Here is a 40,924-nt window from a genome sequence, read left to right on the forward strand (position 1 = left end):
TTCTTATTCTCAGACAAGGCGTGCGGATAAGGCGGATAACGATAGCTAAAAGCGCACAACGCGGCTAGGCTTCGCGCATGGATCTCGCGCCGATTCCAGCGCCCGCAGCGCCATCGCCGGTACCGGTCGTGCCGGGCTGGGCGGTGCCGCACGGCCCGATGACGGACCTGCCTGAGGCAGCCTTCCTGGCCGGCGCAGCTTTGAATTCCTTGGACAATCTGGTGCGGGCGAACCCGCCTTGGGCCGGCGCGTGGCGTGCCCGGCTGGCGCTGACCTGCGCCGCCGTGGCGGCGCGTCAGGCGGGTCGAGCGGAGGATGAAAGCATGCTCCGGGACGCCTGGCATCTGCGTCCGCCGGATGCCGATCCCGGGCCCGCCGGGCGCTTGCTGGCGGCGTGGCGGCGTCTGGCCGAGCGCTCACCTGGGGTGGACAGTGCGGCGCTCCAATCGGTGTGCGCGCTGCTCGGCCTTGCCTGGAATGATCGGCTGGCCTTTCTTCCGGATGAGATCGATCGCCTGCTGGCCACCAGCCGGCCGGCGCCGCTCGCCGCGACGGCGGTCGTCCGGGCTGTGGCCGCAGTGCAGCCTGGCGCGGAACTGCTCGGCTGGTGGCTGGCCGACCAGGTCCTGGCGCTCCGGCTGCGCTGGCCGCTGCCGGTGCCGCTGCTGATGGCCGAGGCTGGCGGGCCCCGCCGGGCGGGGAGGGGAGGGGGCCTCTCGCCACAGGGAGACGGCCTCGACGTCACCGTCTGTGTCGCCGTCGCGCAGGGCGCCACCCGGGCCTGCCGGCTGGCCGCCTCGATCGCCCCGCGCGCCGCCGGCCTCGACGCGGTGGTGCCGAAGCTACGCGCCAAGGGCGCCGGCGACGCGGTGCGCCGGCTGCTCGACGACGACGTCGTGCCCGGGACCTTGCAGACCGACGCGCTCTCCCGCTTCGCGGCGCGCCGGCTGTTCGAGCGCCTGGTCACGCTTGGCGCCGTGCGCGAACTGTCCGGCCGATCCAGCTTCAAGCTCTACGGGCTCTGACATGGCCCGCCGCCCGCGCCCGCCCGAACCCTTCGACACCGAGCTGGCGCACCTGCCGCCGGAGCTGCGCTGGCGCGAATGGATGGGCCGGGTCGAGGCGGTGATCTTTGCCGCGCCCGCGCCGGTGACCCGCGAGGTGCTCGCCCGCGTCGTTGGCCGCGACTGCAGCATCGACCTCCTCATCGACGACATCCGCGCCGAACTGCGCGGCCGGCCCTACGAGTTGGTGGCGGTCGCCGGCGGCTGGCAGCATCGCACCAAGAAGGGGTTTGCGGAGGCGATCCAGGTGGCCACCGGCCTTGGCACCAACGATCCGAAGCCGCTGTCGAAGTCCGAGCAGTTGGTGCTCCTGGCCATCGCCTACTTCCAGCCGATCACCCGCGGCGAGCTTGGCCAGTTCTTCGGCAAGGAGATCAGCCGCGACACCATCGGCCATCTGCGCGGCCTGGACTTCATCGCTGCCGGTCCGCGCAGTCCGGTGCCCGGCGCGCCGTACACCTACGTGACGACGAAGGGCTTCCTCAGCTTCTTCGGCTTCGACACGCTGCGCGACCTGCCGGACATGGAAGCGTTGGAGGATGCGGGCTTGCTCAGCAAAGAGCGGCTGCTGGCGGGGGATTTTCCGGCGCTAGGTGGCGATGGGATCGGGGATGAAGGCGAGCCTCTCGATCCGGAAGAGGTATTCGGGGAGTGATGATGAGCCTAGCTACCGGCGCTACGGCTGGCTGGAGGATTGTCTAGATCGCTCCGAAAATCATCGCCCGGCGGAGGACAATTTTGACCTTTCCGTGTACGATTCGGCGGACGGATCCCTAGGCCTCACCCGCGGCAAGCCCTTTTCGATCATGGCACGAAGCGACCTTCTTGTTTCCCTCGTACGCGCCGGCGCGACCGGCGATCGGGAAATGCTGAGATCAACGGCAGAGGCGCTGGTGGCCGAAGAACGGGCTCAAAATCATCATATCGTTGCAGACCGACTCGAAAGGGCGATGTCCGCCGTTCCGGTCACGCCCCCGGCGCTCACGGCCTCCGCAAATCTTGCAGGGCCCGGCAAGGACGCGATTCTAGAGATCGAGCCGCGGGCTCAGATGAACCAGCTCTTGCTGCCTCTGCCGGTGCAGGAAAACGGCAGACAGCTCATCGAAGAGCATGTCCGCGCCGACGTGTTGAGAGCACATGGCTATGAGCCTCGTCACCGCGTGCTGCTCTCTGGTCCACCGGGAAACGGCAAAACCTCGTTTGCTGAATCTGTTGCGGAAGCACTTGGACTGCCATTCTTCGTTGTCCGCTACGACGCTCTCATTGGTAGCTATCTGGGCGAGACGAACGCTCGCCTGAGAAGGCTGTTCGATTATGTCCGCACACGCCCAAGCGTTCTGTTTTTTGATGAGTTCGATGCCATCGGGAAGGAACGTGGGGACACGCATGAGACCGGCGAGATCAAGCGCGTCGTCTCATTCTTGCTGATGCAGCTCGACCAATTGCCGAGCTATGTGGTCGTTATTGCGGCTACCAACCATGCTGAGCTTTTGGATCGCGCAGTGTGGCGGCGGTTCCAACTCCGTCTTGGCTTTCCTGCACCGGACAAGAAGCAAATCGAAGCGTTCCTTGACCGAATACTAACTCGTTGGCCGGAGCAGCCGCGCCTCCCTTCGCAAAAGGTGGCAGCCAAGCTCGGGTGTGTAAGTTACGCAGAAGCGCTGGATTTCTGCCAAAATGTCCGCAGAAGACAAATATTGGACTTGGGGGAGCTTTCCATTGATGACGCCCTGCGCGTTGAACTTGACCTCTGGTCCTCTCGTGTGAAGCCAGAGGAGCCAGATGCCGAGCGACCCGACGAAACCACTCCTTCGACTCCGTCCAGGCGCGCCGCAGCCAAGAGTCCTCGGAAGGCAGGCACGGCCACCGAGATCTGAGGCCTACTCGAGCGACGTTCAGGAGAGTCGCTTCGGGCCGACATTCAGCCGATTGGCGGAGGTCCTCGCTCGCGATCCGGCTGGCCTCGAGCTAAGGGCAGATCCCGCAGGACTTGCGCCTGAGCGGCTGCTCGTGTTTGAAGTCCGCGGAAGCATCGCGCCCTTCGTGAAGGCCATCAATAAAGTCCGCGGTCTCGAACTTGTCGATGAGGAAGAGCTTCCGGAAGACGAGGATAAGTCACCTGTGGCTTATCTCCTGGTTCCTGACGTCAGAGCTCTACGACATATTGAAAGTCTATGGAGGAATTGGCGCGCTGGACGCGAGATGCCCGATGGATTCACGCCGTGGCGAGATGTTTTTGCTTGCCTTCGAGCCTTGCGTCCATGGGGACCTGAGGATCGGGTACAGCCAGCCGACGGAGATACTCTGAGCGAAGAGATCTTCGGTAAATCCGATGACGATGTCATTCCGCTTGAAATCGAATTGATCTTTCGACCTCAAACGGCTTCCGGGGTGACAAGTGAAGCAATTCTGAGCCAAGCCATCGAGGCCGAAGGCGGCAGGGTTATCAGCCGAGCCCGATTGGACGATATCGCATACCATGCCGTGCTGGCACGCCTGCCCGTCCGTGCAGTTCGTGAAATCACAGCGAGATCTCAGGCAAGCATAGCCGGTCTCGAACCCGTTATGTACATACGCCCGCAAAGTCGGGTGTCCTTGCTCGATCTGGTCGACAACCAACCGCTCGAAACGCCGTCGCAAGGCAGGGACGTCGGGGCCGATCCCATCGTTGCGGTTCTCGATGGCGTCCCGATGGCCGGGCATCCCTTGCTTCAGCGGCACCTGATCATCGAGGACCTGTTCGGGCTCGAGGCGAATGCCCTGGTTTCACAACGCCTGCATGGAACGGCGATGACCTCGCTGATCGTACACGGTGATCGCAATCGGCCAGAGCCCGCCCTGCCTCGGCGGGTTCATTGCATCCCGGTTCTTGGGTCAGGAGACGGCTTCCCTCCCGATCGGCTAATCGTCGACCTCATCTATCAGGCCGTGTTTCAGATGCGTGGAAACGCCGAGCCCTCGGCGCCCCACGTCATCATCGTCAACATCTCACTCGGTAACAGACGTCGGCAATTCCATGGTCAGCTCTCACCGTGGGCGCGCCTTCTCGATCGGCTGGCTTACCGGTTCGGCATCCTCTTCATAGTTAGTGCGGGGAACGTTCTCGACGAGTTTTCCATGCATGCTTTTTCGACGAGCGTGCAGTTCGAAGAGGCCAATCCCACGCAGCGAGCTCGCGGGACGATCAATGCGCTTGCGGGAGTGTTTGGCGATCGCCGTTTGCTTTCGCCTGCGGAGACAGTAAACGGTCTCACAATTGGCGCCAGGAACTGGGATTGGGTTTCCACGCGGGATCGGCACTTCGCACACTCAAATGTTGATCCATTCCCGGCACTGGACACTGCCAATCCGTCGAGCGCACTGGGTCCAGGCTTTGCCGATTCCGTAAAGCCGGATTTCCTCATGCCAGGTGGCCGCGAGCATCTCCGTGTTGTCGGCAGCGGCGACTCCATCACTGTCACACCAGGCCGCCCGGGACGAGGGATGGGGCTTAGAGTCGCCGCGCCGCCGGCCGGCCAAGGTCTCGAGAATGCCGAAGCGTTTACGAATGGAACGAGCGCGGCCACCGCAATAGCGTCTCGCACAGCTCATCGTATCCATGACGCATTGGAGGGCGAATACGGAGAAGACTTTCTCCGGTTGCCCAATGTATCAAGGGCAGTGCTCATCAAGGCACTCCTGGTGCATCCCGCGCGCTGGCCGGAGGACACGGCAGCGCTGGTGCGTGAGCTTCTCGGGCCAACCGGGAGGGGACAGGCGTCGCGCCAGAAGGACAATATTCGCCGGTTCCTCGGCTATGGTGTGGTCGATCCAGAAGATGCCGTCGCATGTACTGGTGACAGAGCAACGTTCTGGGCGGTAGGTTCGCTGCGTGGAGAGCGCGGTGTCGACGTATCGATACCCATTCCGGCGGCGTACGGTGGGAAGGCTCGGCCGCATTCTATTGCCGCTACCCTTGCGTGGTTCACGCCTGTGCTCCCAGGTCGCAAAGCGTATCGCGCAGTCCGGCTCAAGATCCTCGATCCTGCCGAGGTCGGTGAATTGGGTGTCCTGGCGCACGGGAACCAGCCCGATGGCAACCAGACTAATCGCGGAACCGTCTACACTCGGTGTTGGAGCGGCGATCAGGCTGCGATCGTGGCATCCGGCATGTCTCTGCCATTACGTGTTCAGCGCGAGCCGGATGCCACCGCAATAGATGATGCGGTTCCGTTCGGCCTCGCTATCACGCTGTCGATGCCGGGCGTTGAAGAGATTTACGACGAAGTACGTGATCGGGTTCGAGACGCTTTGCGTCAGGTGGTTAGGTGAACACGGGCAAAAAAGAGGCCTTGGAGCGGGAGAAGGGCGTTGCGAGCGACCTAATTTTGCGCAGGGTAAGTCAGCTCGGCGCTGAACGACAATAACTCCTCGGTGGCTACGACAAAGCCGAGAACAGGGGTCGACGCGCAGGTTCTTAAATCGAACTTCGGTTAGGGTGAGAAGGCCGATGAAAATCAAAGACCTTCCAGCTCCTGTCACCGCCTCCAAGGCTGACTGGCTCGCCGGGACATCTTGGCTCGGCTTCACGCCTGCTGACAGTGATCTTGCAACCAGAAATCAATGCCAAAGCACGATCCAACGGCAGTATGGCGCGGGCTATGTTATCGAGTACATCACAGAGCAATTTAGTGAACCGAACGCAGGCTACCAGAACGATCCTATCTACCTGGCGGAGAGGGAAGCCCATGGACATTTGGCGGGCCGGCTCATCGCTGTACATAAACTTAGGGCGACTGCCCGGCCGCTCGAAACAATCCTAGGTGACGAGGAATACAAGCGAATTCAGGATATGTGGGCACAGGATGGCAAGCGTTATCGGTGGTCAGTCGCCTTCCCAATCGTCGAGAGCTACGCGATCAAGGGGCGCCCAAAGGCGAAGGCCGTGCTCGGCGACATCGCATACCGGCGCCTGTACCGACACTCTTCCGCTACGCTTCGGGCCCTCAACGATGAGGAGCGCCAGCTGATTGCCGACTTGGAAATCGAACCCCTTGTAGCTGCGAGCGCTTGGATCGGTATCGAGGACGATTTTGCAGCCGCCGCGCGGAGTCAGATCGACGCGCGCACTCAAAAGTTCATCAACCAGGACCTGGGTGCCTTAGAGGGAATGCCAGAGGAGCGCCGCATTCGAGTTAGGCGGAGAGCCGCTTGGAAAGCGGACCAGTTCATCCGGGAGCGGCAAAGTGCTGGAAGGCTCAGTTGCGACGCCTGTGCTTTTGACCCAGCGATGATTTTCGACCCTAGCCGTGTCAAACCGCGAAGCCTCCTGGAAGTTCATCACAATGACCCCTTGGCGGAGGGGACCCGGCACACAACGACCGCGGACTTCACGCTTCTATGCCCGACATGCCACAAGGTGGAACACGTACGTTTACGACTTAGATCCCTGTCGACCAGAGCAACGTCGCTGGGGGCGGCCCATGATGGGGGATCCGTTCCGGCGCTTTCTCCAGATGCCGGCTGATAGAATGACCTGCCACGCTCTGCCAGGACACTCCAGTCTTCACTCATGCTCGTCTGACCGAGATCTCGCGCGACCAATTTTGTAGAAATATTTCGAGCGAGGGTCTGAATTCTGGTAAATAGGCTGGGGTCAACACGATGCAACAAGATAATGTTCCGAGAATATTTCAAGCTAATATCGATCGAATCTTCAAACGTCTCATCCACCCTAGTCTTGAGGCTTTGCAAATACATCCGGAGCTTCAATTCGGCGAGGCTGGAACAATGGACGAACTTCTCGATCGCTCAGCGGCTATAGTCGATAACTACACAGCCAACGAAGCGGCGAAGGCGTTCACCATGATGCTTGCGGCGCTGTTCGAGCGGCAACTCAGGTTCTGGGGCCGCAGCTTGGGCGTATCGATGGCAAGGCGCAAATCAGGATTAGAACCCTTTCGGGAATACCTACCGTTGTGCGCTAGGACTGGCAATATAGACCTAGATGACGGGCTTGTTGGATTCAACCTTATTGAAATGTTCCTGGTAGCCAATATTTACCGTCATGGTGACGGACCTTCGGTCAGAGACTTACGCTTGCATGCTCCCGATCGCTGGACTTATGAACCTTCTCGGTATGTGGACCTGCTGCCGCCCAACGCCGAGGAGAGCGAGCTTCTGCTGGTGAGGCCAAGCGACGTGTCACGCTACGCCGGCGCCTGCGCCCGGTTCTGGGGCTGCGCCGACAAGCTACACATGGCGGTGAAAGAGCCGCACTACGGTTGAGTGCGGTACGACATTTCACGAGCTGATCTAAGCCACTCTCAAGAAAGCGTCGGGCGCGCAGGGGAATGGGCCGGTTCGGATTTTCTCAGGCATTCATTTCCGCCGCGGGGTGGGCCTATATCGCTTCAGCTCCATTCGTCGCTTTTCGAGAATTCTGGGTCGTTGGGTGTCGGGGCCGGCACGGGTGGTTTTGGCCTGCCTTCGGTTGCTATGCGGGCACACAACGCGTCAAAGAGCTTCTTGGCTCGTAGACAGGCCGAGGTAACGGCCTCGATCCGATCAAGCGGAAAATGTTCGCTGTTGATGCGGCCAGCCTCAATTGGGATGCGGTACGATACGACGATAGGGGTCTCGCCATCGATCATGCGCCAAATGCCATGAGCCATCTTGTTTCTGGCTTCGACCGCAAGGCGTATCGCTGACCAAGCGTCCGCGGTTGTTCGCGCGTGACGATGGGAGCGGCAAACCATAGCGGTGAGATAGTTTTTTCGCGAGTTCGATCTTTTCCTTTGTCTCAATCTGCGTGACGAGCTTCCCATCGTCAGCCGAGAGTCCAAGCACATCCCAAATGAAATGCTCGGCGCTCATCTCCATCTCTGAAAACACCATGAGCGCGTCCGCCATGGCAAGCTTAATTGCATCCGGCACTCCTTCGGAGATGCGGGCGCCGTCTGAGAGGTTTTGTTGAATGACTTTGCGGCCTGCGGCCGATCTGGCTTTAGGTTGCTTAGAGCGGGGACTTTTGGGCGGAAGATTACTCATGTCGCGAGATTCCAATCGTCGCATGCGTGTGGACGACAAGTCGCCACATCCTACCACGTCGTCCGAGCGTGATCTGACGGCAGTTCAGCTTACCCTGAGCCTCACCAGCGCATTGAAGCGCTCGGGCATGACGTGAACGCGGTTCGCTCACGCGGAGAACGAGAACAAATTATCTGATGCTACGGATTGCTGATGATCCAACGATGCGCATGACCGCTCGTCCAAGCCGTATGCGTAGGACGCCAAGCCCGCATTCCGAAGGTTCAATTCCCTCCACCTTCAATATGGGCGCAAGAACTTGCCGTTGCGCCGCAATGTTCCTATCCTCCCCTCGATCGCGCTAGGCGTCTCCGGCCGGGGCTGCTGTGCGGCTCGGCGGCGGATCTCGTGGAGGCGCCTCTTGGGTCGCTCCGGCTCTCACTAGCCGCCTGGTACCGGTCGTCCGGCGTTGACGCTGCGGCACCCCGATTGGTGCGTTCGCTGCCGGGTATCGGCAGAACGACCACTTGGCATCTATTCCGGACGAAGTCGGCCGATTGCTGGCGACCGGTCGGCCCGCACGCCGGCCAAGAGACGCGTTGCCGCGGCGATGCAGCTGGCGACCGAGCTCGGCATTGAGAATCAGAGGCGGCTGTCCAAATCCGAGGGCCTGATGCGACTGGCCAACGCCTACTCACAGGGAATCACCCGCGCCAAGCGTGACCGGCGCCGCTGTGGATTGAACTCGACCCCCGCGTCGCTTTCCCACGGGACGAACCACTCCGGCACGCACGTACCGGTGTTCCCGCGACCGTGATACCGACCATGGGCTCACCCCTTGCCATGCGGCAGGAAGCCCCTATCCTGCGCCGCATGCTTCGTGCCCTTCGCAACCTCGTACTGCTCGCCGCCGCGATCGTCTTTACGGCGTCCGGGGTCGGCTGGGGCTATGCGAACGCAAGCACCGTTTTGGGTAGCGGGGACACCGCCCACCACCGGGCGATGGCAGAGGCGCAAGGCGGGCATCGGCATGAGGCGCAACAAGCCTCCGATGGCCATCATCACGCCTCGGAGGCAGCCGATCCCTGCACGGACAAGGCGGCTTGCGGCGACGGTCATGCCCATGTCGGCGATGCGAGCTCGTGCTGCGCGGCGGCGTGCCATATGGCCATCCCGACCGCATTCCACGCGCCGTTGGTGACACTCCTTGTCCTCGGCAGGCAGGCCCTACCGCCCGACACCGACGGTATCCAGGCTTCGGTGATGCGGCTCGACCGGCCCCCGAAGCTCTCCAGCCCCCAGATCGGCTGATCCGTCTCGCGATTCGTCGAGGACGTATCGGACATGCTCGCCGCGGATGATCTTCGATCGTCCCGACCGAGCGGGTCCTGACGTCCATGGACCAAGGCCGTCCGCCCCCGGTTGCCCTGGCATCCGGCCTCGGTGGTCGGCAATCCTACGCTCCTCGACCGGTCCCTGACCCAGCCGACGGCAGGCCGCGGCCGCGCACTGCGCGCCCGCGCCCATAGCCCATCCGTTCCCGGCTGTAGAGCGGCGCCCCCGACGGGGCCGCACCCCGAGGTCATTCATGAAGTCATTGCTTCCGACGGCCCTCGCCGTCCTCGTCTCCGCATGTTCCGGTCCGCCGCCCATCACGAGCGGCCCGGATCCAGCCGACCCCTCGGTTGCCGTGCCCGCCGTCCGGTACGCTCCGGTGCTGGCGGGCGACGTCGACTACCGTCCTGTGCCGCCCCGCTCTTGGATCGAGCAGAACCAGGGCCTGGCGCCCGGCCAGGGAGGGCGGTGATGGCTCCGCTTCCTTCCGGGATGGTGCTCGCCATTCCACTGGCGCTGCTGCTGGGCGGCTGCGTCACCTTCACCCCCGACGGCGGCATGGCCCCCGTCGCCAGCCGGGTCTCGGGCGACATCGGCGGGCAGGTGGTGAAGATCACGTCCGAGGAAGAGGCCGCGACGGCGCGGGCACGCGTGTCCGCGCTCCTGTCCCGGCCCCTCGACGCCCGTGCGGCGCTCCAGGTCGCCCTCCTCAACAATCGAGGTCTCCAGGCGCAGTACAACGCCTTGGGCATCTCCGAGGCCGCCTACGTGGCGGCGAGCCTCCCGCCCAATCCCAGCTTCGGGGTGGAGCGGCTGAACGGCGGCGGGGAACTCGACGTGGAGCGGCGGCTGGTCGCGAACGTGCTCGCGCTCCTGACGCTTCCCGCCCGCAGCGAGATCGCCGGCGTCCAGTTCGAGGCTGCCCGCCACCGGGCGATCGAGGCGACCTTCAGGACCGCCGCCGAGGCACGTCGCGCCTATTATCGGGCCGTGGCGGCGCGCCAGGCGGAGGCCTTCCTCGAGAAGGCCCGCCTCACGGCGGATGCGGCCGCCGACCTCACCGTCAAGCTCGGCGAAACGGGGGCGGCGACGAAGCTCGACCAGGCGAGGGCCAGCGCCTTCTACGCCGAGGTATCGAACGAGCTCGCCCGGGCACGCCTCAAGTCCGCGACGGACCGGGAGGCCCTGACCCGGCAACTCGGCCTGTGGGGCAACGACGTCGGCTACAGGCTGCCGTCCCAGCTCCCGCGGCTGCCGGGGCGCATCCGGACCGAACCCCAGGTGGAGGTCGAGGCGGTGCTCAAGCGCACCGACCTCATCGCGGCTCGGCTCGAGCTCGATGCCATGGCGAAGTCCCTCGGCCTCACGCAGGCGACGCGCTTCGTCTCCCTGCTCGAGGGGGGATACCGCGGCAATTACCAGCGTGCGGACGGGGAGACCCTGCGTCCCCAGGGATTCGAGCTGGAGGTCCAGGTGCCGATCTTCGACCTCGGCGAGACCAACGTCCGCCGGGCGCAGGAGACCTACATGCAGGCGGCGAACCTCCTCATGGAGAAGGCGGTGAACGTCCGCTCCGAGGCACGGGCCGCCTACGTGACCTACCGGGCGAGCTACGACATCGCCCGCCAGTACCAGGCGAGGATCCTCCCCCTGCGCAAGACCATCAATGAGCAGGCGCTGCTGGAATACAACGGCATGCTCATCGACGTCTTCGAATTGCTCACCACGGAGCGGGAGAGCATCGACAGCAACGTCTCCGCCATCGGCGCCCAGCGCGACTTCTTCCTGGCGGAGGTGGATTTCCAGACGGCCATCATCGGCGGCGGTGCGGGAGGCGGGGAAACCGTTCTCGCCTCCGCGGCCGCCGGTGCCAGCGACTGATCGGAGACGAACCATGCCCGTTTCAAGACGAGGATTCCTCGGAGCCTCCGGCGCCCTGGCGCTGGTGAGCGCAGGCGCGGTCTCCGGCCGCGTCCAGGCGGCCTCCATTCCCGAGGCCGCCACCATGAAGGAGGCGACCATGCAGCCGCCTCTCTTCCCGACCACGGGTCCGGACTACCAGCCCGTGGTCACCCTCAATGGTTGGACCGCGCCATGGCGCATGAACGGTGACTGGAAGGAATTCCATCTTGTCGCCGAGCCCGTGGTGCGGGAGATCGCGCCGGGGATGGTGGCCCATCTGTGGGGCTACAACGGCCAGTCACCCGGCCCCACCATCGAGGCGGTGGAAGGCGACAAGGTGCGCATCTTCGTCACCAACAGGCTGCCGGAGCACACCACCATCCACTGGCACGGGCAGATCCTGCCAAACGGCATGGACGGGGTAGGCGGCCTCACCCAGCCCCACATCAAGCCGGGGAAGACCTTCGTCTACGAGTTCCAGCTCCGAAAGAGCGGGACCTTCATGTACCACCCCCATGCGGACGAGATGGTCCAGATGGCCATGGGCATGATGGGCTTCTTCGTGGTGCATCCGAAGGACCCGTCCTTCCGCCGCGTGGATCGGGACTTCGTCTTCCTCCTCAATGCCTACGACATCGAGCCCGGGGCCTACGTGCCCAAGGTCAACACGATGCTCGACTTCAACCTGTGGACCTGGAACAGCCGCGCCTTCCCCGGCATCGACCCGCTCGTGGTGGGAAAGGGCGACAAGGTCCGCATCCGGTTCGGCAATCTCACCATGACGAACCATCCCATCCACATGCACGGCTACGACTTCAAGGTCTCGTGCACGGATGGCGGATGGGTGCCGGAGGCGGCCGCCTGGCCGGAGGTGACCATCGACTGCGCGGTCGGCCAGATGCGTGCCTTCGACTTCGTGGCCGATCACGAGGGGGACTGGGCGATCCACTGCCACAAGTCCCACCACACCATGAACGCCATGGGCCACGACGTGCGCACGTACATCGGGGCCAACCTGAAGCAGGCGGCCGGCAAGATCCGCAAGCTCGTGCCCGACTACATGCCCATGGGCGCCAAGGGCATGGCGGACATGGGCGAAATGGAGATGCCGCTGCCCGACAACACCCTGCCCATGATGACCGGCTTCGCCCAGTTCGGCCCGGTGGAGATGGGCGGCATGTTCTCGGTGGTCAAGGTGCGCGAGGGCCTTGAGCGCAACGACTACAAGGACCCGGGCTGGTTCAAGAACCCGCCGGGCACCGTCGCGTTCGAGTGGACCGGCGAGAACAAGGCCGCCGAGCGCGCGCCCGCGCCCTCCTACGACCCCGCGCGGACCATCGAGGTCGACGTCGTCAAGCCCGGCGCCGGGCGGGCGGGCGGACACCAGCACTGACTTTCCCCATCCCAGGTTCAACGAGAGGACCAACCATGAAGATATACCTCATCGCCGCCGCCTTGCTTTCGGCGGTCGTGTCCACCGCTCCCGCCTTCGCCGACGCAGGGCATGCCCATGGCGAGGAGCGCGCTTATGGCGAGCCGGGAAATCCGAAGCAGCCGTCCCGCGTGATTCAGGTCGTCATGAGCGAGGCGGACGGGAAGATGCAGTTCATCCCGAACAAGATCGAGATCAAGACCGGAGAGCAGGTCCGGTTCGTGCTTCGCAACAACGGCGATCTCGATCACGAGATCGTCCTCGCGACGCTTCAGGACAACCTCAAGCACGCCGAGGAGATGCGCAAGAACCCCGACATGGAGCACGACGATCCCAACGCCAAGCGCCTGATGCCGAAGAAGACGGGCGAGATCGTCTGGAAATTCACGAAAGCGGGAACCTTCGATTTCTCCTGCCTCATCCCGGGCCACCGAGAAGCCGGGATGTTCGGCACCATCATCGTCAAGTGATCCAACCAAGGAGACCCATCATGCGCAAGCTGTTGCTGTCCGCAGCATTCCTGCTCACGACCGCCGCGGCGTTCGCCCAGGCTGCTCCCGTGAGCGGTGAGGTGACCAAGGTCGACGAGGCGCAAGGCAAGATCACCCTGAAGCACGCCGCCATCCCGAACCTGGACATGGACGCCATGACCATGGTGTTCGCCGCCGGCGATCCGGCGATGCTCAAGGCCGTGAAGGCGGGCGACAAGGTCACGTTCGAGGCCGACCGGGTCAACGGACGGCTCACCGTCACCAAGATCCAGAAGGCGAAGTGATTCGAACACCCGCGGGGCGGGAGACCGCCCCGCGGGCAACCAAGATCGATCCAGCGGACGGGACACGGACTATGCCGCGTTCCTGATCCGCGGACGCAACGGCGGAAGGAGACCCCCTCATGGCAATCAGGCAGATCATCCTGGCAACGACGCTGGTCGCGCTTTCGACCGCGCCAGCGTTGTCCGATCCGTATTCGTCGCGGCTCTCGCAGAAGGAGAAGGCGCGTCACGAATTCCGCGATGTTCAGCGTTCGGCCATACCAGTGCGTCGGCTATGCAGTGATGTGGCCGCGCCGCACGGTGCGACCGACGTCAGTCCCGCGGGCGCTACAGGGCGGAGGCCGACCATCAATCCGTAGCGCGACTTGATCGATCCATCGGCCATGTTCCATCGGACCCACCATGCAGAGCCATAGTGCGGATCGACGACAGACGGAGGTCCGCACGAAATGCGTGCCAAAGCTCGACAAGCTTCAACGCGGCGTTCGTGCGGCGGCTGGGGTACTCGCACGGATATTCGCTTCGACGTATTCGACCGGACTGGCAGTGCGGCATTGGAATATAGACTTAGATCAACTCCTGCTGGAGAGACCACCTAAGTAATCCTCCCGGAGGAAGGGCGATCTGCCTTGCGCCCCGCGCGATGGAAAGCGAGGCTGACGATACGGACAGCGACATCATGATCGAGCCAAAGCAGCCAATTTCCCCTGCGCACGTGCCATGGTTCGTTTCCGCGCCCGGCCAGCCCGACATCCTGATGATAGTGATGGGCATATTCCTGGTGCTCTTCACGTTTATTTTGGGCCTACTGGTGCTGCGCTTGCACCATTTGCCAGAGCATATCGCTCACAAAGGACAAAAATTTCAGTACGAGATTGTCGCGGTCTTATGCCTCCTTGCGATGTTCACCCACCAAAATATTCTTTGGGTCGCCGCCTTGCTGCTGGCGATGATTGACCTTCCTGATTTCAGTAGCTTGTTTGCAAGGATAGCGCAGTCCCTTGAGCGCATCGCCCAGAGAAGGCGACCGAGGCAGCAACGGCCTTCCGAGACGGCTGACACTGAACCCCGGTGAGGCCCGCGACAATCAACTTGCTACCAAACTGCTGTCCCGTGCGGGTGATGGGCGGCTATTGTCTCGACATGGTCACTGGCCGGGTCAAGCTGCCCGGCCCATCTGCGCTAACGATGGCGTGCTTCCCTGCGGCTATGACCTGCCGGACTCGGGATGGTTGCCGGCACCTCCGACCAAGATTCGTGACATCCAAAGCTTGATCTATATCATTTAATAGATAATATATTATCCCTTAATTCCGCCGGAGGAAGACAATGGATATCATGTCATCCCTAAAGCTCGAGTCGCCTGGCGGTGTGCTGAGGGGCGTCGCGCGCCGAGCCCGAGACAAGCGGCTCGAGATGAACCTGACTCAGGTCGGATTGGCGGAACGGAGCGGGGTGAGCCTCGGCACCCTAAAGCTATTCGAGAGAAGCGGAGTCATTTCCCTTGCCAGCTTGATCAAGATCGCATTCGCGCTCGATTCCGAAACCGGCTTTGCGGGATTGTTCCCTGCCCGCGAACCAATCACCATCGAGGATGTGATCGAGAAGCCGAAACGAGCGAGGGGGCGTCGGACGTGAAGTCGACTCAATTCACTACGGTCTCCACACTGAAGGTCACACTTGAGGTGGGAGACACCCCTCGCCCCGTCGGAAGGCTTGCGTGGGGCACGGCACAACGCAGGGCATTTTTCGAGTACGATCCCGACTTCATCGTAGATCCCTTGCCAATCTCTCCATTCAACTTGCCGGTCAAGCCGGAGGTACATGCCGCGCCACGCGAACCCTTCCAAGGCCTCCATGGGGTTTTCAACGACAGTCTGCCCGATGGCTGGGGGCGCAAGCTGCTCGATAGGTCGCTCGCCAGGAGAAGCCTGGATTTCACTGCATTGACCCCGCTCGACCGTCTGGCCTTTGTAGGTTCCGGTGGCATGGGGGCGTTATGCTATGCGCCCGAGTTCGATGGAGACGAGAAAGACCGCGGTTCCCATGACCTCGACTGGTTCGCGGAGCAATCGGAACTCGTGATGGCCGATGTCAGCACATCGGAGATCGATGTGCTACGGGGCGCCCAGGGCGGATCGGGCGGAGCGAGGCCGAAGATAAACGTCGGCATCGGTCCGGATGATTCCATCCGACCGGATTACGGCGAGGAAATGCCTCCGGCCTACACCCGATGGATCGTGAAGTTTCGCGGAGCCGAGGATGGCAATGAAATCGGGACCGAGGAGTACGCCTATGCCGTGATGGCGGATGCCGCGGGAATTTCCATGCCGGAGACCCGACTCATCGAAACGCTCTCCGGTGGGCGCTACTTCGCCGCTCGGCGGTTCGACAGGACCCCCCTAGGACGTGTCCACGTCCAGACGGCGAGCGCGCTGGTCAACGCCGACCACCGCTCGCCGAGCCTGGACTACATCACGCTGCACAAGATCGTCCTGGTCCTGACGCGGGATCAACGAGAGGTCTCGGAGATGTTCAGGCGCATGACCTTCAACGTGTTCGCGAGGAATAGGGACGATCACGCCAAGAACCACGCATTCCGGATGGATGAACAAGGTTCCTGGACCCTGACACCAGCCTATGACCTCACCTTTTCACCAGGTGCGGGAGGTGAGCACAACCTGGACATCGCGGGCGAGGGTCGGAATCCGCGCGAGCGCGACATTCTTCGTGTTGCGGAGACGATGTCTATCGAAGAGTCCGTGGCTCGAAGCATCATCGACGAGGTTCGTGAGGCCATCGATCGCTGGCCCGAGTTCGCCGACGTCGCCAAGGTGCCCAGATCAAGGGCAACGGAGATCGGCCGAGCCTTAGGCGTGCAAGGCACGCCGAAACCCCGGCGTGGCCCATGATGGGTCGCACCGCCTCGACGATCTTTCACGTCTCATTCCAGCGATGTCGTCCGCAATCTCAGGGCGTTGGCGATGACGCTGACCGAGGAGAGCGCCATGGCGAGGGCTGCGATGATGGGCGAGAGCAGCAAGCCGAAGGCGGGATAGAGCACTCCGGCTGCGATCGGCACTCCGGCCGCATTGTAGATGAAGGCGAAGAATAGGTTCTGGCGGATGTTGCCCATGGTGGCGCGGCTGAGCTGACGCGCGCGCACGATCCCCTGGAGGTCACCCTTCAGGAGCGTCACGCCCGCGCTCTCGATCGCCACATCCGTGCCCGTGCCCATGGCGATGCCCACGTCGGCGGCGGCCAACGCCGGGGCATCGTTCACGCCGTCGCCCGCCATGGCGACGATCCTGCCCTCCTTCCGCAACCTCGCGACCACCTTCGCCTTGTCTTCGGGAAGGATCTCGGCCTCGACCTCCTCGATGCCAAGCCTGCGGGCGACCGCCTGCGCGGTCGTCCTGTTGTCGCCGGTCAGCATGACGACGCGGATGCCCGCGCCGCGGAGCGCCGCGACGGCGGCTGGCGTCGTCGCCTTGATGGGGTCGGCGATGGCGACGAGACCGCCGAGGCGCCCGTCGACCGAGACGAAGATCACGGTCGCGCCTTCGCCGCGCAGCGCCTCGGCCTCCCCTGTGAGGGAAGAGAGGTCGACGCCCTCCTCGGACATGATGCGGTGGCTGCCGATGACCAGCCTGCGCCCGTCGACCTTGCCCGTCACGCCCTTGCCGACGGGGCTGTCGAAGTCCTCGGCGGTGCCGAGCGCGAGATTGCGTTCCAGCGCGGCGGCGACGATGGCGGCGGCCAGGGGATGCTCGCTCGCTCGTTCCAACGTCGCAGCGAGGCGCAGCAACTCCGCCTCGTCCATCCCTTCTGCAGCCTTCAGGGCCGTGACCTTGGGCTTGCCCTCGGTGAGGGTTCCGGTCTTGTCGACCACCAGCGTGTCGATCCTCTCGAAGCGTTCCAGAGCCTCGGCATTCTTGATGAGGACGCCGAGACCGGCGCCCCGGCCGACGCCGACCATGATGGACATGGGCGTCGCGAGACCGAGGGCGCAGGGACAGGCGATGATCAGGACCGCAACGGCGGCGATCAGCCCATGGGCGAAGCGCGGCACGGGTCCCCAGATGCCCCACGCGGCGAAGGCGAGGATGGCGATGGCGATCACCACCGGCACGAACCAGCCGGACACCTCGTCGGCGAGCCTCTGGATCGGCGCGCGGGAACGCTGGGCCTCCGCCACCATGTGGACGATCTGGGCCAGCATCGTGTCCCGCCCGACGCGGCCTGCCCGCATGACGAAACCGCCGGTCTGGTTGAGCGTGCCGCCGATGAGCTTTGCCCCGGCCTCCTTGGTGACCGGCATGGATTCGCCGGTGATCATGGACTCGTCCACGGAGCTGCGGCCCTCGACCAGGTCCCCGTCCACGGGGACCTTCTCCCCGGGACGAACCCGGAGGCGGTCGCCGACGGCGACCACGTCCAGCGAGACGTCCTCGTCGGAGCCGTCGTCCCGCACGCGGCGAGCGGTCTTGGGAGCGAGGTCGAGCAGGGCGCGGATGGCGCCGCCCGTCTGCTCTCGGGCACGCAGCTCCAGGACCTGGCCGAGCAGCACCAGGACGGTGATGACGGCGGCCGCCTCGAAGTAGATGGCGACGGATCCGTCGGCGGCGCGGAACGTATCCGGGAAGGCCTGAGGCACGGCGGTCGCCACCACGCTGTAGATCCAGGCCACCCCCGTTCCCATGGCGATCAGCGTGAACATGTTGAGATGGCGCGTTACGAGGGAGCGCCCAGCCCGAACGAAGAACGGCCAGCCTGCCCACAGCACCACCGGGGTCGCCAGCACAAGCTGGATCCAGTTAGCGGCCTTGGCGCCGAGCAGCATGTGGAGGTTGGTGAGGTGCCCGCCCATCTCCAGCGCGAGGACCGGCACGGTGAGGACGAGGCCGATCCAGAACCGTCTCGTCATGTCCACGAGTTCGGCGCTCGGACCGGTCTCCTGTGTCGCCACCTCGGGCTCCAGCGCCATGCCGCAGATCGGGCAGTTGCCGGGACCGATCTGCCGGATCTGCGGATGCATGGGACAGGTGTAGATCACACCCTCGGGCTTGTTCCCGTCCGCCTTGGGAGCGGGCCCCTCGGCGACGTAGGCCGAAGGGTTCGCCTCGAACTTCGCCTGGCAGCCCGCCGAGCAGAAGTAATGGGTCGTCCCGTGGTGAGTAGCGCGGTGGGTGGCGGTCGCCGGATCCACCTCCATACCGCAGACCGGATCCTTCACGAGAGAGGCATGCGACCCGTCCGTGCCTGCGTGGGAATGCGTGCCATGGTCGTGGTGGTGGGCATGGCCCGAATGGGCGTGCGGTTCAGTCATGGGAGGGAGCTCCGGGATGGTGGGGCTTCGGGCCGGATGCGATGCCGATCCGAGGGATGAACGCCGGCACGGCGCGCGCGTAGGCGTCCCATGCGGGGCCGAATTCGGCCCTGGAGGCGTTCTCCTCCCGCCGGGCGAGGCGGACGTAGACCCACACCAGGATCGGGAACATGGCGAGGGTCACGAGGGTCGGCCACTGCATGAGGAAGCCGAACATGATGACGACGAAGGCCACGTACTGCGGATGGCGGACATGGGCGTACGCGCCTGTGGTCGCCAGCCGATGTTCCCGCTGGGCCGCATGGAGCACGTGCCAGCTCGTGGCGAGCAGCCAGAACCCGGCGAAGATCAGGACGTCGCTGAGGATGTGGAACGGGCCGAAGTGCGGGTTCACGCGCCACCCGAACATCGTCTCGAGCAGGTGTCCCGCATCGTGCGAGAGGAAGTCCACCCCGGGGAACTGCCGCCCGAGCCATCCCGACAGCAGGTAGATCGTCAGGGGGAAGCCGTACATCTCGGTGAACAGCGCGACGACGAAGGCGGAGAAGGCGCCGAGCGACCGCCAGTCCAAGGAGGTGCGCAGCCGGACGAAGCTTGCGGCGAACAGGATGAATACCGCGGAGTTGATGATCACCAGGCCCCAGAGGCCATAGGCGGGAGATCCGTTCATCGCGGGCCTCCCTCTGGACGGCTCGGAGGGGCTCCTGCGCCGTGGTCGTGCCGGCCGCCGTGACCGTGATGCATGAACAGGTGCATCAGGGGACATGCGAGGAGCAGCAGGAACGGCAGGTAGCCCAGGACATGGGCGCGGTGCTCGGAAAACAGCAGGAACGCCGCGATGAGGAGGAAGCCGATGGCGACGAGGCCTCCCCTGGATCGCCAGAAGCCGCCCGACGGGCGATCGGCTGGCCGACCCCGGTCGTCGTTGGCGGCGGCGAGATGATCTGCGTCATGGTGCATGGACATGGTCGGATTCTCCAAGATGGGTCGGGCCGGCGCCCGCGGCGGGAAGCCGCTCCGCGGGCGCCGCCGGGTTCACATCAGGCCCATCGGCATGGGCATGAGGAGCTGGTCGGCGGTGCGCTTCTGGGCGTCGTCGAGGGAGGAGTAGAGCGGGTCGAGCGCCGTCCTCACCTTGCGCAGGGCTTCGAGGCGCGCGGCGAGCATGCGTTCGTGCGCCTCGATCCGTTTCGGGAGGGTCGCGGCCGTGGCGCCTTGCCCGGACATCATCTGCTCCTGCATGGCGGACATCATTCCTGTCATGCCCCGGGCATTGGAACGGAGCGCCTCGGCGAACGCATACCACAGCGGCTGCTGCGCGGCGGTGATGCCGAGCTCGGCCCGGAGGAAGGCGATCCGCCCCTCGATGCGGGCCGGTGCCATCATCTGGCCCATCATGCCCGTGCCACCCATCATGCCCATCATCCCGCTTCCCATTCCGCCTTGCTGCGGATCCTGGGCGGGGGGCGCAGCCGAAGGCAGCGGCATCGGGGCGGCGGATTGGGGCGCGGGCAATGGCGCGGCTGCCGGATGGTGCGCATCTTCGGCGTGGACGGACATCGACGCGATCAGGGCCGCGCCCAGGGCACCGGCCGTCATCAGATTGCGGAACGTGGTCATGGTGTGCTTGCTCCTGTCATTGCGCGGCCGAAGCCGCTCGTTCTTCGCTGAAGGCTTCCGTCATTTCCGGCGCGGGGGAGGCGCTCGCTACGGTTCCCGCTTCAGGGGGTGCCGGAGACGGGTGGACCGTGTTCAAACTCGGGAACAGGGCCGATCGTCCGTAGGTGGTGTCGAAGATCCGCTCGAAGGCGGAATCGCGCAGCCTTCGAGCGGATGCGATGGCTTCGGCGGCATCGGCGATGAAGCCAGCCTCGCGGACCCTGAAGGGATTGTCCGGTGCCGCCGGATGACGGTGAGCGGCGATCCCGTCCGCCAGAAGATGGATGCCGCGCATCCAGGGCAGAAAGCCCTCGGACAGGAGATACCGGCTGGCGCGCATCGGGTGCAGCCATTCGAGGGCCGCGGCGGACCATGGCGTCGTGAACGCACGGACCCATGGGCTGGCGAACGTGCGGTAGAATTTCTCGTTGACTTCGGAAAGCTGGCGCACGCGCTGGAAGGCATCGTCCGCCCGCGCGAAGCGGATGTCGGAGACCTGCCGCTCCTCGAAGCGCACCTCGAAGGCATCGGCCGAGCAGTCCGGATCGCCCGTCGGATTGTCGATCCGCATCTCGTAGAGACCGGGAGGCAGGGCCTCGATCCGGGGAAGGCTTTGGAGGATCGCCCGGTGCTCGAGACGGGCGACCTTGGCGGAGACGAAGATGCCAAGGTGCCCGACGTGAGAGTTGACGAGGTAGACGATGCGCTGGCCCGCCGCCTTCAAGTCCGGCGTATCGGCGTAGACGGCGGGTATCCAGCCAAGGGCCTGATGTGGCGGCGTGATGTTGTCGCCGTAGGAGGCGAAGATCACGACGGGGTTGCGGATGCGCCGGAGGTCGGCGTGGCACCCATCGCAGATCCGAAGCCGTCCCTGCTCCAGCCGGTCGCCCACGAACAGGTTCTCGACGATGGCGAGGATCTCCTCCCGCGAGAGGAAGAAGAACCCGTTCCACCATCGCTCGAAATCCAGGAACCGCTGGCGCTCCGTGTCCACCGCGACGTAGAGGTTCGCGTGCTTCTCCCAGACGGACTCCGGCTTGAGGCCCTCGAAGTTCTGAACCAGCCAGGCGCCGTCGAACCGGCCGTCGCCGAGATCGGCGAGCAGATGCGTAAGCCAGGTGCCACCCTCGAACCCGGCCGCGATCCGCATCGGGTTCACGCCGGGCTCGCCTGCCCAATAGGACAGAGGGGTGCCGTTGAGGATCGTGGGGCCGGTCAGCCCGGCGCAGTCGGCGGCGAGGAGCGTCACCGCCCATCCGGCCTGGCAGTTGCCGTAGAGGATCGGTGCGCTGCCGGGATGGCGCTTCGCCACCTCTTCCACGAACCGCCGCAGCGCATGGAGCACGTCGGCAAGCGTCTGCCCGGGCATGGGCTCCGGCGTGAAGGCGACGAAATAGACCGGATGGCCCTGGTGCAAGGCGACGCCGACTTCCGACTCCCGCTTGAAGCCGCCGATGCCGGGGCCGTGCCCGGCACGGGGATCGAGGATCACCACAGGGGGCTTGGACGGGTCGAGGCAGTCGTCCAGGCAATCGTCCCCGGCGTGGGTCACCCGAAGGAGCAGGTAGTTGACGGGCCGCTCGAACCGCCGTGCATCTGCCAGGACCTCGTGGTCGAAGTCGAGAAGCGGCGGCTTGCCTGCCCGCTCGTGCGCCAGCATGTTGTCCGCCCGCTGCCGCAGCGTGTCCCAGAACAGGACCGATCTCTCACCCGCATCGGCGGCATAGGCGAAGAGGTCGCGGAAGACGGTACCGGGATCGGAAACCGCCGGGTTGTCCGGCCGTCCGGCATCACCGGCCGCAGTCGGCGGCATCGGGTAGGGAACGACGTCCGAACGGGGGGAGGTTTGGATGGTCATGGTGTCCTCCCGCCGTCACGACGCGTAGTCGACGAAAGCCATCATGCCCGCCGCCATGTGGTAGAGGTGATGGCAGTGAAGGGGCCAATGGCCCTCATTGTCCGCGTCGAAGGCGATCGTCACGGATGTCATCGGCGGCACCAGGACGGTGTCCCGCACCGCGCCGCCAACCGCCTTGCCGCCGATGCCGACCACCTGGAAGTGATGCCCGTGCAGGTGCATCGGATGGGCCATCATGGTGGCGTTGGCGAGCGTGACCTCGATGCGCTCGCCCCGACGGACGCGGAGCCCGTCGGCCCCGTCGATGCTCCAGCGATACCCTTCCATCGTCCCGGCGAGGGTGAGGGCAACGCGCCGGTCGGCCGCCGGGCTCGGAAGCGGCGCAAGCGGTCGCAGACGTCCCTCGAGGGCGAGATCGAGGACGGGTCCGTTGGTCCCGCCCTTGATGGGGACCTTGGCGATCACGGCGCCCGGAGCGGCGAGGATGAGGCCCGTGCGTTCGAGGGCGCCTTCCCGCAAGGCCAGGATCGGGTGGGCGCTTCCCGCCGGAACCTGGAGGCGGATGTCGAGCCGCTGGCCCATGGCGATCGGGAAGGCATTGCCTGTCACCGGCTGCACCTCCTGCCCGTCCACCGCGACGAGGTCGCCCGTCAGCGCCCCGGTCTGGATGGTGAAGGCGGTGGCGGTGGCGCCATTGATGATGCGCAGCCGCACCCGCCCGCCGCGTTCGATACGGACCACCTCGGGGTCGTCCAGGGTTCGGTCATTGGCGAGATAGGCGTCGTACTCGATGTCGTTGAGGTCCATGGCGGCGGCCGCCAGGCCTCCGCCAGGCATCATTCCGGCCATGCCGGAGCCCATCCCCGCATGGGTTATGCCTCCGCCCATGCCGGGCATGGACATCGCGCCATGGGCGGAGGACGTGCTCCGCTGCAGGCGCGTCAGGATCTCCTCGGCTGGCGTGAAGGAGAAGTCGTGGAGAAGGATCACGACCTCCTGCTCGTCCCGGCTTCGGTCGGCCTCTGTGCGGACGATCAGCGGCGCCGCCAGGAGGTTCTGTTCCTGGAGCGTGTGAGCATGCATCCACTGCGTGCCGCCGCGCCCGGTGAGCAGGGCGTAGCGGCGCGCGGCGCCTGCGGCCAGGAGAGAGGCCGGATTGTCCGGCACCCCGTCCTGATCCCAGGGAGGGGTGAGGCCATGCCAGTGGATGAGGGTCGGGCTGCCAATCTCGTTGGAGAGCGACAGGTCCAGGGTCCGTTCCGCATCGACCGTGAGGCCGCTGTTCGCTCCGGCCGTGAGGCCGAAGACGCGGGCGGCCTTTCCGTTGACCTCGATGGTGCGGGTGACGGCACGGAGCGCAAGGGTATCGGCGCCCGGAACGGGTATGGTTTGGGTCTGGCCGGCGCCGAGGGCCGGGAACGCCCGGCTCGCGCCAAGCGCGGCAGCCCCGACCGCGAGACGGCCGAGAAAATCACGACGTTTCATTCTGATATGCTCGTTTCCTGTCGGCGTGCGGCCGACATCAATCCAAGGGACGCCCGAGGGCAGTCCCGACAGCTATGGAAGAGGCAGCTTCAGATCGGGAAACGAGGGGGGTGGAGACCGGGCGGGACGGCGAGGCCGGGGAAAACGCGGTCAGACGGCAGGGGATGATGGCCAAGAGACTTCAAGTGCTGGATCGCCGTATCCGTGCTTCCGATGGCAATGCCCCAGATGCTGGAGGCCAACTCGCAGCATGCACCATGGTCGGTCATCTGCGCCGTACCGTCGTGCTCGTCATGGTGATCGGCGACCGCAGCGCCGTGGCCGTCCGCGATCGTGGCGTGCTGGGCATCCTCGGCGTGATCGTGGCATTGTACCGGCATCGCCTGGGCCAGCGGGGCGAGCAGCATCGCCGCCGCGACCAGCACGGCCGACAGCAACCTTACGTGCCCGATCGCTTGCCTGAAGCGGATCATGTGCCTAGCTCACCCAAAGTGAATACTACATCATTCTGGTGCAGCTCGAAACGCACCACCTTGATCGGGATCAACGGGCTCGTTCGGGAGTGCAGATTACCGCTCTTTCCCGGCCGGACGCGGTGACGCGGAATTCCAGGGACCACGTCCTCCGCGGAGATCGGATTTGGTCCACGCAAGGATGTGATGGAGCGCCTCACTTCCATTTGCCTGCCGCCTGTGAGACCTTCCGGCCATGTCCGGGTCCCTTCTCCGTCGTCTGCTTGCGATCCTGGTGATCGTGGGGCTCACTGCCGGGCCGTTCGCCGCATCCGCGGCGGTCGGTCCGATGGAGCCGTCGCCTGCGGCGATGTCGATGTCGATGACCGACGAGGCCATGGCGGGCGACATGCCGTGCTGCCCGGACGAGAAGCCGGTGCTGCCCGACTGCCAGAAGCTCTGCCCACTGATGATGTCCTGCCTCGCCAAGTGCTTCCAGCCGGGGCCGTCGGCATCGGCCACGGATAGGTTGGCGCTTCGCCTGACGGACATCATCGGACTGCGGGATGAGGCTCTTCCATCGGGCCTGGCCGCCGAACCCCCGCCAAGGCCTCCGCGAACCTGACACCATCGTCGGCTCCCGCCGGGAGCCGGAGAGCGCGCGTGGCTTAAGCCGCGCGGCACGAATGCGCAGCTATGCGGCACCCAGCTGCCGCTCCTGCGCGTCCTCACGATGATTCAGGAAACCGGAAAATGACTTCCTTCCGCATGAAGCGGCCCCTCTTTTCGGGGCTCGCGGCCCTTGCCGTATCCGTCACCACGTCCTCGGCGTGGGCGGACCCCCAGGACTACCAGTTCCAGCTCGTCCAGACCGAGGTGAAGGTCGGCGATGGCGCGATCGTCGCCGTCCGGCTCATCGACAAGAAGTCGGGCAAGGCGGTGCCTGATGCCGTCATCTTCGCCAAGCGCATCGACATGGCGCCCGACGGCATGGAGATGATGGCCTCGCCCATCGAGCAGGTGTCCTCCACCGAGCCGGGCGTCTACCGCTTCAAGACCAAGCTTTCCATGGAAGGCGGCTGGCGGCTGTCGCTCGGCGCAAAAGTCCAGGGCGAGACCGGGACGGTCGAGGACAAGCTGGTCCTGAAGGCCGTGCCGTGACACGGACCGCCCTTGCGGGCCTCACCCTCGTCGCCATCGTGGCGGCGGGGGCCGGAGGCTATTGGGTCGGGCAGCACGGCGTCGTGCTCCCCGGTTCCTCCATCCCCCCGCCCGCTTCGATGAATGCAGCGGGGCAAACGCTCACAGTCGCTTCGGGTCCCATCATCTATTACCGGGACCCCGACGGCCGCCCGGCCTATTCGCTCGATCCCCGCAAGACCGACGACGGGCGGGACTTCCTGCCCGTCCGGGCGAGCGAGGACGTGAGCTTCGAGGACCGTCCACCCGTCCCGGCGCTATCGGCGGCCGACGCCACGCCGAAGAAGATCCTCTACTACCGCAATCCCATGGGCCTGCCGGATACCTCGCTCGTGCCCAAGAAGGATTCCATGGGGATGGACTACATCCCGGTCCATGAGGGCGAGGACGAAGACGGATCGATCGTAAAGATCGCGCTGGGCAAGTTGCAGCGGACGGGCGTGCGGTCGGAGACGGCATCCGAGCGCGCGATCCTGCGCCGGGTGCGCGTGCCCGGAACCGTGCAGCCGGACGAGCGCAGCGTCTCGGTCGTGGCGGTTCCAGCGGATTCCTTCGTCGGCATCGTGGAGAAGGTCACCACGGGCGACAAGGTCCGCAAGGGCCAGCCCCTGCTGGAGCTGCGCTCCGCCGATATCGCCACCGCCGCCGTCCAGCTCCTGATCACCCCTGGCTATGAAGGTTCCCACCGCCGCCTTGCGAACCTCGGCGTCCCGGAGGAGGTGATCGCGGAGATCGAGCGGACGCGAAAGGTGCCGCCGGCGTTCCGCTGGCCCGCGCCGCGCGATGGGGTGGTGCTGGAGCGCAACGCTACCGAAGGAATGAGGATGTCGGCGGGAGAGGTCCTGTTCCGCATCGCCGACCTCTCCACGGTCTGGGTGCTGGCCGACGTGCCCGAATACGACCTCGCCAGCATCGCACCCGGCCAATCCGCAACCGTCCGCATCCGCAGCCTGCCGGGCCGGACGTTCGAGGGGCGCGTGGCCCTCATCTATCCCCAGGTGGCGAAGGAAACGCGGACCACCAAGGTTCGGATCGAGATCCCCAATCCGGACGGCGTGCTGCGCCCGGACATGTATGCCGACGTCGAGATCGCGGCGGGCAGCGGCAGCCTAGTGGTGGCTGTCCCCGACAGCGCGGTGATCGACACCGGCACGCGCCAGGTGGTGATCTTGGACAAAGGCGATGGCCGTTTCGAGCCGCGCGACGTGACGACCGGGCTTCAGGGCGACGGCTACACCGAGATCCGCACCGGGATCGCGTCAGGTGACCGGGTGGTCGTCTCCGCGAATTTCCTGATCGATGCCGAAAGCAACCTGAAGGCCGCGCTCCGCGGCATGGCAAAGGTGGAGGAGACGCCATGATCGCCCGACTCATCGCCTGGTCCGCCCGCAATCTGGTCCTGATCCTCGTCGGCACCGTCTTCGCCGTTGCGGCTGGCATCTACGCGGTTAGGACCCTGCCGCTCGACGCCATCCCCGACCTCTCCGACGTCCAGGTGATCGTCTACACCGACTACCCCGGCCAGGCGCCCCAGGTGGTGGAGGACCAGGTCACCTATCCCCTCACCACGGCCATGCTCACCGTGCCCAAATCGAAGGTGGTGCGCGGCTTCTCCTTCTTCGGCGTGTCCTTCGTCTACGTCATCTTCGAGGACGGCACCGATCCCTATTGGGCGCGCAGCCGCGTGCTCGAATATCTCAACACGGCAGCCCAGCGCCTACCCTCCGGCATCACCCCGAGCCTCGGCCCGGACGCAACGGGCGTGGGCTGGGTCTATCAGTATGCAGTGATTGCCAAGGATATGACCCTGGCAGAGCTCCGCTCGCTCCAGGACTGGGTGATCCGGTTCGCCGCCTCCAAGGCCGAGGGCGTCGCGGAGGTGGCGAGCGTCGGCGGCTTCGTCAAGCAGTACAACATCGTCGTTGACCCGCTGCGGCTGCGCGCGCAGGGCATCTCGCTGGCGGTCGTGCGCGATGCCGTGCGCGCCAGCAACCGGGACGTGGGCGGGCGCACGCTGGAGCTTTCCGAGTTCGAGTTCATGGTGCGCGGCCGCGGCTACATCAAGACGACGGCGGACATCGAGGACATCGTCCTGAAGTCGGAGGGCGGCGTTCCGCTGCGCCTCAGGGATGTGGCGCGGGTGGAGATCGGCCCCGACGAGCGGCGCGGCATCGCCGAGCTCAACGGCGAAGGCGAGGTGGCGAGCGGCATCGTCTTGCAGCGCTTCGGCGCCAACGCCCTCACCGTGATCGACAACGTGAAGCACCGTCTCGCCGAGATCGCCGGCAGCCTGCCGAATGGTGCCGAGATCATACCTGTCTACGACCGCTCGAACCTCATCAACGCGGCGATCGACACCCTGACGCGCACGCTGGTGGAGGAGAGCATCATCGTCGCGCTGGTCTGCATCGTCTTCCTTCTGCACCTGCGCAGCGCGCTCGTCGCCATCCTCATGCTGCCGGTCGGCATCCTCATGGCCTTTGCCGCCATGAAGCTGGTGGGCATCGGGTCGAACATCATGAGCCTCGGCGGCATCGCCATCGCTGTGGGCGCCATGATCGACGCGGCCATCGTCATGATAGAGAACGCCCACAAGCACCTGGAGCGCGCCCCGCCGGGCAAGCCCCGCATCGAAATCCTGGTGGAGGCGGCGAGCGAGGTCGGGCCCGCGCTGTTCTTCAGCCTGCTGGTCATCACCGTCTCCTTCCTGCCCATCTTCACCCTGGAATCGCAGGAGGGGCGTCTGTTCGGCCCGCTCGCCTTCACCAAGACCTTCGCCATGGCGGCGGCGGCCCTGCTGTCGATTACGCTGGTGCCAGCCCTGATGGTGATCTTCGTCCGTGGCCGGATCATCCCCGAGCACCGCAATCCCGTGAACCGCTTCCTGATCTGGATCTATCGCCCCGTCATCCGCGGCGTGCTCCGGGCGAAGACGCTGACGATCCTGCTCGCGCTGGCGGCGCTGGCCGTCACCGTCTGGCCCGCGCGCCAGCTCGGCTCCGAATTCATGCCGAGTCTCGACGAGGGCACGCTGCTCTACATGCCCACCACCCTGCCGGGAATCTCCGTCACCAAGGCGGGGGAACTCCTCCAGATGCAGGACCGCATCATCAAGACGTTCCCGGAGGTGGACACCGTCTACGGCAAGGCGGGGCGCGCCCTGACCGCCACCGACCCGGCGCCGACCGAGATGTTCGAGACCATCATCAACCTGAAGCCGAAGGACCAGTGGCGCCCCGGCGTCACCCTCGACAGCCTGAAGGCGGAGATGGACAAGGCACTCCAGTTCCCGGGTGTCTCGAACGCCTGGACCATGCCGATCCGCGCCCGCATCGATATGCTCTCCACCGGCATCCGCACGCCCGTCGGGGTGAAGGTGTTCGGCACCGACCTCGCCGAGATGGAGAAGATCGCACGCCAGATCGAGGCCGTGCTGAGGACCGTGCCGGGCACCTCCAGTGCCTATGCCGAGCGGGTGATCGGCGGCTATTACCTCGACATCGTCCCGGACCGCTCGGCGCTCGGCCGCTACGGCCTCGCTGTCGGCGACGTGCAGGACGTGATCGCCACCGCTCTGGGCGGAGAGACCGTCACCACGACGGTCGAGGGGCGCGAGCGCTACGGGGTCAACATCCGCTACCCGCGCGACCTGCGCTCGAGCCCGCGTGCCATCGCCACCGAGGTCCAGGTTGCGCTTCCCGGCGGCGGATCCGTTCCGCTCGGCGAGGTGGCGAAGGTGGAGCTCACGCGCGGCGCCACCTCGATCCGCACAGAGAACGGCCTACTCGCCGTCTACATCTACGTGGACATCGCGGGCCGCGACCTCGGTGGCTACGTGGCCGACGCGCAGAAGGCGGTGGCCGCGTCGGTGACACTGCCGCCAGGCACATCCCTCGGCTGGAGCGGACAGTTCGAATATCTGCAACGGGCCGAGGCGCGGATGCAGATCGTCGTCCCCGTCACGCTGCTCATCATCTTCCTGCTGCTCTACCTCAATTTCCGGCGCCTGACCGAGACGCTGATCGTCATGCTCTCGCTGCCCTTCTCCCTCGTGGGCGGCGTCTGGCTGATGTGGTGGCTCGGCTTCAACATGTCGGTCGCGGTGGCGGTGGGCTTCATCGCCCTCGCCGGGGTCGCCGCGGAGACTGGCGTCGTCATGTTAATCTATCTCGACCAGGCCTTGGAAGAGCTTCGGGAGAAGCGGGCCCGAGAGGGAGGCCTCTTTACCCGTGCCGATCTCCATGAGGCCATCATGCTCGGCGCTGTGGAGCGCGTGCGTCCGAAGATGATGACGGTTGTCGCCATCATGGCGGGCCTATTGCCCATCCTGTGGAGCACCGGCACCGGCTCGGAGGTGATGCAGCGCATCGCCGTGCCGATGATCGGCGGCATGGTGTCCTCCACGCTGCTCACCCTGGTGGTGATCCCGGCCATCTACGCCCTCGTGAAGGGCTGGCAGTTGCCCAGGGAGGTGGAGGCCGCTGCGCGGGTGCGCGATCCCGCGCTCGGCGCTGCGGAATGAAGGGCGGAGAACATGATGTCCGACATGATGTCCGACATGATGAATGGAGGGATGATGTGGGGCATGGGCCTGTTCGGCATCGTCGGCCTCATCGTCCTGGGTCTGGTGATTGCCGCCCTCGTGAAATACCTCTTGTTCCGGTGAGGCGGATCATGCGTTCACTATTCACCGTATCGATCGTCTGCATCCTGGTCTCACCCGCTCTCGCGGCAGAAGGTAATGTCGCCCGTGGCCGCCAAGCCTACCGGGCCTGTGCCGCGTGCCACTCGCTCGCGCCCGACCGCAACATGACCGGGCCGAGCCTTGCCGGGCTATGGGGACGCAAGGCTGGAAGCCTGGCAGGCTTCGAACGCTACTCGCCGGCGCTGAAGACTGCCGACGTTGTCTGGAATGAAGCCTCTCTCGATCCGTGGTTGGCCGATCCGGCACATATGATTCCGGGAAATCGGATGACCTTTCCGGGCATCAAGGAGGCCGGCGTGCGCGCCGATCTCATCGCCTTCCTCAAGGATGCAACGGTTCCGGGTCGCACGGCAGCCGAGCCGCCCGCCGCTTCCAGGGGTGGGATGATGGGAGGCGGCCCCGTCCCCAATCTGCGCCGGCTTGAGCCTGCTCAGCGGGTGCAGGCAATCACCTATTGCCGCGACACCTACCGTGTCACCACGGCCGATGGCCAGACGCATGAAATCTGGGAACGCAATCTCCGCTTCAAGACGGATTCGGGTGGCGACGGACCGGAAAGGAATGCGCCGGCCATCCTCGATGCCGGCATGATGGGCGATCGTGCATCGGTGATCTTCGCCGTGCCGGAAGAGATCAGCGCGTGGATCAAGCCAGGCTGCTGAGGTCTTCGTCGAGGCGGCCTAACCTGGAGAACATCATGAAACCAAATCTACTTTGCACACGTCGGGAGCTGATAATTGGTGCCGCGCAAGTGGCCACCATGTTCACCGTGTCGCGAGTCACTTGGGCGGCTGAGATGCTGCCCAGGATGGTCGTGACCCGTGACCCGACCTGCAGTTGCTGTGGCGGTTGGGTGACGCATCTGAGGCGCTCCGGCTTTACGGTCGAGGTGGTGGATCTTGCGGATCTCGCTCCTCTCAAGGTCCGGCTCGGCGTGCCGAACGCCCTGGCTGCTTGCCACACGGGACAGATCGGCGGGTACGTGATCGAGGGCCATGTGCCGGCGGGCGCAATCAAGAAGCTCCTCGCCGAGCACCCAAAGGCGACAGGTCTGGCTGTTCCCGGGATGCCGCTTGGATCGCCCGGCATGGAGGCTCCCGGCAAGGCGCCGGAGACCTACGAGGTGGTTCTGTTCGGGCAAGCAGGGAATCGCACGTTCGCGTACTATCGCGGTGCTCAGGAATTATGACTGGGCGAGGGTCCCTCGCCGCGGGCCACGCCCAGCGGCAAATGAAGGCCCTATAATGACCACTCCCATGGGAGCTGGCCGTCAGGTGACGCCTGATCGGAGACAAGCGTCGCGCATGACGGCGAGCGAGGCCGAGCTGAAGGGGCTGATGACCGCTGGTCTCGACGGAGACTCGGCCGCGCATCGAATGCTTCTCGATCGGCTCAGCGGGTATTTGCGCGGCTATTACAAAACAAGGTTGGCGCGTATCGCTCGGGATGCATCCGAGGCGGAGGATTTGGTACAGGAGGTGCTCCTGGCCGTGCACACACGGAGGCATACTTATCATCCTGACGAGCTATTCACCCCCTGGGTCTATGCAATCGCGCGCTATAAGCTCATCGACCATTTGCGCCGAACACGCGCATCCCTCAAGGAAGTGCCCATCGACGACGTGGGGGAGCTCATGGCGCATGACGATCACGTCGAAGTGGAAAGCGCATATGATCTTCACAGACTTCTGAGGCAGCTCCCGGATCGCATGCGGTGCGCAATCCAGTGCGTGAAGCTGGACGGCTTGAGTGTGACCGAGGCTGCGGCGCAGTGCGGCACTTCGGAATCGGCAGTGAAGGTCAACATACAACGAGGGTTGAGGGCCCTGGCCGCCGTGATCGCGCGGGAGAAGAGAACATGAAGACGGATGATTTGATCTCCATGCTGGGTGCGAATGTCGAGCGGGTAGACCGTCGGCAATTCGTGCGGACGCTCAGCTCAGCCGTCGTGGTCGGAGCTATAGTGGCGCTTGGCGCCATGCTGTTCACTTTTGGCATTCGTGCGGACTTGGACGAAGCGGGTGCCCTGACATCCCTGTTCTTGAAGCTCGCTTTCACCATGGGAATCCTCGTTCCGGCATCCGTCTACCTGATCAGGCTCTCCCGTCCCGGCGGGGAACGAAAGACATCGATCGCCTTGATGGCGTTGCCGTTCATCGCGATCATGCTGCTCGCCGCCATCAGTCTCTCATCGGCGCCGAGTTCGCATTGGAACAAGATGATCACCGGAGACCAATGGCTCGAATGTCTCTTATCCATTCCCACCATCGCCATCGTACCGTTTGCTGTGATCATCTGGGCGGTGCGTAGGACGGCGCCGACGGATCTTGTGCGCACAGGCGCCCTGGTGGGCCTGATCGCCGGCGCCGTGAGCGCGACTGGCTACGCGCTTCATTGCATAGACGACTCGCTGCCGTTCATCGCCCTCTGGTACGGCGGGACCATCGCCTTGTGCAGCTTCGCCGGTGCCAAGCTCGGGCCATGGCTCCTGCGTTGGTGAGCTGCTTCTGGGCACGGTGGTGCGCCAAGACCGCACGGCGGCGCGGGCTGCGTTTCTGCTGACTCGATCAGGGTACGTCCAGGCTCGCGAAGCCATTCTCCGTCGTTGGTTCTGCCATCTCACATTCCTGTGAAACTGTGTCCGATCTGTCGGTCCTTCCGAACTCATGGTCAGAGCACGCAAAGCGCTCTTTGACCGATAAGGAATAGGACCATGATCATGAAACGCCTTCTCGCAACCACGTTGCTGCTGCCGTTGCTGGCGGTCCCCGGCATTGCAAATGCTGCCGCCACTTCGAACAAGCACTCGTCCTCCACCGAAGTTCGGACGATCGAGGAAACGACCCCATTTGCCCAGGCGGCTCCATGCGGAAGTGGCGAGCAATCTGCCGCCTGGACCTACCAAGGCGGACCGAAGATGCCTGGGGGACTTGCACCTGTCAGGCGGAACGACAGTGCTTGGGGGAACTGCACCTACCAAGGCGGACCGAAGTCCCAGCCGTGGACATGCAAGTCACACGTCTGCAAGTGACACATCAGAGAGCCTGCGGCCACCTGTTAAGGACTACCCACTCTCTATTTTGGGAACCCGTAACCCTCCCCGATCGCGCGATGGTCGGGCGCGCTCGCGCTATTAGCCGTCGGTCTTGGAGACAGCCCCACAAACACCTTGCGTCGGCCTGTGGCAGCGAGGCGTTCGAAGTTCGGCGTCTCCAAGGTGCGAGGCCTCAACGATCCCCCGTCGCCAATCATTCGGCGTCGCAACAATGGCAGAATTATCCATGACACCCGCGAGCGGCTCTGTGCCGAATTTGGCCATATGCGCCGCAACCAATGCGATCCGCTCCATTCCCGGCAGTCGCCGGGGGCTGCTCATGCTTGGCTTGACCGCGCTTGGTCTGGGCCTCGTCTTCAAGTGGAACTGGCTGGTGGTCGCCGGGATCGCGCCGCTTCTTCTCACTGTGCTGCCTTGTATTGTCATGTGCGCGCTCGGCATGAGCAAGATGTCGGGTGGATCAGCCGGCTCACGGCCATCCCCGGGTGATAATGCACCGGAGCCCGCGCCAACCACAGCGGACGCGAGCGATCGCTTGCCCGAACGGTCGGCTTTCGCCTCTTCTCGGACGCCGTTGACTTGGCCGCGGTTGGTTCTCTTCGTGCAGCCTGCGACGATGACCGCGACCACCGTTGCAGGTTCACTCGGAATACCAAGTGTTCGGGCAAGGTCATTCGCCGTTCTGAATGGTAGGATGCGGTCGCGCACCTCAACCGATGTTGCCGAGTGCTGGGAACGTCGTCAGCATCCAAATGGCGATCTCCTGCAGGCGACCCGTCATCATCAGAATGCCGACGCCCACCATCACTACCCCAGCGCTGATGTTGAGGACCGTTCCGGCGCGCCGCATGCGTTTCAGGACTGCGGCCGCGCTGCCGAAGAACAGTGCTACAAGCAGGAACGGGATGCCGAGGCCGAGACCGTAGGCGCCAAGGAGCACCGCTCCATTGCCCGCCGAGGTTGCCGTGACGGTGAGGATCGAGGCAAGCACGGGGCCGATGCAGGGCGTCCAGCCAAAGCCGAAGGCTATGCCGAGAAGATAGGCCCCGAAAGTGCCTCTGATCTGCTTCGGCCCGCGCCAGCGCCGATCCGCGATCAGTGCAACGGGCAAACGTAGCAGTCCTGTCATAGCGAGACCGAAGACGACGACCAACGCGCCACCGATCAGGTTCGCCTCCATTTGGTACCGTTGCAGAATTCCGCCAAGGGCCATGGCACTGAGCCCAAGCAAAACAAAGACGGTGGTAAAGCCGAGCACGAAGTGGAGCGCGGGTCCTAGAACATGGAGCTGACGTGTCCTTCCGTCACTCGCAGCGCAGTCTGCTCCTCCCGCGACATAGGACAAATAGCCCGGCACCAGCGGCAGTACGCAGGGCGACAGGAAGGAAATGGCACCGGCTAACACAGCCGTGGCTATCCCAAGCAAAGACACGTCTATGACGGCCACGTCAGTTCCCCTCACGGCTCGGTCGCTTCTGGACCGGAATCGTCGCCCTCGCCGACCAAAAGGGGCCTGCGATCAGTAGGACGACGCCAATCGTTATCATCGTGTCCGCCATGTTGAAGGCCGGCCAGTGCCAGCCGCCGACATGGAAATCGAGGAAATCGGTGACGGCACCTTGACGTATCCGGTCCAACACATTGCCCGCTGCACCGCCGGCAATCAGGCCGAGACCAATCGTCTCGGAAGGCCTTGCAGCATTCATGGCCCACACGAGAAGTCCGGCGACGATCACCATCTTGATTCCGGCAAGCAACAATGGGCGATCAAGGAAAAGCTCGCGGAACATCCCGAAGCTGACCCCCGTGTTAAAACCGAGCGTCAAATTGAAAAATGGCGCGATCTCGATCGTGCGTGGCGGCTCCAATATAAAGTCGACGATCAGCCACTTCGTGACGAAATCGACCGCGAGGGCAGCAGTTAAAGCACCACCGGCCAATGCACTTCGACGAATCAACCTCGGATACGCCACGATTATTCAGTCCTCATTGTTGAGCCGTTCTCTGCGGCCAGTGCATTTGTGCTCAATCGAGAGCGTACCGGACCGGCCCGAGCTAGCTACCCGTCGCCTTCTGGAGGAATAGGCCTAGGTCGAATCGAGTCGAATGTTGCCAAGCTTTGCCCACATGGCAGCGGATAGCGTGTGTGGTTCATCCGGCGATCAGGCGCCGGAGCTTCGCAAGCTGGACGTCTTCGCTCTCATGGGGGTCGAGGGAGCTCACGAATCGACCGTCACGATCCATCAAGTAGACGATCGCATTGTGATCCATTGTGTAGCCGCCGCTCTCCAACGGAACCTTGCGAACGAAAGCCTTGTACGCCTTCGCGATCGCCTCGGTTTCGGCCACGCTTCCGCGCAACGCGACGAAACGTGGATCGAAGGCCTCCATGTATTGGGAGAGCAGGTCCTGAGTGTCGCGATCCGGATCCACGGTGATGAACACCGTGCTGAGCTTGTCGGCGTCGCGGCCCAGCTTCTCGAAATGCATCGTAAGTTCGGAGAGCGTCGTTGGGCAGATATCCGGACAATTGGTGAACCCAAAGAACACCAGGAACGGCCGTCCATGAAGGTCGGCATCGGTCAGTACCGTTCCCTTGTGCGTCGTGAGCCGGAACGGGCCGCCAATGTCGGGAATATCGGAACCGGTCTGCACGGGCGGTGATTTTTGAATCGGAAGGACGCCGCTCGCCACCCCGGCAACCGCGATGCAGGCCACGGCGACGAGCCCCCACAAGGCGATACGGATCATGCGCATACGATTCATGGCTGCTTACCGCCATGGCCGTAGTGGGTTCCCGGGGCGGTCTCGGCACCAAGATCTTGGACGGTGAACAAGACCATGATCGATGCAGCTTTCTCGAAGTTCGAAAGCGCGGGGAATGTCTCACCTGCAACACGCCGTTTGGCACGTTGAACCGCGGAGGGGAGCGCCAGGGCGTTTGATCGCGTCAAATTCCTATCTTTCCTTCCCCGGATTGCCAGCCTGCCCGAAACGCAGCAGCCGCAGCGCGTTGCCGGTGACCAGCACTGTTGCGCCGGTATCCGCGAGGATCGCCATCCAGAGTGGCGTCGTCCCAAGGAGCGTCGTCACCAGGAAGACGCTCTTGAGACCAAGGGCGAGCGCGATGTTCTGCCAGATGTTGCCCAGGGTTGCCCGGGACAGGGCGACCAGTTCCGCAACGCCGGTGACACGGTTCCTCAGCAGCGCCGCGTCAGCCGTCTCGAGCGCGACGTCCGTGCCGCCTCCCATGGCAATGCCAACCGAAGAGGCGGCGAGCGCGGGCGCATCGTTGATCCCGTCCCCGACCATGGCGATCGGGCCCTCGCTCTTGAAAGCCGCGATCGCATCGAGCTTAGCATCCGGCAGCAACTCGGCCCTGGCCTCAAGACCGAGCGCGCCGCCGATCGCGGCTGCGGCGCGTGCGTTGTCACCCGTCAGCATGATCGAACGGATGCCAAGCGTCCGTAGCCTAGCAAGACCCTCCGCCGCATCCGCACGCGGCTCGTCGCGCAAGGCGATCAGACCGATCAGCCGCGCGCCCTCGCTGACCACCACGACGGTCTTGCCCTCTCCCTCAAGCGTCTCGATCCGCGCCAGCACCTCCTCCGGCACACCGCCCTGTTCCGCGGCGTGCCGGGGTGAGCCGACCGAGACGAAGCCGGATTTGAGGCGTCCGGTCACTGCCTTGCCCGGCGTTGCAATGCCGGCGCCGAAGGCCCTCGGGATATCGAGGCCACGCGTCTCGGCCTCGGCGACGATCGCCAGGCCGAGCGGGTGGCTGGTGCTGCGTTCGACGGCCGCGGCCTTCGCCAACACGTCGGCCTCCATCCCCGCGATCGCGATCAGGTCCGTGACCTGCGGCCGCCCCACGGTCAGTGTGCCGGTTTTGTCGAAAGCGACCGTCTTCACTTTGCCAAGCGTCTCCAGCGCGGCGCCACCCTTGATCAGAAGGCCACGCCTCGCCCCGCTCGCGAGGCCCGAGGCGATGGCGGCGGGGGTCGAGATGACGAGGGCACAAGGAAAGGCGATCAGCAGCACCGCCAGCCCGCGATAGATCCAAGTGAACCATTCGGCGCCGAGGAACAGCGGGGGCACCAACACCACGAGCGCGGATACCACCATGGCGCCAGGCGTGTACCAGCGGCTGAAGCTGTCGATGAAACGAGCGGTCGGCGCCTTCGAACCCTGCGCCTCCTCGACCATGTGAATGATGCGGGCGATCGTGTTGTCGGAAGCCGTCCGGGTGATCTCGACGCGAAGTTCGCCATTGGCATTGATGCTGCCCGCATAGACGGTCGATCCGACCTCCTTCGCGACCGGGATGGATTCTCCGGTCACCGGTGCCTCGTTGACCTCCGACATCCCCTCGACGACGATGCCGTCCGAGGGCACGCGGTCGCCGGAGCGCACCACCACGATGTCACCGAGCCCCAACGCCTCGACCGGCACCGTCTCGACCTCGAAGCCGCGCGCCCGGCGTGCCGTGCGCGGCACGAGGTCGATCAGCGCTTTGATGCCCGCGCGCGCCCGCCCGGCGGCGACACCCTCCAGAAGTTCGCCCACGGCGAAGAGGAAAACCACCACGGCGGCCTCGCCCGCCTCACCAATGGCAACGGCGCCAATCGCGGCGATCGACATCAAGGTCTCGATGCTGAACGGCGTGCCCGACATGGCGCCGGTTATCGCTCGCCTGCCGATCGGCACGAGCCCGATCAGGGTCGCGGCAATGTAGGCCCAGTCCGACCATGCCGGTTCGAAATGCGAGACGACATAGGCGAGCGCGAGAATGGCACCGGTACCGATGACCAAGTGGCCTTTGCGCGACGACCACCACGCGCTCTGCCCTCCTGCATCATCGCGGTCGTTCGCGGAACCCGCAGGTCCATCCACCGGCGTGTAGCCGAGCGCTCGGATCTTGGCCTCGATCGTAGCGCGAGAGGTCCGGTCTGCGTCGAGGGTGAGGGAAAGCGCCCCCTGGCTGTAATTGACAGCGACGTCCGCGACACCCGGCAGCCGCTGCATGGCTGTTTCGATCTTCGCGGCGCAGGCACCGCAGTCCATGCCTTCGATCTTCAGCTTCAGGGTACTGGCGGCAACCATCTCGTCACCTCGACAAGTCCAACGTGACCTCCCATATGCACCCTGTACCAACTACAGGGTCAATGCACGATGGACGCGTATCTGGCGATCGGCGAGCTGGGACGGCTGACGAACACCAAGGTCGAGACAATCAGGTACTACGAACGCATCGGGCTCCTGAGCGCGCCGGCGCGAACGTCGGGCAACTACCGCGCCTATGGGGCGGAACACCTGAATCGGCTGAGCTTCATCCGAAGGTCGCGCGACCTCGGCTTCTCGCTCGATCAGGTCCGCGCGCTGCTCGACCTTGCAGACGAACGTGAGCGGCCTTGCGAAGCCGTCGACGCGATCGCCAGGAAGCACTTGGCGGAAGTTGACAGGAAGATCGCCGACCTGCGTGCCCTGCGTCGTGAGCTCGACGGCATGATCAAGCAATGCCATTGCGGCACGGTCGCCGAATGCCGCATCGTCGAGGCATTGTCTCCCTGAACTTTCCCTTCCCCGCATCGGCCGTGAATGCCGGATTCTCGGCGCCAGGTCTCAGTGGGCGTGATCGTGCGTCGCCTAGCGTTCCTGGGTGACGAGGCCTGTGTCAATCAACCTGCGAAGGTGATGGGAAAGCGTGGATGCCGGGATCCCGTGCTTCTCCTGAAGAGTGGCGACACTCAGGCCCGCCCCGCCTGCTCGGACGAGGGTGCGATAAAGGTCGAGGCGGGTGGCAGCGAAACCGCGGAAGCGGAAATCCTGGAAGAAAGGATTGCCCTGAACGTCCGATGTCGTCACCCCCGGGATATACTGAAATAGCCCGTCCGTGACGGAGAAGGTGAAGAGGCGCTGGACATCCTGTGCGCTGACCGCGTTCACCGGGTCAGGCACCTTGTCCGCAGCTATGCCGGTACCGTGGAGTGGAGACGTGTCGACCACCTGAACCGCAGGCAACTCAATGACTCCTCCTGCCGCGGGCGGTGCAGTCGCGGACTGCGCCCGTGCCTCCTCTGGAAGCAGCGTCACGATGGGCAGTCCACCACCCGCAAAACCCAGCGCCACGCCAATTGTGCGCCAAGACGTCAGCCCTCTCATCTCACGCCCTTTCGTCTCCTCCGGCCCGGCAGGTTGCTCCTGCGGATCGAGACATCAGGGCGCAGCGTTTCGCTTCCGGTATTTTCTCGCCCACCTTCGAGCGCAGAGTTTGGCAAGCACGCAACCGACACCATGAGATCAACCAGCCCCGGTGGCCATGTCGTAAAGGAGCTTGAAATTGAGGGCGAGGATGAGCGACGCCACGATCCAGGCGAGGATGGCGACCTTCCTGGAGATGACGAAGTCACGCATCTTTCGCCGATCGGAGACGAACTGAACCAGCGGAAGCACCGCGAAGGGAAGCTGCATGGACAGCACCACCTGGCTGAAGACCAGGAGTTGGGCCGTTCCCCTTTCACCATAGATCGCCGTGACGATGATCACGGGAATGATGGCGATGCCGCGCGTGAGGAGGCGGCGGGCCCAATGGGGTATCCGCAGGCGCAGGAACCCCTCCATGACGATTTGCCCGGCGAGCGTCGCCGTGACCGTCGAGTTCAGACCGGAGGCCAGCAGCGCCACGGCGAACAGGACCGACGCGATTCCGAGGCCGAGAAGCGGCGACAGAAGCTCGAATGCCTGTCCGATCTCCGCGACGTCTTGGTGCCCGGTGCCGTGGAACGCCACCGCCGAGACGATCAGGATCGCACCGTTGACGAACAGCGCCAGCATCAAGGCGATGGTGGAGTCCACCGTCGCCCACTTGATGGCGTCCCGTCGGCCGTGCTCGGTGCGCTGATAGGCCCGTGTCTGCACAATCGAGGAATGAAGGTAGAGATTGTGCGGCATGACCGTCGCCCCGATGATGCCGATGGCGACATACAGCATCTCGGGATTTGTCACGATTTCCGGCGAGGGTATGAAAAGTCCTTCCAGGATGGCATGGACCGGCGGGGCCGCGGCCGCAATCTGGATGGCGAAGCATCCGAAGATGATGACCAGCAGGGCGATGACGAACGCCTCCAGGAAGCGGAAGCCCTTGTTCATCAGGAACAGCAGCAGGAACGCATCCAGCGCCGCGATGAGCGCGCCGCCGATCAGCGGGATGCCGAATAGGAGCTGAAGGGCGATGGCCGTGCCGATCACCTCGGCGAGGTCGCATGCGATGATCGCCAGTTCGCAGGCGAACCACAGCACGTAGTTCACCGGCCGCGGGTAGTAGGCGCGGCATGCCTGGGCCAGGTCGCGATCCGTGACGATTCCGAGCCGGGCCGCGAGCGCCTGGAGCAGGATCGCCATCAGGTTCGAGAGCATGATGACGAACAGCAGCGTGTAGCCGAACTGGGCGCCGCCGGCGAGATCGGTCGCCCAGTTGCCGGGATCCATATACCCGACCGAGACCATGTAGCCCGGCCCCAGGAAGGCGAGGAGGCGTCGTCCCCATGATGCGGCGTGCGGAACCGCAATCGACGCATGGACCTCCGGCAGGCTGGGGCGGTCCTCGTCGGAAATGCGCGAGAATTCCATGGCGGGTCGCGAGGCGGTGGCGGCCTGAGAGTCGGA

The 40,924-nt window shown here is 64.5% G+C and carries 39 protein-coding genes and 1 pseudogene; 26 read left to right on the forward strand and 14 right to left on the reverse strand.

Going from position 1 to position 40,924, the window contains the following annotated elements:
• Nucleotides 1–158: 158 nt before the first annotated feature.
• From V5F77_RS23125 to V5F77_RS23150, 6 genes are all read left to right on the forward strand, one after another.
• The gene (locus V5F77_RS23125; protein ID WP_429007707.1) at nucleotides 159–1,025 is read left to right on the forward strand and encodes a DUF1403 family protein; all 867 of its coding nucleotides are present in this window, start codon (nucleotides 159–161) and stop codon (nucleotides 1,023–1,025) included.
• A gap of 1 nt (nucleotide 1,026) precedes the next feature.
• The gene (gene scpB / locus V5F77_RS23130; RefSeq protein WP_132034807.1) at nucleotides 1,027–1,719 is read left to right on the forward strand and encodes an SMC-Scp complex subunit ScpB; all 693 of its coding nucleotides are present in this window, start codon (nucleotides 1,027–1,029) and stop codon (nucleotides 1,717–1,719) included.
• On the forward strand, nucleotides 1,676–2,941 hold the full coding sequence (locus tag V5F77_RS23135; RefSeq protein WP_245504811.1) for an AAA family ATPase: 1,266 nt from the start codon (nucleotides 1,676–1,678) through the stop codon (nucleotides 2,939–2,941). The genes scpB and V5F77_RS23135 overlap by 44 nt, the downstream gene beginning before the upstream one ends.
• A gap of 133 nt (nucleotides 2,942–3,074) precedes the next feature.
• Nucleotides 3,075–5,375, forward strand: a complete 2,301-nt coding sequence (locus V5F77_RS23140) for a S8 family peptidase (protein ID WP_394044433.1) — start codon at nucleotides 3,075–3,077, stop codon at nucleotides 5,373–5,375.
• Between the two features lie 178 nt (nucleotides 5,376–5,553).
• Nucleotides 5,554–6,570 (forward strand): HNH endonuclease, encoded by a 1,017-nt coding sequence (locus V5F77_RS23145; protein ID WP_132034812.1) that lies wholly within the window; start codon nucleotides 5,554–5,556, stop codon nucleotides 6,568–6,570.
• 137 nt (nucleotides 6,571–6,707) lie between these two features.
• Nucleotides 6,708–7,331 (forward strand): hypothetical protein, encoded by a 624-nt coding sequence (locus V5F77_RS23150; protein WP_132034814.1) that lies wholly within the window; start codon nucleotides 6,708–6,710, stop codon nucleotides 7,329–7,331.
• 315 nt (nucleotides 7,332–7,646) lie between these two features.
• Here V5F77_RS23150 and V5F77_RS23155 read toward each other — a convergent pair whose 3' ends face one another.
• A complete protein-coding gene (locus V5F77_RS23155; protein WP_429007708.1) occupies nucleotides 7,647–8,093 on the reverse strand; it encodes a hypothetical protein in 447 nt (148 codons plus the stop codon).
• 804 nt (nucleotides 8,094–8,897) lie between these two features.
• Between V5F77_RS23155 and V5F77_RS23160 the strand changes: the two genes are divergently transcribed.
• The 10 genes from V5F77_RS23160 to V5F77_RS23205 all read left to right on the forward strand — a co-directional run bounded on the left by V5F77_RS23160 (nucleotide 8,898) and on the right by V5F77_RS23205 (nucleotide 16,428).
• Nucleotides 8,898–9,383, forward strand: a complete 486-nt coding sequence (locus tag V5F77_RS23160) for a hypothetical protein (protein ID WP_132034818.1) — start codon at nucleotides 8,898–8,900, stop codon at nucleotides 9,381–9,383.
• A 277-nt stretch (nucleotides 9,384–9,660) separates the two neighbouring features.
• A complete protein-coding gene (locus V5F77_RS23165; RefSeq protein WP_132034820.1) occupies nucleotides 9,661–9,879 on the forward strand; it encodes a hypothetical protein in 219 nt (72 codons plus the stop codon).
• A complete protein-coding gene (locus tag V5F77_RS23170; RefSeq protein WP_132034822.1) occupies nucleotides 9,879–11,288 on the forward strand; it encodes a TolC family protein in 1,410 nt (469 codons plus the stop codon). The genes V5F77_RS23165 and V5F77_RS23170 overlap by 1 nt, the downstream gene beginning before the upstream one ends.
• A gap of 13 nt (nucleotides 11,289–11,301) precedes the next feature.
• Nucleotides 11,302–12,702 (forward strand): multicopper oxidase family protein, encoded by a 1,401-nt coding sequence (locus V5F77_RS23175; protein WP_132034824.1) that lies wholly within the window; start codon nucleotides 11,302–11,304, stop codon nucleotides 12,700–12,702.
• 35 nt (nucleotides 12,703–12,737) lie between these two features.
• The gene (locus tag V5F77_RS23180; protein ID WP_132034826.1) at nucleotides 12,738–13,211 is read left to right on the forward strand and encodes a cupredoxin domain-containing protein; all 474 of its coding nucleotides are present in this window, start codon (nucleotides 12,738–12,740) and stop codon (nucleotides 13,209–13,211) included.
• A gap of 20 nt (nucleotides 13,212–13,231) precedes the next feature.
• Nucleotides 13,232–13,516: a copper-binding protein gene (locus V5F77_RS23185; protein ID WP_132034828.1), complete on the forward strand. Its 285-nt coding sequence runs from the start codon at nucleotides 13,232–13,234 to the stop codon at nucleotides 13,514–13,516.
• 119 nt (nucleotides 13,517–13,635) lie between these two features.
• The gene (locus V5F77_RS23190) at nucleotides 13,636–13,875 is read left to right on the forward strand and encodes a hypothetical protein (protein ID WP_132034830.1); all 240 of its coding nucleotides are present in this window, start codon (nucleotides 13,636–13,638) and stop codon (nucleotides 13,873–13,875) included.
• Between the two features lie 320 nt (nucleotides 13,876–14,195).
• Nucleotides 14,196–14,591, forward strand: a complete 396-nt coding sequence (locus tag V5F77_RS23195; RefSeq protein WP_165933833.1) for a hypothetical protein — start codon at nucleotides 14,196–14,198, stop codon at nucleotides 14,589–14,591.
• Between the two features lie 254 nt (nucleotides 14,592–14,845).
• The gene (locus V5F77_RS23200; protein WP_245504813.1) at nucleotides 14,846–15,154 is read left to right on the forward strand and encodes a helix-turn-helix domain-containing protein; all 309 of its coding nucleotides are present in this window, start codon (nucleotides 14,846–14,848) and stop codon (nucleotides 15,152–15,154) included.
• Entirely contained in the window at nucleotides 15,151–16,428 is a 1,278-nt protein-coding gene (locus V5F77_RS23205) for a type II toxin-antitoxin system HipA family toxin (protein ID WP_245504814.1), read from the forward strand. Before V5F77_RS23200 ends, V5F77_RS23205 begins: the two co-directional genes overlap by 4 nt.
• Nucleotides 16,429–16,460: 32 nt before the next feature.
• On the opposite strand, the gene V5F77_RS23210 is transcribed toward V5F77_RS23205, so the two are convergent.
• The 7 genes from V5F77_RS23210 to V5F77_RS23240 form a co-directional block, all read right to left on the reverse strand.
• Complete coding sequence (locus V5F77_RS23210; RefSeq protein WP_132034832.1) at nucleotides 16,461–18,845, reverse strand: heavy metal translocating P-type ATPase; 2,385 nt, start codon at nucleotides 18,843–18,845, stop codon at nucleotides 16,461–16,463.
• The gene (locus V5F77_RS23215; protein WP_132034834.1) at nucleotides 18,838–19,515 is read right to left on the reverse strand and encodes a methyltransferase family protein; all 678 of its coding nucleotides are present in this window, start codon (nucleotides 19,513–19,515) and stop codon (nucleotides 18,838–18,840) included. Before V5F77_RS23215 ends, V5F77_RS23210 begins: the two co-directional genes overlap by 8 nt.
• Nucleotides 19,512–19,811 carry a DUF2933 domain-containing protein gene (locus V5F77_RS23220; RefSeq protein ID WP_132034836.1) on the reverse strand — a complete coding sequence of 100 codons (300 nt, stop codon included), beginning with the start codon at nucleotides 19,809–19,811 and terminating at the stop codon, nucleotides 19,512–19,514. The genes V5F77_RS23215 and V5F77_RS23220 overlap by 4 nt, the downstream gene beginning before the upstream one ends.
• 69 nt (nucleotides 19,812–19,880) lie before the next feature.
• Nucleotides 19,881–20,465 (reverse strand): Spy/CpxP family protein refolding chaperone, encoded by a 585-nt coding sequence (locus V5F77_RS23225; protein WP_132034838.1) that lies wholly within the window; start codon nucleotides 20,463–20,465, stop codon nucleotides 19,881–19,883.
• Nucleotides 20,466–20,481: 16 nt separating this feature from the next.
• On the reverse strand, nucleotides 20,482–22,362 hold the full coding sequence (locus tag V5F77_RS23230; protein WP_132034840.1) for a DUF3141 domain-containing protein: 1,881 nt from the start codon (nucleotides 22,360–22,362) through the stop codon (nucleotides 20,482–20,484).
• 15 nt (nucleotides 22,363–22,377) lie between these two features.
• On the reverse strand, nucleotides 22,378–23,847 hold the full coding sequence (locus V5F77_RS23235) for a multicopper oxidase family protein (protein WP_132034842.1): 1,470 nt from the start codon (nucleotides 23,845–23,847) through the stop codon (nucleotides 22,378–22,380).
• Nucleotides 23,848–23,936: 89 nt separating this feature from the next.
• Entirely contained in the window at nucleotides 23,937–24,320 is a 384-nt protein-coding gene (locus V5F77_RS23240) for a hypothetical protein (RefSeq protein WP_132034844.1), read from the reverse strand.
• 235 nt (nucleotides 24,321–24,555) lie between these two features.
• Here V5F77_RS23240 and V5F77_RS23245 point away from each other — a divergent pair, with 235 nt between their 5' ends.
• The 9 genes from V5F77_RS23245 to V5F77_RS23285 all read left to right on the forward strand — a co-directional run bounded on the left by V5F77_RS23245 (nucleotide 24,556) and on the right by V5F77_RS23285 (nucleotide 32,704).
• Complete coding sequence (locus V5F77_RS23245) at nucleotides 24,556–24,924, forward strand: hypothetical protein (RefSeq protein ID WP_132034846.1); 369 nt, start codon at nucleotides 24,556–24,558, stop codon at nucleotides 24,922–24,924.
• 128 nt (nucleotides 24,925–25,052) lie between these two features.
• Nucleotides 25,053–25,460, forward strand: a complete 408-nt coding sequence (locus tag V5F77_RS23250) for a FixH family protein (protein WP_132034848.1) — start codon at nucleotides 25,053–25,055, stop codon at nucleotides 25,458–25,460.
• Entirely contained in the window at nucleotides 25,457–26,860 is a 1,404-nt protein-coding gene (locus V5F77_RS23255) for an efflux RND transporter periplasmic adaptor subunit (protein ID WP_132034850.1), read from the forward strand. The genes V5F77_RS23250 and V5F77_RS23255 overlap by 4 nt, the downstream gene beginning before the upstream one ends.
• Nucleotides 26,857–30,021: an efflux RND transporter permease subunit gene (locus V5F77_RS23260; protein ID WP_132034852.1), complete on the forward strand. Its 3,165-nt coding sequence runs from the start codon at nucleotides 26,857–26,859 to the stop codon at nucleotides 30,019–30,021. Before V5F77_RS23255 ends, V5F77_RS23260 begins: the two co-directional genes overlap by 4 nt.
• Nucleotides 30,022–30,033: 12 nt before the next feature.
• Nucleotides 30,034–30,165: a hypothetical protein gene (locus V5F77_RS23265; RefSeq protein ID WP_429007711.1), complete on the forward strand. Its 132-nt coding sequence runs from the start codon at nucleotides 30,034–30,036 to the stop codon at nucleotides 30,163–30,165.
• Between the two features lie 8 nt (nucleotides 30,166–30,173).
• Nucleotides 30,174–30,866 carry a c-type cytochrome gene (locus tag V5F77_RS23270; protein ID WP_132034854.1) on the forward strand — a complete coding sequence of 231 codons (693 nt, stop codon included), beginning with the start codon at nucleotides 30,174–30,176 and terminating at the stop codon, nucleotides 30,864–30,866.
• Nucleotides 30,867–30,901: 35 nt separating this feature from the next.
• Nucleotides 30,902–31,393 carry a DUF411 domain-containing protein gene (locus V5F77_RS23275; RefSeq protein WP_132034856.1) on the forward strand — a complete coding sequence of 164 codons (492 nt, stop codon included), beginning with the start codon at nucleotides 30,902–30,904 and terminating at the stop codon, nucleotides 31,391–31,393.
• A 115-nt stretch (nucleotides 31,394–31,508) separates the two neighbouring features.
• A complete protein-coding gene (locus V5F77_RS23280) occupies nucleotides 31,509–32,066 on the forward strand; it encodes a sigma-70 family RNA polymerase sigma factor (RefSeq protein ID WP_132034858.1) in 558 nt (185 codons plus the stop codon).
• A complete protein-coding gene (locus V5F77_RS23285; RefSeq protein ID WP_132034860.1) occupies nucleotides 32,063–32,704 on the forward strand; it encodes an NrsF family protein in 642 nt (213 codons plus the stop codon). Before V5F77_RS23280 ends, V5F77_RS23285 begins: the two co-directional genes overlap by 4 nt.
• A 1,264-nt stretch (nucleotides 32,705–33,968) precedes the next feature.
• On the opposite strand, the gene V5F77_RS23290 is transcribed toward V5F77_RS23285, so the two are convergent.
• The 4 genes from V5F77_RS23290 to V5F77_RS23305 form a co-directional block, all read right to left on the reverse strand.
• The gene (locus V5F77_RS23290; protein WP_132034672.1) at nucleotides 33,969–34,706 is read right to left on the reverse strand and encodes a cytochrome c biogenesis CcdA family protein; all 738 of its coding nucleotides are present in this window, start codon (nucleotides 34,704–34,706) and stop codon (nucleotides 33,969–33,971) included.
• A gap of 1 nt (nucleotide 34,707) precedes the next feature.
• Nucleotides 34,708–35,232, reverse strand: a complete 525-nt coding sequence (lspA, locus tag V5F77_RS23295) for a signal peptidase II (protein ID WP_132034674.1) — start codon at nucleotides 35,230–35,232, stop codon at nucleotides 34,708–34,710.
• Nucleotides 35,233–35,410: 178 nt separating this feature from the next.
• Nucleotides 35,411–36,010, reverse strand: a complete 600-nt coding sequence (locus V5F77_RS23300; protein WP_245504803.1) for an SCO family protein — start codon at nucleotides 36,008–36,010, stop codon at nucleotides 35,411–35,413.
• A gap of 207 nt (nucleotides 36,011–36,217) precedes the next feature.
• Nucleotides 36,218–38,362, reverse strand: coding sequence for a heavy metal translocating P-type ATPase (locus V5F77_RS23305; RefSeq protein WP_429007709.1), 2,145 nt, complete (start codon nucleotides 38,360–38,362; stop codon nucleotides 36,218–36,220).
• 69 nt (nucleotides 38,363–38,431) lie between these two features.
• On the opposite strand from V5F77_RS23305, the gene V5F77_RS23310 reads away from it, so the two are divergent.
• Nucleotides 38,432–38,830, forward strand: a complete 399-nt coding sequence (locus V5F77_RS23310; protein WP_132034681.1) for a MerR family transcriptional regulator — start codon at nucleotides 38,432–38,434, stop codon at nucleotides 38,828–38,830.
• Between the two features lie 78 nt (nucleotides 38,831–38,908).
• On the opposite strand, the pseudogene V5F77_RS23315 reads toward V5F77_RS23310, so the two are convergent.
• A pseudogene (locus V5F77_RS23315) lies at nucleotides 38,909–39,421 on the reverse strand (helix-turn-helix domain-containing protein); the annotation flags it as partial.
• Between the two features lie 138 nt (nucleotides 39,422–39,559).
• A partial coding sequence (locus V5F77_RS23320) for an Nramp family divalent metal transporter (RefSeq protein ID WP_429007710.1) occupies nucleotides 39,560–40,924 on the reverse strand: 1,365 nt, incomplete at its 5' end.

This window comes from Roseixanthobacter psychrophilus, from assembly GCF_043195195.1.
Lineage (GTDB): Bacteria > Pseudomonadota > Alphaproteobacteria > Rhizobiales > Xanthobacteraceae > NCEH01.

What these genes read in the sequence shown, in the direction of transcription:
- V5F77_RS23125 (WP_429007707.1), top strand. Translation starts at nt 159, where the DNA reads ATGACGGACCTGCCTGAGGCAGCCTTCCTGGCCGGCGCAGCTTTGAAT.
- scpB (WP_132034807.1), top strand. Translation starts at nt 1,027, where the DNA reads ATGGCCCGCCGCCCGCGCCCGCCCGAACCCTTCGACACCGAGCTGGCG.
- V5F77_RS23135 (WP_245504811.1), top strand. Translation starts at nt 1,676, where the DNA reads ATGAAGGCGAGCCTCTCGATCCGGAAGAGGTATTCGGGGAGTGATGAT.
- V5F77_RS23145 (WP_132034812.1), top strand. Translation starts at nt 5,554, where the DNA reads ATGAAAATCAAAGACCTTCCAGCTCCTGTCACCGCCTCCAAGGCTGAC.
- V5F77_RS23150 (WP_132034814.1), top strand. Translation starts at nt 6,708, where the DNA reads ATGCAACAAGATAATGTTCCGAGAATATTTCAAGCTAATATCGATCGA.
- V5F77_RS23155 (WP_429007708.1), bottom strand. Translation starts at nt 8,093, where the DNA reads ATGAGTAATCTTCCGCCCAAAAGTCCCCGCTCTAAGCAACCTAAAGCC.
- V5F77_RS23160 (WP_132034818.1), top strand. Translation starts at nt 8,898, where the DNA reads ATGGGCTCACCCCTTGCCATGCGGCAGGAAGCCCCTATCCTGCGCCGC.
- V5F77_RS23165 (WP_132034820.1), top strand. Translation starts at nt 9,661, where the DNA reads ATGAAGTCATTGCTTCCGACGGCCCTCGCCGTCCTCGTCTCCGCATGT.
- V5F77_RS23170 (WP_132034822.1), top strand. Translation starts at nt 9,879, where the DNA reads ATGGCTCCGCTTCCTTCCGGGATGGTGCTCGCCATTCCACTGGCGCTG.
- V5F77_RS23175 (WP_132034824.1), top strand. Translation starts at nt 11,302, where the DNA reads ATGCCCGTTTCAAGACGAGGATTCCTCGGAGCCTCCGGCGCCCTGGCG.
- V5F77_RS23180 (WP_132034826.1), top strand. Translation starts at nt 12,738, where the DNA reads ATGAAGATATACCTCATCGCCGCCGCCTTGCTTTCGGCGGTCGTGTCC.
- V5F77_RS23185 (WP_132034828.1), top strand. Translation starts at nt 13,232, where the DNA reads ATGCGCAAGCTGTTGCTGTCCGCAGCATTCCTGCTCACGACCGCCGCG.
- V5F77_RS23190 (WP_132034830.1), top strand. Translation starts at nt 13,636, where the DNA reads ATGGCAATCAGGCAGATCATCCTGGCAACGACGCTGGTCGCGCTTTCG.
- V5F77_RS23195 (WP_165933833.1), top strand. Translation starts at nt 14,196, where the DNA reads ATGATCGAGCCAAAGCAGCCAATTTCCCCTGCGCACGTGCCATGGTTC.
- V5F77_RS23200 (WP_245504813.1), top strand. Translation starts at nt 14,846, where the DNA reads ATGGATATCATGTCATCCCTAAAGCTCGAGTCGCCTGGCGGTGTGCTG.
- V5F77_RS23210 (WP_132034832.1), bottom strand. Translation starts at nt 18,845, where the DNA reads ATGACTGAACCGCACGCCCATTCGGGCCATGCCCACCACCACGACCAT.
- V5F77_RS23215 (WP_132034834.1), bottom strand. Translation starts at nt 19,515, where the DNA reads ATGAACGGATCTCCCGCCTATGGCCTCTGGGGCCTGGTGATCATCAAC.
- V5F77_RS23220 (WP_132034836.1), bottom strand. Translation starts at nt 19,811, where the DNA reads ATGTCCATGCACCATGACGCAGATCATCTCGCCGCCGCCAACGACGAC.
- V5F77_RS23225 (WP_132034838.1), bottom strand. Translation starts at nt 20,465, where the DNA reads ATGACCACGTTCCGCAATCTGATGACGGCCGGTGCCCTGGGCGCGGCC.
- V5F77_RS23230 (WP_132034840.1), bottom strand. Translation starts at nt 22,362, where the DNA reads ATGACCATCCAAACCTCCCCCCGTTCGGACGTCGTTCCCTACCCGATG.
- V5F77_RS23235 (WP_132034842.1), bottom strand. Translation starts at nt 23,847, where the DNA reads ATGAAACGTCGTGATTTTCTCGGCCGTCTCGCGGTCGGGGCTGCCGCG.
- V5F77_RS23240 (WP_132034844.1), bottom strand. Translation starts at nt 24,320, where the DNA reads ATGATCCGCTTCAGGCAAGCGATCGGGCACGTAAGGTTGCTGTCGGCC.
- V5F77_RS23245 (WP_132034846.1), top strand. Translation starts at nt 24,556, where the DNA reads ATGTCCGGGTCCCTTCTCCGTCGTCTGCTTGCGATCCTGGTGATCGTG.
- V5F77_RS23250 (WP_132034848.1), top strand. Translation starts at nt 25,053, where the DNA reads ATGACTTCCTTCCGCATGAAGCGGCCCCTCTTTTCGGGGCTCGCGGCC.
- V5F77_RS23260 (WP_132034852.1), top strand. Translation starts at nt 26,857, where the DNA reads ATGATCGCCCGACTCATCGCCTGGTCCGCCCGCAATCTGGTCCTGATC.
- V5F77_RS23265 (WP_429007711.1), top strand. Translation starts at nt 30,034, where the DNA reads ATGATGTCCGACATGATGTCCGACATGATGAATGGAGGGATGATGTGG.
- V5F77_RS23270 (WP_132034854.1), top strand. Translation starts at nt 30,174, where the DNA reads ATGCGTTCACTATTCACCGTATCGATCGTCTGCATCCTGGTCTCACCC.
- V5F77_RS23275 (WP_132034856.1), top strand. Translation starts at nt 30,902, where the DNA reads ATGAAACCAAATCTACTTTGCACACGTCGGGAGCTGATAATTGGTGCC.
- V5F77_RS23280 (WP_132034858.1), top strand. Translation starts at nt 31,509, where the DNA reads ATGACGGCGAGCGAGGCCGAGCTGAAGGGGCTGATGACCGCTGGTCTC.
- V5F77_RS23285 (WP_132034860.1), top strand. Translation starts at nt 32,063, where the DNA reads ATGAAGACGGATGATTTGATCTCCATGCTGGGTGCGAATGTCGAGCGG.
- V5F77_RS23300 (WP_245504803.1), bottom strand. Translation starts at nt 36,010, where the DNA reads ATGATCCGTATCGCCTTGTGGGGGCTCGTCGCCGTGGCCTGCATCGCG.
- V5F77_RS23305 (WP_429007709.1), bottom strand. Translation starts at nt 38,362, where the DNA reads ATGGTTGCCGCCAGTACCCTGAAGCTGAAGATCGAAGGCATGGACTGC.
- V5F77_RS23310 (WP_132034681.1), top strand. Translation starts at nt 38,432, where the DNA reads ATGGACGCGTATCTGGCGATCGGCGAGCTGGGACGGCTGACGAACACC.